This is a genomic window from Agrobacterium sp. 10MFCol1.1 (assembly GCF_000381165.1).
Lineage (GTDB): Bacteria > Pseudomonadota > Alphaproteobacteria > Rhizobiales > Rhizobiaceae > Agrobacterium > Agrobacterium tumefaciens.
Window position 1 is genome coordinate 663,473 of record NZ_KB906072.1, and the last position, 56,066, is coordinate 719,538.

57 protein-coding genes and 1 pseudogene (2 of these 58 running past the window's edge) are annotated in these 56,066 nt (G+C 58.8%); 35 read left to right on the forward strand and 23 right to left on the reverse strand.

The features are described 5' to 3' along the window. Both grpE and hrcA read right to left on the reverse strand, forming a co-directional pair. Positions 1-347, reverse strand: the 5' portion of a protein-coding gene (gene grpE / locus F617_RS0103450) for a nucleotide exchange factor GrpE (protein ID WP_019564434.1). 289 nt of this gene lie to the left of the window's left edge; 347 of the gene's 636 nt are visible here — the first part of the coding sequence; its start codon is at positions 345-347; its stop codon lies beyond the left edge, outside the window. A 113-nt stretch (positions 348-460) separates the two neighbouring features. Beyond that, a complete protein-coding gene (gene hrcA, locus F617_RS0103455; RefSeq protein WP_003514754.1) occupies positions 461-1,552 on the reverse strand; it encodes a heat-inducible transcriptional repressor HrcA in 1,092 nt (363 codons plus the stop codon). 136 nt (positions 1,553-1,688) lie between these two features. Between hrcA and rph the strand changes: the two genes are divergently transcribed. The 3 genes from rph to hemW are packed head-to-tail and all read left to right on the forward strand — an operon-like array spanning position 1,689 to position 4,272. Next, complete coding sequence (rph, locus tag F617_RS0103460; RefSeq protein ID WP_003514752.1) at positions 1,689-2,405, forward strand: ribonuclease PH; 717 nt, start codon at positions 1,689-1,691, stop codon at positions 2,403-2,405. A 17-nt stretch (positions 2,406-2,422) separates the two neighbouring features. Beyond that, positions 2,423-3,067 (forward strand): RdgB/HAM1 family non-canonical purine NTP pyrophosphatase, encoded by a 645-nt coding sequence (rdgB, locus tag F617_RS0103465; protein ID WP_003514751.1) that lies wholly within the window; start codon positions 2,423-2,425, stop codon positions 3,065-3,067. Between the two features lie 5 nt (positions 3,068-3,072). Next, positions 3,073-4,272, forward strand: coding sequence for a radical SAM family heme chaperone HemW (gene hemW, locus F617_RS0103470; RefSeq protein WP_026330654.1), 1,200 nt, complete (start codon positions 3,073-3,075; stop codon positions 4,270-4,272). A 74-nt stretch (positions 4,273-4,346) separates the two neighbouring features. Here the strand turns inward: hemW and dnaA are convergent, their stop codons facing one another. From dnaA to mutM, 4 genes are all read right to left on the reverse strand, one after another. After that, positions 4,347-5,810: a chromosomal replication initiator protein DnaA gene (gene dnaA / locus F617_RS0103475; RefSeq protein WP_003514748.1), complete on the reverse strand. Its 1,464-nt coding sequence runs from the start codon at positions 5,808-5,810 to the stop codon at positions 4,347-4,349. 871 nt (positions 5,811-6,681) lie between these two features. Continuing rightward, on the reverse strand, positions 6,682-6,948 hold the full coding sequence (gene rpsT / locus F617_RS0103485) for a 30S ribosomal protein S20 (RefSeq protein ID WP_003493474.1): 267 nt from the start codon (positions 6,946-6,948) through the stop codon (positions 6,682-6,684). A 194-nt stretch (positions 6,949-7,142) separates the two neighbouring features. After that, on the reverse strand, positions 7,143-7,916 hold the full coding sequence (locus F617_RS0103490; protein ID WP_003514743.1) for an enoyl-CoA hydratase: 774 nt from the start codon (positions 7,914-7,916) through the stop codon (positions 7,143-7,145). Between the two features lie 31 nt (positions 7,917-7,947). Then, the gene (gene mutM / locus F617_RS0103495; RefSeq protein WP_019564438.1) at positions 7,948-8,850 is read right to left on the reverse strand and encodes a bifunctional DNA-formamidopyrimidine glycosylase/DNA-(apurinic or apyrimidinic site) lyase; all 903 of its coding nucleotides are present in this window, start codon (positions 8,848-8,850) and stop codon (positions 7,948-7,950) included. A gap of 143 nt (positions 8,851-8,993) precedes the next feature. On the opposite strand from mutM, the gene ubiE reads away from it, so the two are divergent. From ubiE to F617_RS0103510, 3 genes are all read left to right on the forward strand, one after another. After that, positions 8,994-9,770 (forward strand): bifunctional demethylmenaquinone methyltransferase/2-methoxy-6-polyprenyl-1,4-benzoquinol methylase UbiE, encoded by a 777-nt coding sequence (gene ubiE, locus F617_RS0103500; protein ID WP_003514739.1) that lies wholly within the window; start codon positions 8,994-8,996, stop codon positions 9,768-9,770. A 36-nt stretch (positions 9,771-9,806) separates the two neighbouring features. Continuing rightward, positions 9,807-11,381, forward strand: a complete 1,575-nt coding sequence (gene ubiB / locus F617_RS0103505; protein ID WP_019564439.1) for a 2-polyprenylphenol 6-hydroxylase — start codon at positions 9,807-9,809, stop codon at positions 11,379-11,381. 163 nt (positions 11,382-11,544) lie between these two features. After that, positions 11,545-12,459, forward strand: a complete 915-nt coding sequence (locus F617_RS0103510; RefSeq protein WP_013635359.1) for a sterol desaturase family protein — start codon at positions 11,545-11,547, stop codon at positions 12,457-12,459. A 23-nt stretch (positions 12,460-12,482) separates the two neighbouring features. On the opposite strand, the gene F617_RS0103515 is transcribed toward F617_RS0103510, so the two are convergent. The 3 genes from F617_RS0103515 to F617_RS0103525 all read right to left on the reverse strand — a co-directional run bounded on the left by F617_RS0103515 (position 12,483) and on the right by F617_RS0103525 (position 15,698). Continuing rightward, entirely contained in the window at positions 12,483-12,842 is a 360-nt protein-coding gene (locus F617_RS0103515; protein WP_019564441.1) for an MmcQ/YjbR family DNA-binding protein, read from the reverse strand. After that, entirely contained in the window at positions 12,839-14,044 is a 1,206-nt protein-coding gene (coaBC, locus tag F617_RS0103520) for a bifunctional phosphopantothenoylcysteine decarboxylase/phosphopantothenate--cysteine ligase CoaBC (protein WP_019564442.1), read from the reverse strand. The genes F617_RS0103515 and coaBC overlap by 4 nt, the downstream gene beginning before the upstream one ends. A gap of 70 nt (positions 14,045-14,114) precedes the next feature. Beyond that, a complete protein-coding gene (locus F617_RS0103525; RefSeq protein WP_003514729.1) occupies positions 14,115-15,698 on the reverse strand; it encodes a peptide chain release factor 3 in 1,584 nt (527 codons plus the stop codon). 90 nt (positions 15,699-15,788) lie between these two features. Here F617_RS0103525 and dut point away from each other — a divergent pair, with 90 nt between their 5' ends. From dut to cysK, 3 genes are all read left to right on the forward strand, one after another. Continuing rightward, on the forward strand, positions 15,789-16,259 hold the full coding sequence (gene dut / locus F617_RS0103530; protein ID WP_019564443.1) for a dUTP diphosphatase: 471 nt from the start codon (positions 15,789-15,791) through the stop codon (positions 16,257-16,259). A gap of 76 nt (positions 16,260-16,335) precedes the next feature. Next, positions 16,336-16,953: a LysE family translocator gene (locus tag F617_RS0103535; protein WP_019564444.1), complete on the forward strand. Its 618-nt coding sequence runs from the start codon at positions 16,336-16,338 to the stop codon at positions 16,951-16,953. A 156-nt stretch (positions 16,954-17,109) separates the two neighbouring features. Next, positions 17,110-18,078, forward strand: coding sequence for a cysteine synthase A (cysK, locus tag F617_RS0103540; RefSeq protein ID WP_003514725.1), 969 nt, complete (start codon positions 17,110-17,112; stop codon positions 18,076-18,078). 115 nt (positions 18,079-18,193) lie between these two features. On the opposite strand, the pseudogene F617_RS26875 reads toward cysK, so the two are convergent. The 10 genes and pseudogenes from F617_RS26875 to rsmI form a co-directional block, all read right to left on the reverse strand. Continuing rightward, positions 18,194-19,727: pseudogene (locus F617_RS26875) on the reverse strand (YifB family Mg chelatase-like AAA ATPase). 185 nt (positions 19,728-19,912) lie between these two features. Continuing rightward, a complete protein-coding gene (gshB, locus tag F617_RS0103550; RefSeq protein WP_019564445.1) occupies positions 19,913-20,872 on the reverse strand; it encodes a glutathione synthase in 960 nt (319 codons plus the stop codon). Between the two features lie 244 nt (positions 20,873-21,116). Beyond that, a complete protein-coding gene (locus F617_RS0103555; RefSeq protein WP_013635353.1) occupies positions 21,117-21,629 on the reverse strand; it encodes a cupin domain-containing protein in 513 nt (170 codons plus the stop codon). 110 nt (positions 21,630-21,739) lie between these two features. Beyond that, positions 21,740-22,840 (reverse strand): sn-glycerol-3-phosphate import ATP-binding protein UgpC, encoded by a 1,101-nt coding sequence (locus F617_RS0103560; protein WP_019564447.1) that lies wholly within the window; start codon positions 22,838-22,840, stop codon positions 21,740-21,742. An 11-nt stretch (positions 22,841-22,851) separates the two neighbouring features. Beyond that, positions 22,852-23,694, reverse strand: a complete 843-nt coding sequence (ugpE, locus tag F617_RS0103565; RefSeq protein ID WP_003514715.1) for a sn-glycerol-3-phosphate ABC transporter permease UgpE — start codon at positions 23,692-23,694, stop codon at positions 22,852-22,854. Positions 23,695-23,705: 11 nt separating this feature from the next. Further along, complete coding sequence (locus tag F617_RS0103570; protein WP_013635351.1) at positions 23,706-24,680, reverse strand: ABC transporter permease subunit; 975 nt, start codon at positions 24,678-24,680, stop codon at positions 23,706-23,708. A gap of 84 nt (positions 24,681-24,764) precedes the next feature. After that, on the reverse strand, positions 24,765-26,063 hold the full coding sequence (locus F617_RS0103575; protein WP_003514712.1) for an extracellular solute-binding protein: 1,299 nt from the start codon (positions 26,061-26,063) through the stop codon (positions 24,765-24,767). A 133-nt stretch (positions 26,064-26,196) separates the two neighbouring features. Further along, a complete protein-coding gene (locus F617_RS0103580; RefSeq protein ID WP_026330655.1) occupies positions 26,197-26,757 on the reverse strand; it encodes a sugar O-acetyltransferase in 561 nt (186 codons plus the stop codon). Between the two features lie 11 nt (positions 26,758-26,768). Beyond that, positions 26,769-27,137 (reverse strand): YraN family protein, encoded by a 369-nt coding sequence (locus tag F617_RS0103585; RefSeq protein ID WP_019564450.1) that lies wholly within the window; start codon positions 27,135-27,137, stop codon positions 26,769-26,771. Then, a complete protein-coding gene (rsmI, locus tag F617_RS0103590; RefSeq protein WP_003514706.1) occupies positions 27,127-28,068 on the reverse strand; it encodes a 16S rRNA (cytidine(1402)-2'-O)-methyltransferase in 942 nt (313 codons plus the stop codon). The genes F617_RS0103585 and rsmI overlap by 11 nt, the downstream gene beginning before the upstream one ends. Positions 28,069-28,334: 266 nt before the next feature. On the opposite strand from rsmI, the gene dnaN reads away from it, so the two are divergent. The 6 genes from dnaN to F617_RS0103620 all read left to right on the forward strand — a co-directional run bounded on the left by dnaN (position 28,335) and on the right by F617_RS0103620 (position 33,058). Beyond that, the gene (gene dnaN, locus F617_RS0103595) at positions 28,335-29,453 is read left to right on the forward strand and encodes a DNA polymerase III subunit beta (protein ID WP_003514704.1); all 1,119 of its coding nucleotides are present in this window, start codon (positions 28,335-28,337) and stop codon (positions 29,451-29,453) included. 197 nt (positions 29,454-29,650) lie between these two features. Continuing rightward, on the forward strand, positions 29,651-30,244 hold the full coding sequence (pmtA, locus tag F617_RS0103600) for a phospholipid N-methyltransferase PmtA (RefSeq protein WP_003514702.1): 594 nt from the start codon (positions 29,651-29,653) through the stop codon (positions 30,242-30,244). 95 nt (positions 30,245-30,339) lie between these two features. Continuing rightward, positions 30,340-30,936 carry a histidine phosphatase family protein gene (locus F617_RS0103605; protein ID WP_019564451.1) on the forward strand — a complete coding sequence of 199 codons (597 nt, stop codon included), beginning with the start codon at positions 30,340-30,342 and terminating at the stop codon, positions 30,934-30,936. A gap of 4 nt (positions 30,937-30,940) precedes the next feature. Next, positions 30,941-31,648 (forward strand): orotidine-5'-phosphate decarboxylase, encoded by a 708-nt coding sequence (gene pyrF, locus F617_RS0103610; protein ID WP_019564452.1) that lies wholly within the window; start codon positions 30,941-30,943, stop codon positions 31,646-31,648. A 20-nt stretch (positions 31,649-31,668) separates the two neighbouring features. Beyond that, complete coding sequence (locus F617_RS0103615; protein ID WP_003514697.1) at positions 31,669-31,956, forward strand: DUF1330 domain-containing protein; 288 nt, start codon at positions 31,669-31,671, stop codon at positions 31,954-31,956. A gap of 121 nt (positions 31,957-32,077) precedes the next feature. Beyond that, positions 32,078-33,058, forward strand: a complete 981-nt coding sequence (locus F617_RS0103620) for a complex I NDUFA9 subunit family protein (RefSeq protein WP_019564453.1) — start codon at positions 32,078-32,080, stop codon at positions 33,056-33,058. Between the two features lie 605 nt (positions 33,059-33,663). Here the strand turns inward: F617_RS0103620 and F617_RS0103625 are convergent. After that, positions 33,664-34,470, reverse strand: a complete 807-nt coding sequence (locus tag F617_RS0103625; RefSeq protein WP_019564454.1) for an undecaprenyl-diphosphate phosphatase — start codon at positions 34,468-34,470, stop codon at positions 33,664-33,666. Positions 34,471-34,627: 157 nt separating this feature from the next. Between F617_RS0103625 and F617_RS0103630 the strand changes: the two genes are divergently transcribed. The 14 genes from F617_RS0103630 (at position 34,628) to F617_RS0103695 (ending at position 48,950) form a co-directional block, all read left to right on the forward strand. Continuing rightward, entirely contained in the window at positions 34,628-35,320 is a 693-nt protein-coding gene (locus tag F617_RS0103630; RefSeq protein ID WP_003514689.1) for a glutathione S-transferase family protein, read from the forward strand. A gap of 79 nt (positions 35,321-35,399) precedes the next feature. After that, positions 35,400-36,551: a tRNA epoxyqueuosine(34) reductase QueG gene (gene queG, locus F617_RS0103635; RefSeq protein WP_026330656.1), complete on the forward strand. Its 1,152-nt coding sequence runs from the start codon at positions 35,400-35,402 to the stop codon at positions 36,549-36,551. 3 nt (positions 36,552-36,554) lie between these two features. Next, complete coding sequence (locus F617_RS0103640; RefSeq protein ID WP_019564457.1) at positions 36,555-37,427, forward strand: SDR family oxidoreductase; 873 nt, start codon at positions 36,555-36,557, stop codon at positions 37,425-37,427. A 427-nt stretch (positions 37,428-37,854) separates the two neighbouring features. Next, positions 37,855-38,223: a septal ring lytic transglycosylase RlpA family protein gene (locus F617_RS0103645; RefSeq protein WP_013635343.1), complete on the forward strand. Its 369-nt coding sequence runs from the start codon at positions 37,855-37,857 to the stop codon at positions 38,221-38,223. Between the two features lie 61 nt (positions 38,224-38,284). Then, the gene (locus F617_RS0103650; protein WP_013635342.1) at positions 38,285-39,574 is read left to right on the forward strand and encodes an RsmB/NOP family class I SAM-dependent RNA methyltransferase; all 1,290 of its coding nucleotides are present in this window, start codon (positions 38,285-38,287) and stop codon (positions 39,572-39,574) included. Positions 39,575-39,729: 155 nt separating this feature from the next. Continuing rightward, positions 39,730-41,007 carry an imelysin family protein gene (locus F617_RS0103655; protein WP_003514680.1) on the forward strand — a complete coding sequence of 426 codons (1,278 nt, stop codon included), beginning with the start codon at positions 39,730-39,732 and terminating at the stop codon, positions 41,005-41,007. Between the two features lie 41 nt (positions 41,008-41,048). Next, positions 41,049-42,581, forward strand: coding sequence for a di-heme oxidoredictase family protein (locus F617_RS0103660; protein ID WP_019564459.1), 1,533 nt, complete (start codon positions 41,049-41,051; stop codon positions 42,579-42,581). Continuing rightward, positions 42,581-43,702, forward strand: coding sequence for an imelysin family protein (locus F617_RS0103665; RefSeq protein WP_026330657.1), 1,122 nt, complete (start codon positions 42,581-42,583; stop codon positions 43,700-43,702). Before F617_RS0103660 ends, F617_RS0103665 begins: the two co-directional genes overlap by 1 nt. 4 nt (positions 43,703-43,706) lie before the next feature. Then, a complete protein-coding gene (locus tag F617_RS0103670; RefSeq protein ID WP_026330658.1) occupies positions 43,707-44,801 on the forward strand; it encodes a DUF1513 domain-containing protein in 1,095 nt (364 codons plus the stop codon). Positions 44,802-44,852: 51 nt separating this feature from the next. Beyond that, positions 44,853-45,305, forward strand: coding sequence for a TspO/MBR family protein (locus F617_RS0103675; RefSeq protein ID WP_013635337.1), 453 nt, complete (start codon positions 44,853-44,855; stop codon positions 45,303-45,305). 80 nt (positions 45,306-45,385) lie between these two features. Continuing rightward, positions 45,386-45,835: a PaaI family thioesterase gene (locus F617_RS0103680; protein WP_003514669.1), complete on the forward strand. Its 450-nt coding sequence runs from the start codon at positions 45,386-45,388 to the stop codon at positions 45,833-45,835. Next, a complete protein-coding gene (locus F617_RS0103685) occupies positions 45,832-46,470 on the forward strand; it encodes a 5'-methylthioadenosine/S-adenosylhomocysteine nucleosidase (RefSeq protein WP_019564462.1) in 639 nt (212 codons plus the stop codon). The genes F617_RS0103680 and F617_RS0103685 overlap by 4 nt, the downstream gene beginning before the upstream one ends. Before the next feature lie 82 nt (positions 46,471-46,552). Beyond that, positions 46,553-48,130, forward strand: coding sequence for a glutamine-hydrolyzing GMP synthase (gene guaA, locus F617_RS0103690; RefSeq protein ID WP_003514664.1), 1,578 nt, complete (start codon positions 46,553-46,555; stop codon positions 48,128-48,130). 103 nt (positions 48,131-48,233) lie between these two features. After that, the gene (locus tag F617_RS0103695) at positions 48,234-48,950 is read left to right on the forward strand and encodes a 2'-5' RNA ligase family protein (protein ID WP_019564463.1); all 717 of its coding nucleotides are present in this window, start codon (positions 48,234-48,236) and stop codon (positions 48,948-48,950) included. Positions 48,951-49,010: 60 nt separating this feature from the next. On the opposite strand, the gene F617_RS28625 is transcribed toward F617_RS0103695, so the two are convergent. After that, complete coding sequence (locus F617_RS28625) at positions 49,011-49,178, reverse strand: hypothetical protein (protein WP_003503889.1); 168 nt, start codon at positions 49,176-49,178, stop codon at positions 49,011-49,013. Between the two features lie 211 nt (positions 49,179-49,389). Between F617_RS28625 and F617_RS0103705 the strand changes: the two genes are divergently transcribed. The 3 genes from F617_RS0103705 (at position 49,390) to F617_RS0103715 (ending at position 51,552) form a co-directional block, all read left to right on the forward strand. Then, positions 49,390-49,737 (forward strand): ArsC family reductase, encoded by a 348-nt coding sequence (locus tag F617_RS0103705; RefSeq protein WP_026330659.1) that lies wholly within the window; start codon positions 49,390-49,392, stop codon positions 49,735-49,737. 12 nt (positions 49,738-49,749) lie between these two features. Further along, positions 49,750-50,226: a Cys-tRNA(Pro) deacylase gene (ybaK, locus tag F617_RS0103710; RefSeq protein WP_019564465.1), complete on the forward strand. Its 477-nt coding sequence runs from the start codon at positions 49,750-49,752 to the stop codon at positions 50,224-50,226. Positions 50,227-50,313: 87 nt separating this feature from the next. Then, positions 50,314-51,552 (forward strand): aminopeptidase, encoded by a 1,239-nt coding sequence (locus F617_RS0103715; RefSeq protein WP_019564466.1) that lies wholly within the window; start codon positions 50,314-50,316, stop codon positions 51,550-51,552. Position 51,553: 1 nt separating this feature from the next. On the opposite strand, the gene F617_RS0103720 is transcribed toward F617_RS0103715, so the two are convergent. Continuing rightward, complete coding sequence (locus tag F617_RS0103720) at positions 51,554-52,420, reverse strand: EamA family transporter (protein ID WP_019564467.1); 867 nt, start codon at positions 52,418-52,420, stop codon at positions 51,554-51,556. 81 nt (positions 52,421-52,501) lie between these two features. Between F617_RS0103720 and F617_RS0103725 the strand changes: the two genes are divergently transcribed. The 3 genes from F617_RS0103725 to F617_RS0103735 all read left to right on the forward strand — a co-directional run bounded on the left by F617_RS0103725 (position 52,502) and on the right by F617_RS0103735 (position 55,080). Continuing rightward, positions 52,502-53,002, forward strand: a complete 501-nt coding sequence (locus F617_RS0103725) for a MarR family winged helix-turn-helix transcriptional regulator (protein ID WP_019564468.1) — start codon at positions 52,502-52,504, stop codon at positions 53,000-53,002. Positions 53,003-53,115: 113 nt separating this feature from the next. Beyond that, positions 53,116-53,823, forward strand: coding sequence for a FadR/GntR family transcriptional regulator (locus F617_RS0103730; protein WP_019564469.1), 708 nt, complete (start codon positions 53,116-53,118; stop codon positions 53,821-53,823). Positions 53,824-53,877: 54 nt separating this feature from the next. Continuing rightward, positions 53,878-55,080 (forward strand): mandelate racemase/muconate lactonizing enzyme family protein, encoded by a 1,203-nt coding sequence (locus F617_RS0103735; protein ID WP_003514648.1) that lies wholly within the window; start codon positions 53,878-53,880, stop codon positions 55,078-55,080. Here the strand turns inward: F617_RS0103735 and xseA are convergent, their stop codons facing one another. Further along, positions 55,081-56,066: the 3' portion of an exodeoxyribonuclease VII large subunit gene (gene xseA, locus F617_RS0103740; protein ID WP_019564470.1), read on the reverse strand. The gene runs 619 nt beyond the window's last position; only the last 986 of its 1,605 coding nucleotides appear in the window; the start codon falls outside the window, past its right edge; its stop codon occupies positions 55,081-55,083. It abuts the gene before it with no gap.

The window sequence follows — 56,066 nt, forward strand, 5'->3', positions numbered from 1 at the left end:
CCTTCGATCAGGCCGTTGAGACCGGCTTCGCCATTGGTCTTGAGTTCGTCCGGAATGGCTTCAAGAGCGCGGCGAAGATTGTCGGAAACGGCAAGCATGTCGCGCGCGAAAGCGGCGAGAGAATAGGCCTTCGCATCCTTGACTTCGCGTTCGGTGCGGCGACGAAGATTGTCCATTTCTGCTGCAAGACGCAGGAACTTGTCGCGCAGATCGGCATTTTCGGCCCTGAGCAGTTCGATCGGATCGGGCTCGGCAGCTTCCGCCGTCTCTTCCCCTGTAAATGCGGGTTCGACAAACTCTTCGGCGACGTCCGCGTCAGGTCCGGGCTTTTTCGTATCGTCGGTCATGACGTTCTCCAGATTTGAATATTGTTGGTTGCGCCCGATATCGAGGTTTGAAGGGCAAAAATCAAGGCTTGCGGCGAAAAGCTTGCCGCATTCTCTAACCTTGCGGGCTTGTCCTATCTCTGCTTTCGGGAAAGGCGGGCCATAATTTGTGCTGTGTAGTCCACCATAGGCACGATACGGGCGTAATTGAGCCTCGTGGGACCGATGACGCCGACGGCGCCCACAACGCGATTTTCCTCATCCCGATAAGGTGCCACGATCAGTGACGAGCCTGACAGCGAGAAGAGCTTGTTTTCCGAGCCGATGAAAATCCTGACGCCTGAGCCACTTTCCGCAAGGTTGAGTATCTCGATGAGATTTTCCTTACGTTCCAGATCGTCGAACAGCAGGCGCACACGATCGATATCTTCCTCACCGGCCAGACCTTCCAGCAGGTTGGAGCGTCCGCGGACGATGAGGCGGCCGAGCTTGCCCTCTTCATTGTCGCCCGCCCATATGGCGAGACCCCGTTCGATGAGGTCCTGCGCGAGCGTGCCAAGTTCCGACTGCAATTCGGCACGCTGCGTCTGAAACTGGCCCCGCAGTTCCTGCAGCGTCTGCCCGGAAAGATGGGCATTGATGAAATTTGCCGCCTCTGTCAATTGCGATGACGAAATGCCGACCGGCAATTCGATGATACGGTTTTCGACCTGATTGTGGTCCCCTACCAGCACGGCAAGCGCCTTGGTGGGCTCCAGCCGGATGAATTCAACGTGCTTGAGAATGACGTCGCTCTTGGCCGTCAGCACCAGGCCCGCACCGCGCGACATGCCTGAAAGCATGCGGCTTGCCTCCGTCAGCAACCCTTCCAGCGATTGCTCGTGGCCGGCGACCGGACCGATCTGGCGGTCGATACTGGCTCTCTCATCGGCGGGCAGATCGCCCACCTGCATGAATGCGTCCACGAAGAAGCGCAGCCCCGTCTGGGTGGGCAGGCGACCGGCGCTGATATGCGGCGAATAGATGAGACCCAGTTCCTCGAGATCGCTCATGACGTTGCGAACGGAGGCCGGTGAAAGCGACATCGGCAACAGCCGCGACAGGCTGCGCGACCCCAAGGGTTCGCCGGTGTCGAGATAGCCTTCGACGATGCGCCGGAAAATCTCCCGCGACCGTTCATCCAGCAACGATGCCTGATCTTTTGAAAGCGGTGCGGAAAAGCCCATATCATCCGTTCTTTATCGTCAAAACTCTGTCCGTACCAATATAATGCGTTGCACCGCTGCGGCAAAATGGAAATTGGCTTTGCAAAACCCCGGGGCGCGCCTTAGAAGGCAGGAACCAACATGGAGAGTGGATCATATGCGGCCTTCAGGCAGAAAAACCGATCAGATGCGCAAGGTTTCCTTCGAGCGCAATTTCTCGAAACATGCCGAAGGTTCCTGTCTGGTCAAATTTGGTGATACGCATGTGCTCGTCACCGCAAGCCTTGAGGAAAAGACGCCACCGTGGCTGCGCAACAGCGGCAAGGGCTGGGTCACCGCCGAATACGGCATGCTGCCGCGTTCCACCCATGAGCGGATGAAACGCGAGGCCTCGGCCGGCAAGCAGGGCGGACGCACGCAGGAAATCCAGCGCCTCATCGGCCGCTCGCTGCGCGCAGTGGTCGACCTGCAGGCGCTTGGCGAGCGCCAGATCAGCATCGACTGCGACGTCATTCAGGCCGATGGCGGCACGCGCACGGCTTCCATCACCGGCGCATGGATCGCCCTGCATGATTGCCTGAAGTGGATGGAAACCCGCAACATGATCAAGGTCGAGAAAGTCCTGAAAGACCATATCGCCGCGATCTCCTGCGGCATCTTTGCAAAACAGCCGGTCATCGATCTCGATTATCTCGAGGATTCCTCCGCCGAGACCGATGCGAATTTCGTCATCACCGGCTCCGGCGGCATCGTCGAAGTGCAGGGAACCGCGGAAGGTGCCCCCTTCTCCGAAGAGGAATTCCTGACACTGCTCGGTCTTGCAAAGGCCGGATGCAGCGAACTGGTCGCCCTTCAGAAGCAGGCAATCGCCTGAGCCGACAGGAAAACGTCATGCGCAAGCTCGATACCAGAACGATCGTCGTCGCCAGCCACAACAAGGGCAAGATCGCCGAAATCGCCGACCTGATCGGGCCTTTCGGCTTTTCAGCCAAATCGGCTGCGGAGCTGAACTTCGTGGAGCCGGACGAGACAGGCACCACCTTTGAGGAAAATGCTGCCATCAAGGCGCTTGCGTCTGCGAAGGCATCCGGCCTGCCGGCTCTGTCTGACGATTCCGGTCTGGTCATCGATGCGCTGGATGGCGCGCCGGGCGTTTACACCGCCAATTGGGCGGAAACGGCTGACGGTACGCGCGACTTCGCCATGGCCATGCAGAAGGTCGAGGATGCGCTTGCCGAACGCGGTGCAACGAAGCCGGAAGACCGCACGGGCCGCTTCGTCAGCGTGCTGTGCCTTGCCTGGCCGGACGGGCATGTCGAATATTTTCGCGGCGAGGTGGAAGGCACGGTGGCGTGGCCACCGCGCGGAACAAGCGGTTTCGGCTATGACCCCATCTTCAAACCGGAAGGTTACGACACCACATTCGGTGAAATGACCGCAGACGAAAAACACGGCTGGAAGCACGGCGATGCGTTTGCGCTCTCCCACCGTGCCCGCGCGTTCAAAAAATTCGTCGAAACCTGTCTGGAGGCATGAACCCGATGACCGGGGAGCACCAACTTTCTGCCCCCGGCGCGTCGCTTCTGCCGGATACGGGCGATCCCGGGTTCGGGATCTATCTGCACTGGCCCTTCTGTGCGGCCAAATGCCCCTATTGCGATTTCAACAGCCATGTCCGCCACCGCCCGGTGGATCAGGAACGGTTCACTGCGGCGTTCCTCAGCGAAATGGCAAAGATGCGGGCGCTCAGCGGTCCGCGTGTCGTTACCAGCGTTTTCATGGGCGGCGGCACACCTTCGCTGATGGACCCGCAGACCGTAGGCGCGCTTCTTGATGGCGTTTCGCGCTTCTGGCATGTGCCTGATGGTATCGAGATCACCATGGAGGCCAATCCTTCAAGCGTTGAGGCGGAGCGGTTTCGCGGTTACCGGGCAGCCGGCGTCAATCGCGTCTCGCTCGGCGTCCAGGCGCTGAACGACCGGGACCTGAAGTTCCTTGGCCGTCTGCATGATGTTGCCGATGCGCTTAAAGCCATCCGTCTGGCGCGGGAAATTTTTCCGCGCATGTCCTTCGATCTGATTTACGCCCGCCCGAACCAGACGGTGGCCGAATGGGACGCTGAGCTGAAGGAAGCCGTCTCTTACGCCGTCGACCATCTGTCGCTCTATCAGCTCACTATCGAGGAAGGCACGCCGTTTTACGGGCTGCACAAGGCTGGCAAGCTGATCGTACCGGATGGCGAGCATTCGGCGGTGCTTTATGAAGCGACGCAGGAAATCACCGAGCGTTACGGCATGCCGGCGTACGAGGTTTCCAATCACGCCCGCCCCGGTGCGGAAAGCCGCCATAACCTGACCTATTGGCGTTATGGCGATTATGCCGGTATTGGACCCGGTGCGCATGGACGCCTGACCAATGGCGCCTCCAAGCTCGCCACCGTCACCGAGCGCCATCCCGAAACCTGGCTCGAGACCGTCGAGCGTGAAGGCCACGGCATGGTCGATCAGGAGCTTCTCGGCGTCGACGAACAGGCAGACGAATTGCTGCTGATGGGCCTTCGCCTGCGCGAAGGCATTGATCTTGCTCGCTGGAGCGATCTCTCCGGCCGCGAGCTCGACCCGGAGAAAGAGGAATTCCTGCTGCAACACGGCTTCGTGGAACGGATCGGCAATTCCCGCCTGCGCTGCACTCCTTCCGGCATGCTTATTCTGGATGCCGTGGTCGCCGATCTCGCCTGCTGACCGGCAGCCTGCCTGGTCCTGAGCCAATCAACAACCGAGAAACCAATAAAAAAGCGGCCCGAAGGCCGCTTTTTTCATGCGTTGTTTTCGTTGATAAGGCGCTTCAGCAGCTCAACCTCGTGGCCGAGCTTGGTGTCGCCGGAAATCAGATCCTCGATCTTGCGCACCGCGTGAAGAACCGTGGTGTGGTCGCGACCGCCGAAACGGCGACCGATCTCGGGAAATGAGCGCGGTGTCAGCATCTTGGCCAGATACATGGCGATCTGGCGCGGCTTGACGATGACGCGGGTGCGACGGTTGGAAACCAGCTCCTGCCGCGACACATTATAATGCCTGGCGACGATGCGCTGAATATCCTCGATACGGACGCGCTTGGCCTCCCCACTGCCGACGAGGTGCGACAGCAGCTCATCGACACGGTCAACCGAGAGGTTCGGCTCGAAAGAGCGCCGGAACATCAGCTGGTTGAAGGCGCCTTCAAGCTCGCGTCCGCTCGCTGTCACGCTTTTGGCCACATGGGTCAGTATTTCGTCCGAAATCTCGAAAGACGGATCGTCCTGACGCGCAGAACCCATGCGACGGTTGAGCATTTCGTAGCGCATGTCGTAATCGGGACCTTCGATCTCGATGGCCATGCCACCCTGAAGGCGCGAACGGACACGCGGATCAAGCGATTCCAGCTCCCACGGCGCGCGGTCAGCGGCCACGACAACCTGCTTGGCGCTGTCGAGCAGCATGTTCAACAGGTGGCAGAATTCGTGCTGGATCATCTTGCCCTGCAGGAACTGCATGTCGTCGATGACAAGAAGGTCGATATTGCGCAGGGTGTCCTTCAGCGTCAGCGCATCATTGTCGCGGATCGCGGTCGCAAAACGCCACATGAAATATTCGGCCGTCAGATAGACCACACGCGGGTTGCGCGGGCTGTCGATGGCGGCATTGGCAATCGCCTGCAGAAGGTGTGTCTTGCCAAGTCCGACACCCGCATGAATGAACAGCGGATTGAAGCGCACAGCACCGGCACCCGCTTCAGCGATCGTCTTTGCCGCCGCAAGCGCGACGCGGTTGGACGAGCCCTCGACAAAAGTGTCAAAGGTGAAACGTGTATCGAGCGGCGAACCGAACAGCGGCCCGGAGCTACCCTGCCGCAGCGTCGCCTGCGCCGCCGCAGGCTGTGCAGAAGGTGCTGTCGCCGGCTGCGACGGAATGAAGGACTTGTTGCGCGCAACCGCGCCCATGTCCTGAACGGGCTGCACCCGTTCCTCGACCTGCGCGGGGCGGGCCGGGCGGCTGGCGGAGCGGACAAGAATTTCCACCTTCAGCACGTCCGGATCCTCGCTTTGGACGAGACTGGTGATCAGATCCATATAACGGTTGTTGATCCAGGACTTCAGAAAGGTCGTCGGAACGGTAAAACGGACGACGCTTTTCGAAACGGTGTGGAGTTTGAGCCGTGCAAACCAGCTTGCATAGACCTCGGGACCAACCTGTGCCTTCAGCCGCGCGCTAAAACGTTCAAACAGCGCATCGTGCTTCATTGCCGATTTATCCCCTGCCGCTTCTGAGCAAGCTGCATCACGAGCCTGTGGTGCGCGGTCCCCATCGGCCACCGCACCCATCGCCAAATTCAATTGCATATTGCCGCCTTTCAAATTGCCAATCATAGCCTGACGATCAAAAAACGATCGCCAGAGATCCCCCTCGTATTATTTCCCGCCTCCAGCACTCCCCTCGAAAGAGCGTCAAAGACTACTACTTGTTTGCGAGCCGGTTATCCCATTTCCCTCCCCTTCATGGAGAGGCCTGCGACACGCTAAAAACGCTCCTTTCGCTACAACTGTAAGGCGCATTCTTAAGGACAAAAAGCTCCAGCCCGTTCCGAGACCGAAACGGCACAAAAAGCTCAATGACCTGAGAAAACGGACCTCGAAAGGCCCGCCAGCAAGAAGGTGAATATCGTCGATACGATCATCGAGATAATCTGTGGACTGAGATCCGCACCCCTTGTTGAAATGCATTTAGGCAGGATCGTGGGGAGAGATCAATGGCGTTTTTTCTGCAAAAACTCAGATCGACCATTGACTCGCAATGGTCGTTTTGCATCACCGGCAAGGTCCGAAGCAGAATCGCTTATGAATCAATGAGATTCAATTTTGGCATTTTTCGATAGCCCGTTTTGGCAAAAAAATAAAAATCTTCTTGACTCAAAACTGGCTGCGACTTCCGTAGAGAAAGCTTCCCATTTTTCGGGAGACCTCCGGCAATCCATTGTTTTTATTCAGTTTTTCTTGTCGCCCATCTGACACGCGTTTGTCACGTTACGGCAGGAATGATTAACGTAGGGTTAGAATCACAAAAAGCCCGGTCAAAAGACCAGGCTTTTTGAATAGTTAATTGTGATTAGCCGGATTAGGCGGAAAGAGCCTTAACGCGCTGGGCAAGACGCGACACCTTACGGGATGCCGTGTTGCCATGCAGAACGCCACGCGTCGCTGCGCGCTGGATCTCAGGCTGAGCTGCCTTCAGAGCTTCGGTGGCTACTGCCAGATCGCCCGAAGCGATAGCTTCCTCGACCTTGCGGATGAAGCCGCGAACGCGCGAACGGCGAGCCTTGTTGACTGCGGTACGGCGAGCGATCTTGCGGGTCGCCTTTTTCGCCGAAGTTGTATTGGCCATGTATGCCTCTCTTCGAATTCAAACCAAATTCCGCAACCAGAGGATCGGGTCGTTCGAAGACCTCACTTAACCCAAGAATGCGGGAGTAATTTCGGACAAGCCGGATGGCTTTCCTTAACCGTGGGCGGGCATATACCGCTAAAGCGTACGCCCGTCAACGCGCAAATGGCGGAAAACGCCGATATTCCGAATCCTTAGCGATTCCGGAAAGCGGGTTTGCGCTTTTCAACGAAGGCCGCCATGCCCTCCTTCTGATCCGCTGTTGCAAAGAGCGACTGAAAGGATCGCCTTTCATATCTCAGCCCTTCCGAAAGAGGAACCTCGAAGGAGCGATTGACGCTTTCCTTGGCCATGAGAACGGAAGCGCGCGACAGCGAGGCGATGCGCGTGGCGGCATCCACCGCCTCATCCATGAGATTTGCCGCGGGGACGATCCGCGAAACGAGGCCGGCGCGCTCTGCCTCGGCTGCATCCATCATGCGGCCGGTCAGAACCAGATCCATCGCCTTCGCCTTGCCCACCGCCCGCGTCAGCCGCTGCGAGCCGCCCATGCCGGGAATGACGCCAAGCGTGATTTCCGGCTGACCGAATTTCGCCGTGTCCGAAGCGATGATGAAATCGCACATCATTGCCAGTTCACACCCGCCGCCCAGCGCAAAGCCGGAGACTGCGGCAATGACCGGCTTGCGGGTCGATGCGACCTCGTCCCAGCCGCCGAGAAAGTCGCCGACATAGGCATCGACAAAATCCAGCCCCTGCATTTCTTTGATGTCCGCGCCAGCGGCAAACGCCTTTTCCGAACCCGTTATAATGATCGCGCCGATGGAATCGTCAGCAGAGAACGAGGAGAGAATGTGCCGCAGCTCCTTCAGAAGCACCGAATTGAGGGCGTTGAGCGCCTTGGGCCGGTTGAGCGTGATGACGCCCACCTCGTCGCGTTTCTCGACCAGTATCGTTTCATAATCCACGGCAGTCTCCCTCGCCATTATTCCGCCTCAGCTACTTCTGGCAGGCCGCGCAATAAAAGGTCGAACGACCGGCCTGCACTATCCTTTCAACCGTACCCCCGCAGCCGGGTGTACGGCAAGGCTGGCCTTCCTGATCGTAGACTGAAAAGGAATGCTGGAAATAACCGAGCGTTCCGTCCGTCTGTATATGGTCGCGCAGGGAAGAGCCGCCAGCGGCGATTGCGTCCGCGATCACGTCCCGGATCTTCTCCGCGAGATTGATGAGCTGCGGCTTCGGCTCTCCGGTTTTGGTCACCAGCGTTCCCGCCGCCCGCAAAGGCGAGAGATGGGCACGCCAAAGCGCCTCACAGACATAGATATTGCCAAGGCCCGCAATAACCTTCTGGTCCAGCAGCGTGCTTTTTAACGGCTGGCTTTTACCCTGGAACCGGCTCGCGAGATAATCCGCGCTTAGCGCGTTGCCGGTCGGTTCCGGTCCCAGCCCCGCAAAAGCGGGGTAGAGGTCGAGCTTGTTGCGCTCCACCAGATGCATGAAGCCAAAGCGGCGCGGGTCATTATAGATGACGCAGATGCGCTCTTCGCCCTTATCCAGATGAAAGACGACATGATCGTGCTTGCCGTCCTTCGAGCGGGCATAATGAAACGCGCCGGGCGCGTTCCTATTCCCTGCCTCATCTGCCGCCGCCTCGATACGGAACGAGCCGGACATTCCAAGATGGGCAACGATCGTCAGCCCGTCTTCCAGCTCTATCAAGAGATACTTCGCCCTGCGCCCGAGCGATATGATCGTCCTGCCCTCGATCAGGCCCGCGAAGTCCTCCGGGAACGGAAAGCGCAGATCGGGACGGCCAAGATGGAGCTTGCGGATTCTTGCCCCTTCCATGGTGGGCGCGAGGCCGCGTCTAACGGTTTCGACTTCTGGCAATTCTGGCATCTGGCTTATCCGGCAGTTTATCGTTAGGACCATGTGGTCTATACAATGCACGCGAAATGTCGCGCCCAGGCGATGCGGCAACAGATAGCGTCGCCATGGCGTTTCCGCTATGGTCCGCCACGCAATTAATATGGAGACAGACGATGACCGACGCCCGTACCACTGCCCAAGGCGGCATGGAAACGTCCTATGGCTTCCACAAAGTGGACGAAGGCAAAAAGCAGGGGCTGGTCAACGATGTCTTCCACAAGGTGGCCAAGCGCTACGACATTATGAACGACGTGATGTCGGCCGGCCTGCACCGGCTGTGGAAGGACGCCATGGTGTCCTCGCTTTCACCACGCAAGGATGCCTCTTACAAGGTGCTTGACGTAGCTGGAGGCACCGGCGATATCGCTTTCCGCATCGTGGAAGCCTCCAACCGTCTGGCGCATGCCACCGTTCTCGATATCAACGGCTCGATGCTTGCCGTTGGCGAGGAGCGCGCGGCAAAACGAAAGCTCTCCGACAATCTGACCTTCGTTGAAGCCAATGCCGAGGAGCTGCCCTTCGAGGCGAATACCTTCGACGCCTATACGGTCGCCTTCGGCATTCGCAACGTACCGCGCATCGACGTTGCGCTGAAAGAAGCCTACCGCGTGCTGAAACGTGGCGGGCGACTGCTGGTGCTGGAATTTTCCGAGGTGGAAATGCCGCTACTCGACCGCGTCTATGATGCATGGTCGTTCAACGCCATTCCGCAATTCGGCAAGATGATCACCGGGGATGCCGAGCCCTATCAATATCTGGTCGAGTCTATCCGCAAATTCCCCAATCAGGAGGATTTCGCGACGATGATCCGCTCCGCCGGCTTTTCGCGCGTGACCTATACAAATTACACCGGCGGTATCGCCGCCCTGCATTCCGGCTGGAAGCTTTAAGACCATGCCCGGCAAAAGCAGGAGACAAGCATAAGCATGAGCACTTTGGGCGCATATTTCCGCCTCGCAAGGGTTGGCTGGGTTCTCGTGCGCGAAGGCGTCGTGCTGGCCTTGCCATCCGATGACCTTCCTGCCTCCGCGCAAGTGATGAAGGCATTGCTGAAGCCATTCGCCCGCAGCAAGGCCAAGCGGGCGCAGCGTAGCGACCGGCTGGCGGTAGCTGTCGAGCGGCTTGGCCCGTCCTATGTGAAGATGGGACAGTTTCTGGCCACAAGGCCGGATGTCGTCGGCGCCGACTTCGCCGACGATCTTGCGAGCCTGCAGGACCGCATGGCATTTTTCCCCGCAGCCGCGGCCAAGGCTAATATTGAAGGTTCGCTCGGGCGTTCTGTTTCGGAACTCTACAGGGAATTTGGCGATCCGATCGCCGCCGCTTCCATCGCCCAGGTTCACCCGGCGATAGTGGATACGCCGAAAGGGCCGCGCAAGGTCGCCGTCAAGGTCATTCGCCCCGGCGTTCGCCAGCGCTTCCAGAACGATCTGGAGGCGATGTATCTGATCGCCGACCTGCAACAGCGTTTCGTCCGCTCTGCCCGCCGCCTGCGGCCGGTGGAAGTCACTCGCACGCTGGAACAGACAACCAAGATCGAGATGGATCTGCGGCTTGAGGCCGCCGCCCTTTCCGAACTTGCCGAAAATACCAAAGAAGACCCCGGATTCCGCGTTCCGGAGGTAGATTGGGAACGCACCGGCCGCGATGTCGTCACCATGGAATGGATCGACGGCGTCAAGATGTCGGATATTGAGGGACTGAAGGCTGCCGGCCACGATCTGAACAAGCTGGCTGATACCCTCATCCAGTCCTTCCTGCGGCACACGTTGCGCGACGGCTTTTTCCATGCCGACATGCACCCCGGCAATCTCTTTGTCGATCCGCAGGGCATGATCGTGGCCGTGGATATGGGCATTGCCGGGCGGCTGGGCAAAAAAGAACGCAGGTTCCTTGCCGAAATCCTCTACGGCTTCATCACCCGCGATTACATGCGCGTCGCGGAGGTGCATTTCGAGGCCGGTTATGTGCCGGGCCATCACGATAAAGCCAGCTTTGCGCAGGCGATCCGCGCCATCGGCGAACCGATCCACGGCCAGCCGGCCGAGACGATCTCCATGGGCAAGTTGCTGACGCTGCTGTTCGAAGTTACCGAGCTCTTCGACATGGAAACGCGCCCGGAACTGGTGATGCTGCAAAAGACCATGGTGGTGGTGGAAGGCGTATCCCGCATGCTCAATCCGCGTTTCAACATGTGGAAAGCGGCCGATCCGGTCGTCAGCGGCTGGATAAGAGACAATCTTGGCCCGAAACGTATTGTCACCGATCTGAAGGACGGCGTGAAGGCGGCTCTCAAGCTTGCGGAAGCGGCCCCCGAGATCGCTGCCAAGACGGAGAAGCTGCATTCCGACCTGGTGTATATGAGCGAGAACGGCCTGCGTTTCGACGCCCAGACCGCGGAAGCGATCGGCAAGGCGGAAGCGCGCCACACCAAATGGGGCCGGGCGGCGCTCTGGGTGATTGCGCTCACGCTTCTCTATATCGCGATCAGGATCAGCTAAACGATATTCAAACTCGGCGCTCACGCCGGTGCGGCACACTTTCGAACCGAAAATCGCCGGTCTTCCAGTTTGATAGATGCGTACCATGCTGCTGCAACATATCGAGGATAATGACCTGATCTTGGTTGAAAGTTAAATGATTGCCGGACGGGAATTGAGATTGATGGCAAAAAATGAAGCCGTAAAACGGGTCCTTACCTATTGCTCGTGGCCCATGGTGTTTTTTCTCGGTCTTACCGGGGCTTATTTCGCTTTTTCGAGTGAGCATCCGATCACCACATTCCTCGCCGTCTACGCGGGCGCGGTGGCCAGCCTGTTTCTTCTTGAGCGTTACATTCCCTATGAGACGGAATGGCTTCAGTCTGATGGTGAAACCGTCAACAATATCGCCCACACGCTCTTGACCAAGGGGCTTGTTCAGCTTGCTGCCACGGCAGCGGTGCTCTTTCCAATGCTAACCGCCATTTTTCTGCAACCTTTGGCGGCCATGAAATTCGACCTGTGGCCTTCTCAGTTGCCGATGGTTGTTCAGGTCACGCTTGCCCTGATGATCGCTGAATTCGGTCTCTACTGGGCGCACCGTATCGCCCATGAAACGGTGTTCTTCTGGCGTTTCCACGCGCTTCATCACAGCGTTGTCCGCCTTTGGGTCGTCAATACGGGCCGTTTTCATGTGGCCGACTCGCTGTTCAAGATCGCGCTCAGCCAGATTCCGCTTTATCTCATGGGCGCGCCGTTGCAGGTGTTTTGGTGGCTCGCGGCTGTGACCGCCTTCATCGGCATTCTGACCCATTGCAATGTGGATATGAAAACCGGGCCGCTGGACTACGTGTTCAGCACGCCCCGGCTGCACCGATGGCACCACTCCAAAGAGCTGCCTGAGGGAAATACCAATTATGGTGAGAACCTTGTCATTTTCGACCAGTTGTTCGGCAGCTATTTCAATCCCGATCGCCCTTCCTCGACCAACATCGGCATCAAGGGAGAAATTGCAAAGGGCTTTCTGCCACAGCTTTTTCAGCCTTTTACAAAAGAAGGGGTTCGCCAGATCATCGGGCGAAACACGAAAGAAAATTGAAGGGATTGGCGGTAATGCCGCCTTCAGGCCCGGAGAATTCCCAGTTCGACCCGCAGCTTCTTCGTCAGCCCTGCGGCAACGAGTTCATAGGAGCGGCGGACATAGTGTTCCAGCTCCTCTTGCTCCAGCGGTGAATGATCGGAGATCGATATCCATTTGCGCTTGGCGAAATAAGGTGCCTGATGGATGCCTTCCAGCGAGGTAAGGATTTCGAAGCTTTCCTCCGAACATTTCACCACAAGCCGCCAGTCGTCACGTTCACCCAAAACGGAAAAGACCTTGTCTCCGACCTTGGCAACGTGGGAATCCCACTGATCGACGAAACGGACGCCCGGCCATTCCCCGAGCACCCTGTCGAATGTCTTGCGATCGAAAAGGCTCATGCGAGTTTCTCCGCAATAAGGGCCGCCAGACGTTTGGCGACTTCGGCCTTGTCCATATCAGGCCAGGCCTCGATACCCTCATTCGAAATGATCTTCACGCTGTTGCGGTCTCCGCCCATGATGCCGGTTTCCGTCGAAACATCATTGGCAACGATATAATCCGCGCCCTTGCGCTCCAGTTTGGCTCGGCCGTTTTTCTCCACATCCTGCGTCTCGGCGGCGAAACCCATCACCAGCTTCGGGCGCTTTTCGTGGTGGCCGACGGTTTTGAGAATATCGGGGTTTTCCATAAGTTGCAGCGCAGGCGGGGCATCGCCCGGCTGCTTTTTGATCTTCTGCTCCGAAGAACCCGCCACCCGCCAGTCGGCGACAGCGGCGACCATGACGGCGATATCCACCGGCAGCCTTGAAATCACCGCATCGCGCATCTCCTCGGCACGCTCGACATGGACCGTTGCAACGCCCGCCGGATCGGCAATCGTGACGGGACCCGAGACCAGCGTTACCTCCGCACCCAATTCCGCAAGCGCAGCTGCGATGGCATGGCCCTGCTTGCCAGAGGAGCGGTTGGCGATGTAACGCACCGGATCGATCGGCTCATGGGTTGGGCCGGAGGTAACGATCGCCGTTCTGCCTTTTAAAGGCTTCGGACCGCCATCCAGCAAAGCCTCGACGCCTTGGACGATCTGCAAAGGCTCCGCCATACGACCAAGACCAGCCTCGCCCTTTTCCGCCATTTCGCCTGCCATAGGGCCGATGAAAAACACGCCGTCTTTTTTCAGCGTTTCGACATTGCGCATCGTTGGCTTTGCCGACCACATTTTTGGGTTCATGGCAGGTGCGACCAGCACCTTCCGATCGGTCGCCAGAAGGATCGTGGAGGCAAGATCATCAGCCAAACCATTCGCCATCTTCGCCATCAGATCAGCGGTGGCGGGCGCGACCAGCACGAGGTCGCATTCGCGCGCGAGCCGGATATGCCCGACATCCTGCTCGTCCTGCCTCGAAAAAAGCTCGGTGAAGACGTGGGTTGCGGACAGTGCGCCAACAGCAAGCGGAGTGACGAATTCCTGTGCGCCCTTCGTCATGACTGGCGTCACCTTGGCGCCGCGCTCTTTCAGACGGCGGATGAGGTCGAGGCTCTTATAGGCCGCGATGCCGCCGGAGATGATGAGGAGAATATGTTTGCCTGAAAGCGTCATGATGCCGGACCAGTTTCCCGTTTAACCGGGAAACTAAGCCCTTGGCATTCAAAGTGCAATCCGGCTGATATCACGCCGCCTTGGCGACGTGATATTCCTTGATCGCGACCATCTTGATCGCCGGAAACCGCTCGGATTCATACCGCAGCGAGAAGGCATCCTGCGCCAGAAACACCGGATCGCCATCCAGATCGCGAGCGATATCGCCGCGCTTGACGTTGAGGAACTTGTCCATTTCCGCCGGCTGATCGGACGAGATCCAGCGGCAGACGGAAAAGCGAGACATTTCAAACGAGACCGGCAGGCCATATTCGCCCATCAGCCGTTCCTTCAACACATCGAGCTGCAGCGCGCCGACAACGCCGACGATGGCGGGCGAGCCGTCTTCTGGCGAAAAGAGCTGCACGACACCTTCTTCCGCCATCTGCTGCAAAGCTTCCTTCAGCTTCTTCGCCTTCATCGCGTCTTCCAAGCGCACGCGGCGCAGGATTTCCGGCGAGAAGTTCGGCACGCCCTGGAATACGAGGTTTTCACCTTCGGTCAGCGTATCACCGATGCGCAGTGTGCCGTGGTTGGGGATGCCGACCACATCGCCCGCAAAGGCGGTATCGGCCAGCTGGCGCTGTGACGCGAAGAAGAATTGCGGTGCGGTCAGCCCCATGAGCTTGCCGGTGCGTGAAAGCCGCGCCTTCATGCCGCGCTCCAGCTTGCCGGAGCAGATGCGGGCAAAGGCGATGCGGTCGCGATGGTTGGGATCCATATTGGCCTGAATCTTGAACACGAAGGCCGTCATCTTGTCTTCCGCCGCATGCACGGTGCGGGTATCCGCCACCTGATCGCGCGGCGGCGGGGCGAAATCACCCAGCGCATTGATGAGGTCGCGCACACCGAAATTGCGCAGCGCCGAACCGAAGAATACCGGCGTCATGTGACCTTCCAGGAACGCCTGACGGTCAAAGGGGCGGCAGGCTTCCAGAGCCAGTTCCGTTTCCTCGATAAAGACCTTGCGCTCATTTTCCGGCAGACGATCGGCCACAGCCTGAGGGCCGTTGACCGAAAGGCCATCCACCTGCGTGTCGTTGCCACGAAAGGTGTTTTCAGCAAGATTGTAAGCGCCACAGAAGCTCTTCGCCCGGCCGACCGGCCAGGTGATCGGCGCGGTATCGAGCGCCAGCTTTTCCTCGACCTCATCCAGAATCTCGAAGGGATCGCGGCTTTCGCGGTCCATCTTGTTGATGAAGGTGATGATCGGAATATCGCGCATGCGGCAAACTTCGAAAAGCTTCAGCGTGCGCGGCTCGATACCCTTGGCGGCATCGATGACCATGATCGCCGCATCCACCGCCGTCAGCGTGCGGTAGGTGTCATCGGCAAAGTCTTCGTGGCCGGGCGTATCGAGGATGTTGAAGACGCGGTCGTTATATTCGAAGGTCATGACCGAAGTGACGACCGAAATGCCGCGCTCGCGCTCGATCTTCATCCAGTCCGAACGGGTCTGGATGCGATCCTTCTTCGCCTTCACCTCGCCGGCAAGCTGGATCGCTCCGCCGAACAGCAGCAGTTTTTCCGTAAGCGTGGTCTTACCCGCGTCCGGGTGCGCAATAATAGCAAAGGTGCGGCGGCGGGAGACCGCCTCGGCAAGTGTTTCGGCCATCTGACAAATCCTGTGGAATTGCGGGGTATCTAGCGTTTCAGGCCCGCATTTGCAATTGACCTTGCCGCGATCTCGGCAAACTAATGCCGCATGACCGTTCAAAATGATAATCGACCCCTCCTCCGGCTTGTGCGTCTTGCCAATGGCGCAGACCTCGAATTGCCTTCCTATGAAACCCCTGGCGCCGCCGGAATGGACCTGCGCGCCGCAGTGCCGGCCGATGAACCGCTGACTTTGCAGCCGGGCGAACGGGCGCTGGTGCCGACCGGTTTCGTCTTCGAGGTTCCGCAAGGCTATGAGGCGCAAATCCGTCCGCGCTCCGGCCTCGCCATCAAGAACGGCATCACCTGCCTCAATTCCCCCGGCACGGTGGACAGCGACTATCGCGGCGAAGTGAAGGTCATTCTCGCCAATCTGGGGCAGGCCGATTTTGTAATCGAGCGCGGCATGCGCATCGCACAGATGGTGATTGCACCAGTTACGCAGGTGGCAGTCAGCGAAGTGACCGAAACATCCGAGACGGCACGCGGTGCCGGTGGTTTCGGCTCCACGGGGCTTTGACCAACCCCCTTTGTGGGCGATTGTTTTCACCCCTGATTTTCGCTATTGATCTGGCGGATTTTCGGGGAAAATGACCATGACGCTGACGACCCTTCTTGCCTATGCCACCGCACTCTTCATCGCCGCTGCCATTCCCGGCCCCGGCATGACGGCGATCGTGGCGCGGGCGCTTGGATCGGGGTTTCGGGAAACCTTCTTCATGGGCCTCGGGCTGGTGCTAGGCGACATGATCTACCTGACCGGCGTGATCCTCGGCCTCGCCTTCGTGGCGCAGACTTTTCAGGAGGCCTTCATGGTCCTGAAGTTTGCCGGCGCAGCCTATCTTCTCTATATCGCATGGAAGCTCTGGACCGCCGGCCTCTTGCCGCAGGACCTGAAGGCGAAAAAAAGCACCAGCATTCCCATGTCGTTTCTGTCCGGCCTGCTGATCACGCTGGGTAATCCAAAAACCATGCTGTTTTATGTGGCGCTAGTGCCGACGCTGATCGACATCCGCATGATCGGCCCATCGGAATATGCGACACTTCTGGCGCTGACCTTCGTCGTATTGATGGCGGTTCTCCTGCCTTACATCCTGCTTGCTGCCAAGGCGCGCAACCTCCTGAAACGGCCAAGTGCGTTGACGATCCTCAACCGCACCGCGGCGGGAATTCTGGCGGGAACGGCGACCATGATCGCGATCCGCAGCACCTGAAACGATTTCGTGCATTTGCCTGATTTATCGTGAATTTTTTCCGGTAATCAGACGATATTAGGACGAACGTTCGCTGGCCTGACAAGACTATTGCTCCTATTCTGCCGCTGAAATCTTGCGGCCACACATCGTGTGGCCTTCATACAGGAGAGCATCATGCCCGAAGCCAGAAAGCCCGGACGCGGACGCGTCTATTCCTCCATCACCGAAACAATCGGCGATACGCCGATCGTGCGGCTGGACAAGCTGGCGAGGGAAAAGGGCGTGAAGGCCAATCTTCTCGCCAAGCTGGAGTTCTTCAACCCCATCGCCTCCGTGAAAGACCGCATTGGCGTTGCCATGATCGAAGCGCTGGAAGCCCAGGGCAAGATCACCCCCGGCAAAACGACGCTGGTTGAGCCGACCTCCGGCAACACGGGCATTGCGCTAGCCTTTGCCGCCGCCGCCAAGGGTTACAAGCTGATCTTGACCATGCCGGAAACGATGTCGGTCGAACGCCGGAAAATGCTCGCCTTGCTGGGCGCGGAACTGGTGTTGACCGAAGGCCCGAAGGGCATGAAGGGCGCCATCGCCAAGGCACAGGAACTGGCCGAAACCCTGCCAGACGCGATTATTCCGCAGCAGTTCGAAAACCCGGCAAACCCGGACATTCATCGCAAGACGACGGCGGAAGAAATCTGGAACGACACCGAGGGTGCTGTCGATATTTTTGTTTCGGGCATCGGCACTGGTGGCACAATCACCGGTACGGGCCAGGTGCTGAAATCCCGCAAGCCGGAGGTGAAGGTCATTGCCGTCGAGCCAGCCGACAGCCCGGTTCTTTCCGGTGGCAACCCCGGTCCGCACAAGATCCAGGGCATCGGCGCCGGTTTTGCACCCGCGATCCTCGACACTGGAATCTATGACGAAATCGTCACCGTGACCAATGACGACGCTTTTGAAATCGCCCGTCTGGTGGCGAAGCTGGAAGGCGTACCCGTCGGCATCTCCTCGGGCGCGGCACTCGCAGCGGCGATCAAGGTCGGCGCACGTGAGGAAAATGCCGGCAAGAATATCGTCGTCATCATTCCCTCCTTCGCGGAACGTTACCTTTCGACCGCCCTTTTCGAAGGGCTTGGGCTTTAAGCCGTTCCTCTTCGGTCAGGCCGCAAACGCGCGCCTGACCGCAATGACCATTGTGCCGCCGGCCATCCGCCAGCGGCACTATTGTTTTAGCCGCTAAAGGGCGAAGGAACGCCTCTTATGCCGCCGCCGTCAGTCTTTCACCGGCAATGCGGTATGAAATGGCTTCCGCCACATGGATACGTCCGACAGTTTGTTTGCCGTCCAAATCAGCCAATGTGCGGGCGACCTTGAGAATGCGATGATAACCGCGTGCGGAGAACTTCAACCGTTCGGCAGCATCGCGCAGCAATTGCAGCCCGGAAGCATCGGGCTCCGCATATTTTTCGATCAGCGTTGTCGTGCAGCGAGCGTTGGTGCGAATGCCTGAAGAGCCCGCCGCCGCATAACGCTCCTGCTGCGCAAGGCGGGCGCGAGCGACACGGGCGGCCACCACCGTACTCGGTTCGGCAGTCATGGGACGGATGAGGTCAGTGGCGGAGACGGCAGGAACGTCGATGCGGATATCGATGCGATTCCATCAGCGGGCCGGAAATGCGGGCCTGATAATCTGTCATGCAACGTGGCCCTCTGGCGCAAGTGAAACCCGGCTCCCCCGCTCTGCCGCACCGGCAGGGGTTCATCGCAGCGACAAGCTGGATGTCCGCCGGATAGGTGACGCGGTGATTGGCACGGGCAACGATGCATTCGCCCGTTTCCAGCGGCTGGCGCAGCGCATCCAGCACCTGAGGCGCAAATTCCGGGAACTCATCGAGGAAAAGAACGCCGTGGTGGGCAAGTGAAGCCTCACCCGGCTTGGCACGCAGCCCTCCGCCGATAAGCGCGGCCATGGTGGCGGAATGGTGTGGCGTGCGAAACGGTCTGCGGTCCGACAGCTTGCCGCCGGACAATTGGCCGGCGATGGAATGGACCATGGACACTTCCAGCAATTCCGCAGCCTCGAGCGGTGGCAGAATTGAGGGCAAGCGCGTGGCGAGCATGGATTTACCGGAGCCGGGCGGACCAACCATCAGCAGATTATGGCCACCCGCAGCTGCCACCTCCAACGCGCGCCGGGCCGTCTCCTGCCCCTTGATATCGGCCAGATCCGGCAAATTGACCGGATTGGCGCGGATGGCGGGCATCGGGCGGGAGAGAAGCTGGGTGCCGCGAAAATGGTTGGCAAGCGCAATAAGGCTGCGTGGGGCGAGAATATCGATGCCAGCCCCGGCCCAGGCTGCTTCGGGCCCGCTATCAGCCGGGCAAATCAAACCCTTCCCGAGCGCATTGGCACCGATGGCCGCGGGCAGAGCGCCCGAAACCGTGCCGATGGTGCCATCGAGATTGAGTTCGCCGAGAACCACATATTGCCCGAGCGCTTCCGCCGGGATCGCTCCCAACGCGGCCATGAGACCCAAAGCGATCGGAAGATCGAAATGCGATCCTTCCTTGGGCAAATCCGCAGGCGCAAGATTGACCGTGACTTTTTTTGCCGGCAGCGCCAGACCGGAGGCATGGAGCGCGGCCTGCACCCGCTCCCGGCTTTCCGCCACCGCCTTGTCCGGCAGGCCGACGATCTGGATGCCGACTTTTCCGGGTGCGACCATCACCTGCACCTCGACCGGCACACCCTCTATTCCCTGAAATGCAACCGTATTGACCCGCGCCACCATGGCCTGCCCCCGCAAACCGGCCACAACATCAAAGCATTATGCCCCGATGGCGGCCACTCTCAAGTAACCTGCCACAGAGCAAAGAATAAAACAAGAACATTAAGCGAACAATTTCGCGCGAACGGTGTATTTCAGTTGTATAGAGTTGTGCACGCGGAACAAACGCAGGTGGCGAGGAAATTGCCTCAGAAATCCTGTGCTTCGCGCTTTTTCTCGATCGCATCCCACAACAGGCTTGCCACATCGGCACCGCCGAATTTCTGCACTTCACGAATGCCTGTCGGTGAGGTGACGTTGATTTCCGTGAGGTAATCGCCGATCACATCGATGCCAACGAACAGGAAACCGCGCTCGCGCAGGGCGGGGCCGATACGGCGGCAGATTTCCTTCTCACGCGCGGTGAGTTCCGTTGGCTCCGGGCGGCCGCCGGCATGCATGTTGGAGCGGGCATCATTTTCCGCCGGCACGCGGTTGATCGCGCCCACGGGCTCGCCATCCACCAGAAGGATACGCTTGTCGCCCTTGCGAACATCCGGCAAGTATTCCTGGGCGATATAGGGTTCGCGGAACATCTGGCCGAACATTTCCAGCAGCGATGAGAAATTGCGGTCGTCCCGCGCGGAATGGAAGACGCCTGCACCACCATTGCCATAAAGCGGCTTGAGGATGATATCGCCCATTTCATTGCGGAAGCGGGCGATTTCAGAGACATCCTTGGTGATCAGCGTCTTCGGCATCAGATCGGCGAATTCGGTGACGAAAATCTTTTCCGGCGAGTTGCGGACCCAGGCTGGATCGTTGACAACAAGCGTTTTGGGATGAATGCGCTCGAGCAAATGGGTCGAGGTGATGTAGGCCATGTCGAATGGCGGATCCTGGCGCAGATGAATGACATCCATGGTCGAGAGATCGACCCGCTCCGGCTCCGAGAGCGAAAAGTGGTCGCCCTTGATATCGCGCAGTTCCATCTGTTCGACGGTCGCGTAGATATTGCCATCGCGCATGGAGAGGCGTTCGGGGGTATAGTGAAACAGCCGGTATCCACGTGCCTGCGCCTCAAGGCTCATGGCGAAGGTGGAGTCGCCGGCGATATTGATGCCGGAGACATGATCCATCTGGATCGCGACGTTCTTGATCTTCGCCATGCGCATCTTCCTCTTGCAGCATGCGGACGCTTCGCGGTTCCGCCGTGCCCATTGCCTCGTCTGTTCGCGATTCCCCGCAGGACCGGAAGAGACCCGGAAATGCTTCAGAAAACCCTGAAGATGTAGGGCAGCGACCATTCAAACGCAACTGCTGCGAGGGGTGCTTTTTGTGAGTTTTATTGAACCTTCACAATTCCGCAGGTGGCGCTGCGCAGAGCCCCACCTGCCGGAGTGTTTTACCAGTTCAGGCCGCCAGCTTGTAGGAACGACCGGCAAACAGCTTGTTCTTGACCCGGTAGGCCAGAGCCAGCGCCGTGGGGAAAGGACGGCGCATGAAGGCAACCTTGCGGACATACTCATCCACCCGCCAGGTAGCCCATGTTCCCGCGCGGAAATAAGCGACGTCACCCACCCGCAGGATACTGACTGTGCCGTCTTCCGCCGTCACATGCACCTCACCCTCGAGGATATAGACCGTCTCGTCCCAACCGAAGAACCAGCGGAACTCGCCCGCCGTACAATCCCACATGGCTGTGCTGGAGGCGCGGTCTCCGCTTCTGGAATGATCCGCCGCACGCGCCTGAGGATCACCGGAAATGATCCAGTCGGGGTTGATGGGGGCCGGCTGCAGCCGCAAATCGGTGCAGGACGCGCTAACCACGCTCTCGTCTTTTGCCCGGCGCAAAGAGGCGGGCAATATCGGCACCGTGCGGATGGCCATGGTCGCAGCCGCCGCGAACATCATCTTTAAAGGCATATTAGAAAACCCCCGTGAAATATTGGAGATCTTCTATCATCGGGATCGTAACGAAGCGGTTTTGACAATCGGCGCAATTTTAGTCATCGCGCCGATTTCTTATCGTCCACTCAGGCCGTTGCCAGCTGCACGGGCTGCGCCACAGCCTGTTCCGCCTTGCCGGCTATGCGCTTGCCGGTCTCGCTGGAGAAGAAGTGCAGCTTGTCCGGAGATATGGCGACCGACAAGGTAGCCGGAATCTCGACCTCCGGCGAAAACGCCACAGTCAGGTTCTGGTCGCCGATCATGCCGTGGATAAGACGCTGCGAGCCGAGTTCCTCGATATACTCGACGTGTAGCGAAAAACCGGGCTCACCTGCCGCCGCCAGGCGGAAATCTTCCGCCCGCATGCCCACAGTAACCGGGCCGGAGGTGGGGGCGAAACCGTTGAGCGCGATCAGCGACGGCCCGACCGCAAGGCTATCCCCATGCAACTCGCCGTTCAGCAGGTTCATGGCGGGAGAACCGATGAAGCTTGCGACAAAGGTGGAAGCGGGGGTGTGATAGACCTCAAGCGGTGCGCCGATCTGTTCGATGCGGCCGCCGTTCAGCACCACCAGACGATCTGCCAGCGTCATGGCTTCCAGCTGATCGTGCGTGACGTAGATCGAAGTGGTGCCGAGGCGCTTTTGCAGGCGCTTGATCTCGCCGCGCATGGAAACGCGCAGTTTGGCATCAAGGTTGGACAGGGGCTCATCAAACAGGAAGGCCGCCGGTTTGCGCACGATGGCGCGGCCCATGGCGACTCGCTGACGCTGGCCGCCGGAAAGGGCGCGCGGCTTGCGCTCCAGATAGGGTTCGAGCTGGAGCATGCGGGCGGCCTCGGCCACGCGCGCATCGATCTCCGCCTTCGGCGTCTTGCGGTTCTTCAACCCGTATTCCAGGTTCTGGCGCACCGACATATGCGGATAGAGCGCATAGTTCTGGAACACCATGGCGATATCCCGGTCAGCCGGATCTACCTGGTTGACCACCCGGTCACCGATCTTCACCGTGCCTTCGGAAATATCCTCAAGTCCGGCCACCATACGCAGGAGCGTGGACTTGCCGCAGCCGGAGGGACCGACGAGAACAATGAACTCGCCGTCCCTGATGTCGATATCGACGTGATGCACGGCACGCACGCCGCCGTGATAATCCTTGCAGACCTGACTGATTTCTATCGCGGCCATTTTCGGTTTCCTTATTTGTCGCTTTCCGTCAGGCCCTTGATGAACCAGCGCTGGAAGATCACGACGATCATCACAGGCGGCAGCATGGCCAGAACGGCAAGCGCGAAAGCTTCGTTGTAATCGGGGATTTGCGAACCGACCCAGACTTGCAGGATCGACTTGATGCCGCGCATCAGGGTGAAGAAACTCTCGTCCGTGGTCATCAGCATGGGCCAGAGGTACTGGTTCCAGCCGTAAACGAACATGATGATGAAGATCGCCGCCATCATGGTACGGGAAAGCGGGATGATCACATCAATGAAGAACTTGACCGGGCCCGCACCGTCGATGCGAGCAGCTTCCAGCAATTCTTCAGGAATGGATTTGAAGAACTGCCGAAAATAGAAGGTGCCCGTCGCGGACGCCAGAAGCGGCACGATCAGACCGGTATAGGAGTTCAAGAGGCCGAGTTTGCTCATCACCTCATAGGACGGCATGATGCGTACTTCGAGCGGCAGCAGCAGCGTGGTGAAGATGATCCAGAAGGCAAGCGTTGCAAACCGGAACCGGAAATAGACGATCGCATAGGCTGCCATCATCGACAGGACGATCTTGCCGACGGCAAAACCGATGCCGAGGATCAGCGAGTTGAGCACCATGTTGAGACCGGTGATCTGCCCGGTGAAGCCGCCCTTCTGCGTCAGGACCTTTTCATAGGTCCCGACGAAATTGTCGCCCGGAACGAGTGTCAGGCCGCTGCGGTGGATTTCCGCCGCCGTATGAGTGGACGTCATGAATGCCACGACGACAGGCAATATCAGGAACAGTGCGCCAATGATCAGCACCAGATGGTCGAGGGGTTTTGTCTTGTACATTGTCTTTTCCCTCAATTGTAATGGATGCGTTTTTCGATGAAGCGGAACTGGATGATGGTCAGAACGAAGACGACCAGCATCAGGATGACGGACTGGGCAGAGGAACCGCCGATGTCATTGCCGCGGAAACCGTCGAGAAAGACCTTGTAGACCAGCGTAATCGGATTGTTGGCGGCCTTGTCCTTCACCATCACGTCGATAATGCCGAACGTATCGAACAGCGAATAGGTGATGTTGATGATCAGCAGGAAGAAGGCAGTCGGTGCCAGAAGCGGCATGATGACCGTCCAGAACCGGCGCACGCTCGATCGGCAATCGATGGCGGCAGCCTCGCGCACGGCGACGGATACGCCCTGCAATCCGGACAGGAAGAAGATGAAATTATAAGGGATCTGCTTCCAGACCGCGACGGCAATCATGGCGAAGGCTGTATCGAAGTAGTTGAGGCCAACCTTCATATCCCAGCCCAAAAACGCGGCCATCTTGACGAAAGGCCCGATATGCTGGTCGAAAAACATCATGCCGATGAGACCCGCAACCGGCGGCGCGATGGCGTAAACGGAGATCAGCAACGTCTTGTAGGCGGAACTGCCGCGAATGACCGCATCGGCCTTGACCGCAAGCAAAAGACCGAGCGCCAGCGAAAAGAAAGTGACCAGCACGGTGAAGACAACCGTGAATTTGGCGATGTTTAGATATTCCGGATTGAAGATGGCATCGGAATAATTGGCGAAGCCCACGAACGTTGCACCGAACCCGAAAGGGTCTTCGATAAAGAACGACGATTGCACGGCCTGGACGGAGGGCCAGTAGAAGAAGATGAAAATCACCGCCAGTTGCGGCGCCAGAAACAGATAGGGCACGTAGGACGAGGAGAACTGCACGCGCTTCATGCTGGCTTCTGCGGCCTTCGCCGTTTTTCCGGTTTTTGCAGACCGGCCGGATAGAAACCGGGCCAGACGCGGTTGAGACGATGTATAGGCCACGCTTGCGCCTCCTTAATCCAAGAGCGAGCCTCCTTTCCGACGGAAAGGAGGCTCGACAACTATCGTTGGTTTCAAAAAGGGAGATCAGCCAGCCGTTTTAGCGAAACGGGCGAGAAGATCGTTGCCTTCCTTTTCGATGATGTCGAAGGCGTCCTTCGGCGTTACTTCGCCGGAGAAGATGCGGTTGTATTCGCGTTCCATGATGGAGCGGATCTGCGGGTAGAAACCGAGGCGGTAGCCCTTGGACCATTCGCCTGAAGGCAGCGACAGCTGCTGGATACCGACTTCGGCGGCAGGCTTTTCCTTGTAGAAGCCTTCAGCCTTGGCCTTTTCGTAAGCAGCCGTGGTGATAGCGACGTAACCGGTTGCCTTGTGGTAGAAGACCTGGATTTCCGGCGAAGTCAGGAACTGGAAGAAGTCAGCGACGCACTTGTTTTCGGCTTCAGACTTGCCCGACATTGCAAAGAGGGCAGCGCCGCCGATGAAGGAGTTGGTGCCAGCGCCCTTGATGGAGCCCCAGTAGGGAAGGAAGGTTGCCGAGAACGGCATGGACGCCGTCTTCTGCAGGCCACCGAACGAACCCGAGGAACCGATCCAGAGGGCAACCTTGCCTTCTTCGAAGGGCTTCTGGTTGTCGTTCCAGCCGGCGCCGTAGTAGGCGAACAGACCCTTGTCTTTCCAGTCCTTCAGCTTGTCGAACATCATGACGAGGTTCGGATCGGTGACCTTGAGCTTGGTGTCAGTGACGCTGTCGTAACCATTGTTGTTGGTTGCGAACTGGATGTTGTTGCGGGAGAAGAAGTTCTCCGTGAACTGCCAGGTGAGCTGCGACTGGACGAGCGGGATGTAACCGGCTTCCTTCAGCTTCGGTGCGACCTTTTCAAAATCTTCCCAGGTCTTCGGAGCTTCGACGCCGGCCTTCTTCAGGGCTTCGTCGTTGACATACATGATCGGCGCGGAAGTGTTGAAAGGCATGCCGACGAACTTGCCGTCAGCGGCAGCGTAGAAATAGCGGACGCCGTTGATGAAGGCTTCGCGGTCGAACTTGTAACCGGCCTTGTTGATGAGGTCTTCCGCAGGAATGACAGCGCCCTTGGCGTTGATGATGGTGGCAGCGCCAGCATCGAAAACCTGAAGAATGTTCGGCTGTTCGCCCGAACGGAAAGCAGCGATGCCGCTTGCAAGCGCTTCTTCGTATGAGCCCTTGGAAACTGGCGTCAGAGCGCATTCTTTCTGGGCTTCGTTGAACTTCTGCGAAACTTCGTTGATGACTTCGCCGTTACGGCCGCCCATGCCGTGCCACCAGGTGATGTTGGTCGCAGCCATGGAAGACGTTGCCGAAATGCTGACCGCCACTGCGGCCATGGAAATCTTCTTCAACATTACTAAATCCTCTCCACCATTTATTGGGATGAGGATGCGAATAGAGACGTTCCGTGACGCCTCTTTAACGGTTTTATGTCAGATTTATTACAGTCCCTGCGATAGGAACTCCATTCTTCCAGAAACGGATGTCTCAAGCGTCCTTGCGCTTTATCGGGCGAGCCGGATTTCCGACCACCGTCGTCCCGGCAAAGACATCCCGCGTCACCACCGAACCGGCCCCGACGATCGCGCCATCGCCAATGGTGATGCCGGCCAGAAGGATCGCGCCGCCGCCGATCCAGACATCGCGACCGATCGTGACCGGCTTTGCGATTTCAATGCCTTGCGAACGCGGAGCCGGGTCCAGGTGATGTTCGGCGCAATAGATCTGCACGGCCGGCCCCAACATCGCGCCATCGCCAATCCGCACGGGCGCAGAATCTAGAATGACGCAGCCGGTATTGAGATAGACGTTCGCACCCAACGTAATGTTGAAGCCGTAAGCGCAATGAAACGGTGCTTCGATAAAGGCTCCTTCCGCAACGGAGGCAAAGAGCGCCCGCAGCAAAGGCGACATGGCCCCGCGCTCATCCGGCGGCGCGGTGTTGTGCTGGTGAACGGCACGGCGGGCGCGGGCGCGCAGCACGTCCAGTTCGGCATCCATGCAACAGTACCATTCGCCCGCAGCCATTTTTTCCCGCTCAGTGGACATTGCCTCCCCCCTCAAAAAGCGTCGATGAAATGCTGCGGCAGGCGTCGTGGCAGGACTGCGACGATATCGAAACGCAACGAAAACCGCTCGGCATCCTTCCGGCGGGAGAGCCAAATATCGGCAGCCGCCCGAATGCGCTGTTGCGAACGGAAGCCGACCGCATCGACAGCCCCTGCACCGGAAGGCCGCGCCTTGACCTCGACGATGGCGACGACATCCTTTTTGCGGGCAATGAGATCGATTTCCCCCAGCCGGGTTCGATAACGAATGGCGAGAATGCGGTATCCCCGAAACAGCAGATAGAGTGCTGCCCAGTATTCCGCAGCGTGGCCGCGTCGCTCGGCCTTTCGTCTCTTGTTCGTTTGCCCGTCAGCGGCCATCCGCATCCTTCATATCCAGCAGCCGTTGATAAAGCTCCTTGCGCGGCAGGCCCGTCAGCTTTGCCGCCTCGGCTGCGGCCCTTGCGGCAGGCATGGTTGTGACAAGATCCTTCAGAAGTCTCTCGACATCCTCGATGTCGGGAATTTCGTCATAAGAGGGCGGCTCTATCAGGAGCACGATCTCGCCCTTCACCACACGGTCCTCGTCGTAATATTCCGCAAGCTCGCCCAGCGTGCCACGCCGGAACTCCTCGAAAGTCTTGGTCAGCTCACGGCACACCACAGCACGGCGATCGCGGCCAAGGACTTCCGATGCCACCTTTACGGAAGTTCCAATGCGGCGTGGCGATTCAAAAAACATGAGGGTGGCCGGAATTTTCGCAAGTTCGGCAAAACGGTCGCGCTTGCCGCGATCCTTTACCGGCAGAAAGCCCGCGAACAGAAAGGCGTCACTCGGCATGCCAGAACCGACAAGGGCAGCAAGCGGCGCAGATGCTCCCGGCACCGGCACGACGCGATGACCGGCCTCCAGCGCGAGCTGACCAAGGCGATAACCGGGATCGGAGACGAGTGGCGTTCCGGCATCCGACACAAGCGCCACGGATTTTCCGGCCTCCAAAGCGGCGATGAGTTTTGGTCCCGCTTCCTGCGCATTATGCTCGTGATAGGAGAGCGGACGTGTGCGGATACCGTAACGCTCAAGCAAAATGCGGGTGACGCGGGTATCCTCGCAGGCAAGGACGTCGGCCGAAGCCAGCGTTTCCAGCGCCCGGATGGTGATGTCTCCGAGATTGCCGATGGGGGTGGCCACGAGATAGAGCGCCGGCTCCAACGGCCGCGCCGGAATAGTGGCCGTGCCGATCCTGAAGCTCTTGGTCGCCTGTCCGGCGTCGCTGTTCGATATTTCTTCCGTCACACGGCTTCCAATCATTCTGGCCGATCATTCCCGGCCGTCGCTCCAGTTTTACCCCTTTATGGGCAATAGAAAACCGGCGAACAAGGTCCACGGGCGGTCACAGGCTGTGGATCATGCTGTATAGCAGCAAAATGACCGGCGGCAGATGCACTCGGCTCTTGCATTTTCTGCAATAACTCTGCCATTTTGCCCGTCCACATTATCCGGCGTTCCGGCCGGTCAAGACTCTTCTTACCGATCCGGCGGTGGCCGGGTCGCAACGGTTGAAAGCGGTAGCGTCCATGCGTATTACTCTTGAGCGGTCGAACCTTCTTAAATCGCTGAACCACGTCCACAGGGTCGTCGAGCGTCGTAACACGATCCCGATCCTGTCCAACGTTCTGCTGCGCGCATCCGGCGCCAATCTGGATATGAAGGCGACCGACCTCGACCTCGAAATCACCGAAGCGACGCCGGCCATGGTGGAGCAGGCGGGCGCGACCACCGTGCCGGCGCATCTGCTTTATGAAATCGTGCGCAAGCTGCCGGATGGTTCCGAAGTGCTTCTGGCCACCAATCCGGATGGCTCCACAATGACGGTTGCTTCCGGCCGTTCGAAGTTCTCGCTGCAATGCCTTCCAGAAACCGATTTCCCGGATCTGACCGCCGGTACCTTCAGCCACACCTTCAAACTGAAGGCGACCGACCTGAAGATGCTGATCGACCGGACGCAATTTGCGATTTCGACCGAAGAGACACGCTATTATCTGAACGGCATCTTCTTCCACACCATCGAAAGCAACGGCGACCTCAAGCTGCGCGCAGTCGCGACGGACGGTCACCGCCTTGCGCGCGCCGATGTGGATGCGCCTTCCGGCTCCGAAGGCATGCCGGGCATCATCATTCCGCGCAAGACCGTCGGCGAATTGCAGAAGCTGATGGACAATCCCGAACTTGATGTCACTGTTGAGGTATCGGACGCGAAAATCCGCCTGACAATCGGCTCGGTCGTTTTGACCTCGAAGCTGATCGACGGCACCTTCCCGGATTACCAGCGCGTCATCCCCACCGGCAACGACAAGGAAATGCGCGTCGATTGCCAGACCTTCGCCCGTGCGGTCGATCGCGTGTCGACCATCTCTTCCGAGCGTGGCCGCGCCGTGAAGCTGGCGTTGACCAACGGCCAGCTGACGCTGACCGTCAACAATCCGGATTCCGGCAGTGCGACGGAAGAAGTGGCTGTCGGTTACGACAATGATTCGATGGAAATCGGCTTCAATGCCAAATATCTCCTCGACATCACCTCGCAGCTTTCCGGTGAAGACGCGATTTTCCTTCTGGCGGATGCGGGCTCGCCAACGCTCGTTCGCGACACCGCCGGCGACGATGCGCTTTATGTTCTGATGCCGATGCGCGTTTAAAGTGGACTTTTTGTCTTCAAATCAATCAAAAAACGCCGGTGGATCGCTCCACCGGCGTTTTTTGATTCGGCGCAGACAGATTTCTAACGCTAAACGAATTTTTCCAATTACGACATTTTGCCTTGTTTTAGCGCCAAATGAGATCAACAGTGCGTAACATTTTTTTGACAATGACCAAAATACATCCGAGGGGAATTATGGCACTCAACCTGAAGCAACGCTTTGAAAGAAAATTTGAGGAAGAAATCCGCTTTTTCAAAGGCATGGTCAGCCAGCCGAAAAAGGTCGGAGCCATCGTCCCGACATCCTCCATCACGGCAAGAAAAATGGCGAGTGTCATCGACCCGCATTCCGACCTGCCAGTTCTCGAACTCGGCCCCGGTACCGGTGTCATCACCAAGGCCATTCTGGCACGCGGCATCAAGCCGGAGCGCCTGACGGCCATCGAATATTCGACCGATTTCTACAATCAGCTTCTCAGAAGCTATCCGGGCGTCAACTTCATCAATGGCGATGCCTTCGATCTGAATGCGACACTTGGCGAGCACCAGGGCCAGATGTTCGACAGCGTCATTTCCGCCGTACCGATGCTGAATTTTCCGATGGCCGCCCGCATCAAGCTTCTCGACGAATTGCTGAAACGCGTGCCGCACGGCCGCCCCGTCATTCAGATATCCTACGGTCCGATTTCCCCGATCGTTGCGCAGCCGCATCTCTACCACATCCGCCATTTCGATTTCATCGTGCGCAACATTCCTCCGGCGCAATTGTGGACCTATACCCGGGCCTGATCACACGGCAGAGTGGGCAAAGGCCGTCATTTCCCGGTCGTGACAGATGGTTAGGGTACTGATTTGCCCTTCCATCGCCATTGAGGACCGTTCCCATGCACGCCCTTTACATTACCCATCCCCAGGTCCGGATCGATCCGGCGGTTCCGGTTCCGGAATGGGGACTTTCGGACTTGGGTGCACGGCGGGCGTGTGAGGCAAGCCGCCTGCCATGGGCACGCGCATTGCGCCGGATCGTGTCGAGCGCGGAAACCAAAGCCATCGAAACCGCCCGAATCCTTGCTGAAACATCCGGCGCGGATATTGAGATCATCGAGGCGATGCATGAGAACGACCGGTCGGCCACAGGCTTCCTGACGCCGCCGGAATTCGAAAAGGCCGCCGACTGGTTTTTTGCCCATCCGCGAGAAAGCTTCCACGGCTGGGAACGGGCAATCGATGCGCAGGCGCGAATTGTTAACGCCGTCACGGCCGTTCTAGGCCGGCACGACCCGCAACAGCCGATTGCCTTTGTCGGCCATGGCGGCGTCGGCACGCTTTTGAAATGCCATATCGAAGGCGTCGGCATCAGTCGCAGCAAGGACCAGCCACCCGGCGGCGGCAATCTTTTCCGGTTCCCAATCGCCGAATTTTCACTTGCAGCTCAGCGCCCCACATGCGACTGGACGGCAATGGAAACATGGCAGGGATAAGACAATGACCGCGCGCGAAAAACTGATCGTCGGGCTCGATGTTCCGACTGTGCAACAAGCTGAAGACATCGTGTCGAAGATTGGCGATGAGGTTCTGTTCTACAAGATCGGCTATCAGCTGGTATTTGCCGGTGGTCTCGAATTCGCCCGCGACCTTGCCCAGAGCGGCAAGAAAGTCTTTCTCGACATGAAACTGCTCGACATCGACAACACCGTCGCCTCCGGCGTCGAAAACATCGCCCGCATGGGCATGTCGATGCTGACCCTGCATGCCTACCCGAAAGCCATGCGCGCCGCAGTCAAGGCAGCCGAAGGCTCTGGCCTCTGCCTGCTTGGTGTCACCGTGCTAACCTCGATGGATGATGCCGATCTTGCGGAAGCCGGCTATGCATCGGATGCCCGTTCGCTGGTGCTGCGCCGTGCGGAACAGGCGCGCGAGGCGGGCATGGGCGGCATCGTCTGTTCGGCAGAGGAATCGACGGCGGTGCGTGAAATCTTGGGCCCCGACCTTGCCGTCGTCACCCCAGGTATTCGCCCGGCCGGTGCCGAGGCGGGAGACCAGAAGCGCGTGATGACGCCTTTTGACGCCATCAAGGCCGGTTCGAGCCATCTGGTTGTCGGCCGCCCCATCGTCAGAGCAGAAGATCCGAAAGCAGCAGCCTGCGCCATTCTTGACGACATGCTGCGCGCCAGCTTTCCGGCAAATCAATAAGGACCATGGGAGGAGACGAAATGGCAAAGGGTTACTGGATAGCGCGCGTGGATGTACGCGACAACGAACGCTACAAGGACTACGTGTCGACTGCGAAGCCCGCTTTCGAGAGGTTCGGCGCCAACTTTCTCGCCCGCGGCGGTGCGTTGACCGAACTTGAAGGCAAGGCACGCGCACGCAACGTCATCATCGAATTCCCCTCTGTGCAGCACGCGATCGATTGCTACAACTCGCCCGAATACCAGGCGGCGGCCAAAATCCGTCAGGAAGTCGCCGACGCGGAGATGATGATCGTCGAAGGAATTTGACGGTCGTCAACCGCATTTCCAAAACTAGTCCCGTGCCTGGTGACAACGTCTCTTCACGCGCGCACGGCTTTGGGCTAATAGACTGAAAAACGCTTTATCGACAGCTTCTGAGGAGCCTCCCATGACCTTGGCCAACCTTCCACCCCTCGTCACCGTTTTCGGCGGTTCGGGTTTCGTCGGGCGGCATGTCGTGCGGATGCTCGCCAAGCGCGGTTATCGCATCCGCGTTGCCGTGCGCCGTCCCGATCTTGCTGGTTTCCTGCAGCCGCTCGGCAATGTCGGCCAGATCTCGTTTGCCCAGGCGAACCTGCGGTATCGCGACTCCATCGTCAAAGCCATCGAAGACGCCGACCACGTGGTCAATTGCGTTGGCATTCTGGCCGAAAGCGGCCGCAACACCTTTGACGCCGTGCAGGAATTCGGCGCGAAAGCCATTGCCGAGGCAGCCCGCAACGCCGGTGCAGCGCTGACGCACATCTCCGCCATCGGTGCCGATGCCAATTCGTCGACCGGCTACGGCCGCACAAAGGGCCGCGCCGAGGCAGCAATCCATTCCGTTCTGCCCGGCGCCGTAATCCTGCGTCCTTCGATCATCTTTGGACCGGAAGACGACTTCTTCAATAAATTCGCCAAGATGGCCCGCAGCCTGCCGTTCCTGCCGCTGATCGGCGGCGGAAAAACCAAGTTTCAGCCGGTCTATGTCGAAGATGTAGCAGAAGCCGTTGCCCGCAACGTGGATGGCAAGCTGAAGCCCGGCGCCATCTATGAACTTGGTGGCCAGGACGTCATGACGTTCCGCGACTGTCTTGAGGCGGTTCTTGCCGCAACCTACCGTCAGCGTCCTTTCGTCAACCTGCCTTTCGGCGTCGCCTCAATGATCGGAAAAATCGCTTCGCTGGTGCCGCTGATTACGCCGCCGCTGACTGTCGATCAGGTGACCATGCTGAAAAAGGATAATGTCGTTTCCGCTGACGCGGAAAAGAACGGCCTGACCCTGGAAGGCATCGGCATTACGCCCGTTCGCGTCGCTTCCGTCCTGCCGTCCTACATGGTGCACTATCGCCCGCACGGACAGTTCTCGAACGCCGGAAAAGCAGCATAAGCCTACCGTCGCGCATTAACGATCTGAACGAAAGCGGGAACCATTCCCGCTTTTTGTTTTTGCGCAATTCAATCGCAACCAAACCGCTATTGGCGCATTTCCCCCTCAACTGCAGGGGAGGTGCACCATCGACTGAAGCTGTTTTGAACAGTCGGGTAAAAGTTAACGGCAAAGTGGCCTCCACAGCCAAGCGTGGCACAAGCGCAACTGTGGAAAAGACTTCGCATTAACCCGGTATTCAGCAAGCCGCTTTATTGATAATGGCCACATTCCTAACATATCCAGAACCCTCACTTCACACACGGCGGCGTAATCCGCGCGAACGAACGTCTGAAAGGCAATAATAAAATGGGCAGATCTATCGCACTCTTTTTTGCGTGTGCGGCTTTGGTGGTTCTGGCGGGTTCTTTCATGGCGCCGGGCACGGTTGCAGCGGGTAAGAGCGGTTGCGCTCCCGCCTACGGTGTCGACCCTTGCGCAACGGCTTCGATCAGCACGAACTGATCAGCTTTCACAAGTCTCAAATAAAAAGCGCCTCCGGATTCTCCGGGGCGCTTTTTATTTTGTCCGTGCATTGGAAACGAACGGCTACTTTAAAGCTCGGCTCAACGGTAGAGCAGAAGTGCCGCCAGACCCAGCGAGCCGATGACGATGCGCCACCAGGCAAAGGGTGCAAAACCGCGTCGCGAGACGAAGTCCAGCAGCGAGCGCACGACGAACAGGCCGGAGACGAAAGCGGCGATGAAGCCTACGGCAATCAGTGCACTGTCATCGAAGCTCAGCGCATCGCGGTTCTTGTAGAGATCGAGCACAAACGCGCCGAGCATGGTCGGCATCGCCAGGAAAAACGAGAATTCGGCGGCGGAGCGCTTGTCCGTGCCCATCAACAGCGCGCCGACAATGGTGGCGCCGGACCGGGAGGTGCCCGGAACCATCGCAAGGCACTGGAACAGACCGATCTTGAAGGCAAGCGACGGCGGATAATCCATGATGTCGGTATATCTGGGCTTCAGCGGCATCCGGTCGACGGCCAGCAATATTACGCCGCCGATAACCAGTACGATACAGATGAGGATCGGTGTTTCGAACAGCACCGTCTTGATGAAGTCATGCGCCAGAGCGCCGATCACCGCCGCCGGCAGGAAGGCGACAGCGACAGCCAGCACGAAGCGGCGCGCCTTGGCACTTGTTGGCATCGCCATGGCGATCGACACAAGCTTCTGAAAATAAACAAGAAGTATAGCAATGATCGCGCCGAGCTGGATGAGAACGGCAAAGGTGTTGCCCGGCGATTTGAAGCCGAGAAAATGCCCGGCCAGCAGCACATGCGCCGTTGAGGAAACGGGAATGAACTCCGTAAGACCCTCGATAATGCCCAGCAAAAGCGCGCTGATGATCGATTGGTCACCCATGAGGTATCCTTTTTTAAGGGGGAAGCGGGAATGGAAAGCAATTGCGTTAAACTTGTTTTAAAGTAGCCAAGCTCTTATAGCTTCTTGATGAAGCGAAACTGAAAAAGTTTTCCGGCAATTGTCGATCATGACAACCAATCGTAAAAATTGAGTACCGATGCCAACTCTCTATCACTCTCCCATGTCGACCGCATCCCGGTTCGTTCGTCTGATCCTTTCGGAATACGGGTTCCAGACCGATCTCGTGGAGGAGCAGCCGTGGGAAAGAAGGCGGGAGTTTCTGGCGCTGAATCCGGCGGGCACCCTGCCGGTCTATCTCGATGATAATATGCGCTCTCTCAGCGGTCCCTACGTGCTCGCCGAGTTTCTCGACGAAACGCACGGGGTTTTGAAGCGTGACCGGCGATTGCTGGCGGAAGACCCGTTTCAGCGGGCGGAAATCCGCCGCTTGACCGAGTGGTTCCTGCAGAAGATGGAAAACGATGTGACCCGACCGCTGGTGCGGGAGCGGGTTTATAAATTGCAGATGACGGCGGCGCAGGGTGGTGGCCCCCCGGATTCCAAGCTTCTGCGCACCGCGCGTAACAATGTTCGTCAGCACATCAAATATCTGGAATGGCTGGCGGGTTCGCGCACTTGGCTCGCCGGCGACCGATTGAGTTATGCCGATCTGGCCGCGGCTGCTTCTGTTTCGGTGCTGGATTATCTCGGCGAAATCAACTGGCTTGAAGCGCCCATTGCCAAGGAGTGGTATCAGCGGCTGAAATCGCGCCCGTCCTTCCGGCCGTTCCTCAGCGAGCGCATTCCGCGCCTTGCCCCCTCCTCCCACTACGCCGATCTGGATTTCTAAGTTTCGGCCTCCCGGTTATTTGCTGCGGCGTGTAGCTACGCATATATATGTCGCAGAGTAACCCGCAGGAGAAACGACCATCGACGTTGCCAGCGACAAGCAGCGGATACGCGCTCGCAAACTGACGGACTTCGTTCGTCAGGAGGCGCTTTCGCTCGGCTTCGATCTCTGTCGTATCACCGCGCCGGACAGCATTCCGCTGGCACCGGGACGGTTGAGGCAGTTTCTGGATAAGGGCTATCATGGCACCATGGCGTGGATGGAGGAGACCGAGGCCCGTCGCGCTGAGCCGAAAACGCTGTGGGGCGACGTGCGCTCCATTGTCATGTTCGGGCTGAATTACGGGCCTGAGGAAGATCCTCGCGGCGTTCTTTCCAAAGCCGACAAGGCAGCCATTTCGGTCTATGCCCGCAACCGCGACTATCACGACGTCATAAAAGGGCGACTGAAAGAAATCGCCACCCGTTTTGCCGCGCGCGCCGGCGAGGACGTGAAGGTCTTCGTTGACACTGCGCCGGTGATGGAAAAACCGCTTGCCGCAGCAGCGGGTCTCGGCTGGCAGGGCAAACACACCAATCTGGTCAGCCGCACCCATGGTTCCTGGCTGTTTCTCGGCAGCATGTTCACCACCGCCGAGCTTTGTCTTGATGAGGCAGAGAAGGACCATTGCGGCTCCTGTCGCGCCTGTCTCGATGCCTGTCCGACGGCCGCCTTCCCCGCCCCCTACCAGCTGGACGCCCGCCGCTGCATCTCCTACCTCACCATTGAGCACAGAGGCGTCATCCCGCACGAGTTCCGGCCGATGATAGGCAACCGCATCTATGGCTGCGACGATTGCCTTGCCGCCTGTCCCTGGAACAAATTCGCGGCCAGCGCCTCCGAGATGAAGCTGCAGGCGCGCGAGGATTTGAAGGAACCTTCCATCGCCTTCCTGCTGACGCTGGACGACGCTGCCTTCCGCAGCTTCTTCAGCGGCTCACCGGTCAAGCGCATCGGGCGTAACCGCTTCATCCGCAACGTGCTGATAGCTGCTGGAAACTCGCGCGACCGGCAATTCGTGCAGCAATGCAAGTCTCTCGCCGGAAAAGACCCGGCACCGGAGGTGCGCGGCATGGCCGCATGGGCTTTGTCGCAGCTAATGGACAGCGAGGAATTCCGTGCATACTCTGCCGGCCGCGCCCCGGAGCCTGATCCAGAGGCGGAAATGGAATGGCAACTGGCAGAGGCGTGACCCATGCATGTGATGATTTTCGGCGCAGGATATTCGGGCAAGGCCATCGCAAACGCGCTGAAAACCGAAGCTGCAACGATATCGGGCACCACGCGCAGCACGGACAAGTTCGCAAGCCTTGCTGCAACTGGCATGACACCCTTCCTGTTCGACGGTGCCCATCTTAATGACGATCTCATCGCCACAATGGCCAATGTCACGCATCTCGTGCAGTCCATCGCGCCGGGCAAGGATGGAGATCCACTGCTTGCGCTTTTGGGCGACGACCTGAAACGGCTTCTGCCCAAGCTTGAATGGATCGCTTATCTTTCCACCGTTGGCGTCTATGGCGACCATGACGGCGCATGGGTGGATGAGGAAACCCCGTGCCGCCCGGTTTCCGCCCGGTCAGTGGAACGCGTTGCTGCCGAAACCGCCTGGGCTGCGGCTGCTGAAAAAGCGGGGGTGCCGCTTGCGATCTTGCGCCTTTCGGGGATTTACGGCCCCGGACGCAATAGTTTCATGAATTTCGAAAAGGGAACGGCGCGCAGGCTGGTAAAGAAAGACCAGGTGTTCAACCGCATCCGGGTTGAGGATATTGGTGCGGCCCACGCCTTTCTGGCGCGGAGAAATGAACGCGGCGTCTTCAATGTGACGGATGATGAACCCGCCCCGCCGCAGGATGTGGTGAGCTTCGCCGCCACGTTGATGGGCGTCGAGCCGCCTCCCGAACAGGCATTCGAGACCGCCGATCTGACGCCGATGGCACGCTCCTTCTACGGCGAGAACAAGCGCGTTTCCAACGCCAGGATACGTGGCCTCGGTTTCGATTTCAGCTTCCCGGAGTACAAAATCTCCCTGACACAATTGTGGGAAAGCGGCCTCTGGCGGGGCTAAAAATCCCCCATTTAAAAGCGATGAAAAATCCTTCCAAACCCGTTTTTGAGGATGGTTTTGGTGGTTTTTCAGTCAATTAGGCTTTTATTAACCATGCAAAAATCGCTAAAATCATAGCCATTAGAAAAATATTTCACTCACATTTCGTGAACTGGATTCACGAAGGCGTGACTTGTAACAGCATTTCCATTGAGCATTGATTCTGCGTCATTTTTTCCACTTTTCAACAATAAGGCACCGACGACACCTTTCCGGCTAATGATCACGAATGTTACGGTCTGTAACACTTCGTGATTTGAGATCAGCTTTTTTTCGCCATTTTTCCCTCGCCCTACAATCTCGCATTCAAACGCGTTCAGGCCAGACAATGGCCGTTTAGCAAGGGCACAATCAATCGGCGCGGGGCCGATTTTCAGGGAAGCACAGTTTGTTGAATATCCGTCGTATAACTTTCACCGTCGCAACTATAGCCGCCTGTTCCATCATTGCGCCTCTTCAGGCGAATGCGGCAAATGGTTGTGGAGGGGCATCGTGGTATGCGTTGAGCTCCAAGACTGCTTCGGGCGAGCGTATGAACGCCGCCAACATGACCGCCGCTCACCGCTCGCTGCGGTTCGGCACCAAGGTCAAGGTTACCAATGCCCGTAACGGCAAGGCCGTTGTGGTACGCATCAATGACCGCGGTCCGTTCATCAAGGGTCGCGTTCTCGATCTTTCCAAGGCCGCTGCCAAAAACATCGGCATGATCAGTTCCGGCACCGCCAAGGTCTGCTACGAGGTCGTCAGCGCCGATTGAGCCTTGCCCTTGCCGCCATTCGCGCCTACCAACCGGGCTAATCAGCAAAATGAGGTAGACAATGCGTTTGGGCGGGCGTTTGGCCGGAGCAATCGAAGTATTGGCGGATATTGAGGGACGCAGGCGTCCCGTTGCCGATGCTCTGAAGGACTGGGGACTTGCCCATCGTTTCGCAGGTTCGGGTGACAGGGCCGCGATCGGCAACATCGTCTATGACGCGCTGCGCATGAAACTGTCACACGCCTGGCTGATGGATGACGACAGCGCCGCCTCGCTTGGTTATGCAGTTCTGCTGCGCCAATGGGGCAAGAGCTTTTCGGAACTTGCGGCGGAATTCGACGGCGACAAATTTGCCCCTGCCGCGCCTGATGAAGAAAAGCAGAAAGCCTTTCTCTCCCGTTCTCTCGCCGATGCACCAGCCCATATTCAGGGCGACATTCCCGAATGGGTTCAAGCATCCTTCGAGACGGCGTTCGGAGAGGGCTGGCTTGCCGAGGCGCAGGCGCTGAACCAGCGCCCGACACTTGATCTGCGGGCCAACACGCTGAAGGCCACTCGCGACAAGGTGCTGAAGGCGCTGGAAGAGAGCGGTGCGGAAGCCACGCATATCGCCCGTCAGGGTGTCCGCATCCCCGCCGGCGAAGGCCCTTCCCGCCTGCCGAATGTGACCGCAGAACTGTCCTTCCAGAAAGGCTGGTTCGAAGTTCAGGACGAGGGATCGCAGATCGTTGCCGATCTTGCCGGCGCGCATGAAGGCGAACAGATCCTCGATTATTGCGCCGGTGGCGGCGGCAAGACGCTGGCCATGGCCGCCAGCATGAACAACAAGGGTCAGGTTCACGCCTTCGACGCCGATCGCAAGCGCCTCGCGCCGATTATCGAGCGGCTGAAACGAGCCGGCACGCGCAATGTACAGGTTCATGACCGCGCAGCCGGACTTGTCCCGTTTCATGAAAAATTCGATCGCGTTCTGGTGGACGCCCCCTGCACTGGCACCGGAACATGGCGCCGGCGGCCCGACACCAAATGGCGGCTGACGACACGCAATCTGGAAGAACGGGTACAGCAGCAGGGCGAGGCCCTTTCGCAGGCCAAGGGTTTTGTACGCCCCGGCGGCGAGCTGCTTTATGTCACCTGCTCGGTTCTGCCCGAGGAAAACGAGCAGCAGGTCACGCGCTTCTGCGAAGAAAATCCGCAATTCTATATCGGTTCGGCACTGGATCGCTGGCAGACGACTTTTGGCGGCAATGCGAACAAACCGCATTCCTCTGACGGCAAGACAGTGACGCTGACGCCTGCAACTACAGATACGGATGGTTTCTTCTTCTGCGTAATGAAACGCAAAGCGTGAAACAGGTTTTGCACGCGCTGATTTTACTTCGAAAAATACCGAGTAGCTTGTTTCAAAGCATTCTAAACTAGAATATTTGACACAAGTTTGCGATTGGGTCAGAACTCGCTTGCCGCAGCGTGAAGTTATTTCACGCCTGCCCAAGGAGAGGGATCATGATCCGCAAAACCATTCTCAGCGCGTCTTTCGCGCTTCTGGCCGCATCCGCGACCTTCACCGCGCTTCCCGCCCGCGCTGCGACCGACGCCGCCGCTGTCGTCAAGCATTACGCCGACGTCGCGCATGCGAAATACGAGGATTCGCTGACCACGGCGAAGGCGCTGGACAAGGCAATCGACGCGCTGATCGCAACACCGAGCGAAGGAACGCTGAAAGCTGCACGTGAAGCGTGGATCAAGGCGCGCGTTCCATACCAGCAATCGGAAGTCTATCGTTTCGGCAACCCTGTGGTCGACGCCTGGGAAGGCAAGGTAAACGCCTGGCCGCTGGATGAAGGCCTGATCGACTATGTCGACGGTTCCTACGGCACCGAGAGCGACGAGAACGAGCTTTACGTCGCAAACATCATCGCCAATCCGAAGATCAAGATCAGTGGCGAAGATGTCGATACCTCGAAGATCACCCCCGAACTGATCGAAAGCCTGCACGAGGCGGGCGATGTCGAAGCCAATGTGACGACCGGTTACCACGCCATCGAATTCCTGCTCTGGGGCCAGGACCTGAACGGCACCGGACCTGGTGCGGGCAACCGCCCCTATACCGACTACGACAAGAAGAATTGCACGAACGGCAATTGCGACCGCCGCGCCGATTACCTGAAGTCCGCCTCCACCCTGCTGATCAAGGATCTTCAGGAAATGGTGGACGCCTGGGCGCCGGAAGGCGAAGCCACCAAGACAGTGGAAGCCGACCCGAAAGCCGGCCTGACCGCCATTCTCACCGGCATGGGCTCTCTTTCCTATGGCGAGCTGGCAGGGGAGCGCATGAAGCTCGGCCTTCTGCTGCACGATCCGGAAGAGGAGCATGATTGCTTCTCCGACAATACCTATAATTCGCATCTTAACGACGCCATCGGCATCGCATCTGCCTATACCGGCGAATATACCCGTGTGGATGGAACGAAGATGACCGGCGCCTCGCTGTCGGAGCTGGTCGGCGCCAAGGACAAGGCGCTGAACGACGAGATGACGGCGAAGCTGAACAAGACGCTCGACGCCATGCATGCCATGGAAAAGCGTGCCCAGACGGTCGAGGCCTACGACCAGATGATCGGCGAAGGCAACAAGGAAGGCAACGCCGTGGTTCAGGCGGCCATCGACGGCCTTCTCGACCAGACGAAAACCGTCGAACGCGTGATTGCGGCACTCGATCTCGGCAAGATCGAACTTGAGGGTTCCGCCAGCCTCGATAATCCGAACGCCGTCTTCAAATAAGAGCCAATGCGGGCCGCAGATCGCTGCGGCCCGCCATTCCCATGCTTTCCATGAACTCATCGCTGCCGCGGATCCGCAAGCCGTTCTTCTTCGCCGGGGCAGCCTGCCTTGTGGCATCGATGGTGCTTGCCGCGCCGCTTCGTGACGATCTGACGGAAAAAGACCAAAGCCGGGTGCAGGCTGTCACCGCGCCGACGATGGATTTTACCATGCCGGAGCCCTTCGAGGCCATGTCCGGCGGGGCAACGACCAGCACCCATAAAGCCGATAGCGGCGCGTTTTCGCATCCATCCGCAACAATGCCGTTTGAGAGAAAACAGGATTTCAAGCTCGGCAATGCGCTGTTCCAGAAGCTCTGGGTGTCTTCCCCCTCCTCCACGCAAGCCTCGGACGGGTTGGGGCCGCTCTATAACGCCCGATCCTGCCAGGCCTGCCATGTGAAGGACGGCAGAGGCCGACCGCCACTTGCCGGCGAAGATGCCGTCTCCCTGTTTCTGCGGCTGGCCCGGCCTGCCCGCAACGAGGCGGAACGGGCAGCGATTGCGCGCCACGAGGTGTTGAATTTTCCCGACGAGACCTATGGCAGGCAGCTTCAGAACCTTGCCATTCCCGGCCTCGCTGCAGAGGGCAAACCTGTCGTCACCTATATCCAAAAACCCGTGCGGCTGGCCGACGGCGAGGTGGTGATGCTGCGCAAGCCAGACTATGCCGTGGCAGGCCTGCACTATGGCCCCCTGGGCGTCGATACGACTTTGTCGGCGCGGATTGCAATGCCAACCCTTGGGCTTGGGCTGATCGAGGCTATTGCCGATGCCGATATTCTGGCCGGCGCCGATCCGGATGACAAAAATGGTGACGGCATTTCCGGGCGCCCTGCTTTTGTACGGGATCACCGGACCGGCGAAGTGAAGCTCGGCCGATTTGGCTGGAAAGCCCAGAACGCCAGCGTCCGCGACCAGAGCGCCAGCGCCTTCTCCCACGATATCGGCATTTCCACGCCGGATGCACAAAACGCCTATGGTGATTGCACCGACGTTCAGAAAGACTGTCTTGCCATGCCGACCGGCGTGCAGCCACGGCTTGGGCCAGTGGAGGCGCCGGACCCCATTCTCGATCTCGTGACCTTTTACACCGAAAACCTTGCAGTGCCGCAGCGCCGCGATGTGGGTGATCCCACCGTGTTGCGGGGAAAGCAGCTTTTTTACGCATCCGGCTGCACATCCTGCCATACACCGAAATTCGTCACCCGCCGTGACGCTGCCGACCCCATGCAGTCTTTCCAGCTGATCTGGCCCTATTCGGATTTTCTGCTGCACGACATGGGAGAGGAGCTTGCCGACGGCCAGCAGGTGGGCGAAGCAAGCGGGCAGGAATGGCGAACCCAGCCGCTCTGGGGTATCGGTCTGACGCAAAGCGTGAATGGCAACGGTTTTTACCTGCATGACGGGCGGGCGCGCAGCCTGACAGAAGCGATATTATGGCACGGCGGCGAAGCGCAAAAAGCGCGCGATGCCTTTGCCGCCTTGCAAAAATCCGACCGGCAGGCTTTGCTGGCTTTTCTGGAGTCCCTTTGATGAAAAATGCCATGCGAAAAATACCCGGTCTCATCTCCGTGCTGCTGCTTTTGGGTATGCGGCCCGCAATGGCGCAGGATGTGGAGCTGATGCCGCCGCCACCGCTCGACCCCGTACAGGTGCGGGGCGTGGTGGAAAAAGCGGTGAACGGTTTCATCCGTCCCGGCTATGACCACTTCCGGCAATCGGCAGAGAAGCTGGAAGGCAGCATGAAGGCTTTCTGCGCCGCCCCTTCCAAAACGACGGATGAGGCGGCCAAAGCGGCCTTTGCCGATACGGTCTCCAGCTGGTCAACCATCGAGATCGTTCGGGTCGGTCCGGTGATCGAGCACAACCGCTTCGAACGTGTGCTCTATTACCCAGACAAGAAGGGTCTTGGCCTGAAACAGGTACAGCGTTACCTTGCGGAAAAGGATGAAAGCGTCACCAGCGCCGAGAGCCTGAAGGGCAAGAGTGTCGCAGCGCAGGGCCTCGGCGCGCTGGAATTCGTGCTCTATGGCACCGACGCGGGTGACCTGTTCGACAAGAAGGGCAATTTCCGTTGCCGCTATGGCGCGGCGATTGCCGGCAACGTTGCCAATGTGGCGGAAGAGCTTTCTGACAGCTGGAACGCACCTGATGGAGCGCAGAAAAACTGGACGCAGCCCGGCGCGGATAATCCCGTCTTTCGCGATGAGCGTGAGGCGCTGGTTGCGCTGCTTGGCATTCTCGTACACGGCGCCGAAGCAATCCGCGACCAGCGCATAGAGACGTTCTACAAGGGGCCGGACAAGGCGAAGTTTCCCCGCACGGCGATCTACTGGCGGTCCGGCCTGACGTGGAAAAGCATTGCCGCAAACATCAAGGCCGTTCAAACCCTCCTGCAAACGGCCGATATGGTCGAACTCGTGCCATCCGACCAGCGCTCCATCGTAAACTCCATCGATTTCATCGCCAAATCGATGATTCGCATTGCCGGAACGATTGATACCAACGTGGAACAGGCGCTTGATGACGACCAGCAACGCGCCAAGGTGGATTACCTGCTGCTGAACGGCAAAGACCTGATCTACCGCCTCAACGACCAGTATGGCGGCGCAATCGGTCTCAGCTCCGGCTTTTCCTTCGCCGACGGAGACTGAGGCGGTGATATCAGGCAAAAAGCCGACGCTGATAGACAGGCGCAGCTTTATCAAGGCAGCGGGCATTCCGTTCCTTGCGACGCTCGCTACCGGCTCGCTGCATGCGCTTGAACGCGCCGACGCTGTCTTCGCTTCCGCTTTTCGCGCCCATGACGGTTCCTACGGCATTGCGACTGTGAGCGAACGCGGCGAGATCATCGACCGTGTTGCGCTCCCAGCCCGCGCCCATGGAATGGCAACGAGCCATGCGACCGGCATGACAGTGGCCTTTGCGCGCCGGCCCGGCACCTTCTTCATGGCCTTTGACCCCGCGCGACGCCGCGAACCTGTCGTGATGCACACGCCGGAAAACCGCCACTTCTACGGCCACGGACAATTTTCTCCCAACGGTGCGATCCTCTACGCCAGCGAAAACGACTTCGATGGCAATCGCGGTGTTATCGGGCTTTACGATGCCCGCAACGGATTTGCTCGCATCGGTGAATACGACGGCCACGGCATTGGCACCCATGACATGACCGTGAGCGACGATGGCAGGCTGATCGTGATCGCCAATGGCGGCATCGAGACCCACCCGGATTTCGGCCGAACCAAACTCAATGTCGACAGCATGCAGCCGTCGCTCGTGCTTCTGGACGCCGCCAGCGGCCAATTGATCCAGAAACATACGATGCCAGACCAGTTGCGACAGCTTTCCACCCGCCATGTCGATCTCGGCGATGACGGGCGTGTCTGGTTCGCCTGCCAATATGAGGGACCGCGCAACGATCTTCCGCCGCTTGTTGGCCATTTCTCGAAGGGCGAGGACCTTGCCTTCGTCGATCTACCAGAGCAAACGACGGTGCGCCTTGCCAATTATGTCGGTGCCATCGCCGTCAACCGGCGCGATGGCCTGGTGGGCCTGACCTCACCCAATGGCAACGCGGCCGTGACGCTGGATGCGAAAACCGGGCGTGTTGTATCCGAGACGACCGTGCGGGAGGCTGCGGGCGTTGCCCCCGCCATAAAGGGCATTGCGGTTTCTTCCTATGACGGATTTTTCGAGGCTATTCGCAGCGACGTGGCGTGGGACCAGCATATCGTGCGTATTTCAGGCTAAAATACTGAAAATGCATCGGAACAAAAAAGACCAAAAAGCATTTGAGGCGTCATGAAAAACCTGTCCGTGTATATCATTTTCGTGGTTGTGGTTGTTGCGCTGGGTGCGCTCATCGGCATCAACAACGTGCCGGGCGAATGGTACCAGTCGCTTCAGAAGCCGCCCTTCAACCCGCCCAACTGGATATTCGGCCCCGTTTGGACAACGCTCTACGTGATGATCGGCATTACAGGCGCGCGAACATGGATCGTGAGACCGGCGGGCACGCGCATGCGTCTGTGGTTCACGCAGCTGGTGCTGAATTTCCTGTGGTCGCCCATCTTTTTCGGCATGCAAAGCCCGACAGGCGCGCTCGTTATCATCGTGCCTATGCTGATCTGCATTCTGGCTTTCATTGCGCTCACCTATAGTCGCGACCGCATCTCCATGTGGCTTTTCGTGCCCTACGCCCTTTGGGTCGCCTTTGCCACGCTGCTGAATGCCAGCATCGCCGTGCTGAACTAATTGCTCCTGCGGCACTTGCCTTGCCCGCCGCCACACGCCATGTCAGTTTGCGGTGAGGACAAAAGCAGGCAGGTAAGCCAATGGAGATCACGGATCCCGGCGATTTTCGTCAGCGGATAGAAAGAAGCTTCGCGCGGCAGGGTGTGGTGCAGGCAATCGGTGCGCAGATAAGCCGCATCGAACACCGTCTGGTGGAAATCGAGCTGCCGTTTCATGAAAAGCTGACACAGCAGCACGGCATATTGCATGCCGGTGTCATTGCCGCCGGCCTGGATACCGCCTGCACCTATGCCGCCTATACGATCATAGAGCCGGAAGCCTCGCTGCTGACAATCGAGTTCAAGGTCAACCTCATGTCGCCCGGGCGCGGCGAGCGGTTTCTGTTTCGTGGCGAAATCATCAAGCCGGGCAACAACCTGATCGTTGCCGATGGCCGCGCTTACGCCCTTTCCGACGGGCCGGCGAAGCTCATCGCCTCCATGACAGGCACGATGATGGTGGTGAAGGGCCGCGAGGATATTACCGGATGAGCTACCGGCTTTTGCATGTTGCAGACAAATCCATACTTTTCGTCATGGCGGCTTCCGCCGAATACGGCCCCCACCTGCAGGCGCGCATCGCGCCCTTGATGACCGGCGTCGGCCCGGTCGAGGCAGCGATTTCGGTCACGGCAATTCTTGCCGGTCTCGATGCGGCGGACCATCTGCCTGACCTTGTCGTTTCGCTCGGCTCCGCCGGCTCGCGGACGCTCGACCAGACTGGCATCTATCAGGCGATTTCTGTTGCCTATCGCGACATGGATGCCTCAGCCTTCGGTTTTGAAAAGGGTCGCACGCCGTTTCTCGATCTGCCGGCCGAGGTGGCCTTGCCCCTGCGCATACCCGATATTGCCGAGGCGCGACTTTCCACGGGCGCCAACGTCGTCTCTGGTGCCACCTATGGGTCGATCGATGCCGATATGGTGGAAATGGAAACCTATGCCGTGCTCCGGGCCTGCCAGCGCTTCGGCGTGCCGCTCATCGGCCTGCGCGGTATTTCCGATGGCAGGGAAGATGTGAACCATGTGGACGACTGGACGGAATACTTGCATATCATCGATGAAAAGCTCGCAGACGCCGTCGACAGGCTTTGCCGCGCTATCGAAGATGGTGCGATCACCCTTTGAACCTCGCGATTTTAGTAAATTTCCGCTGTTAGATGCCCGCTTCCGGGTTGCCTAAAGCCGCCATTTTCTTTAAAGGCTCGCCATGACCCAGATAGCCCATCCCGACAGCATTCTCATCATCGATTTCGGCAGCCAAGTGACGCAGCTGATTGCGCGCCGCATCCGCGAAGCCGGGGTCTATTGCGAAATCCACCCGTTTCAGAATGCCGCAGAGGCGTTTGAGAAGCTCCAGCCCAAGGGCGTGATCTTCTCCGGCGGCCCCGCATCTGTAACGGCGGAAGGCAGCCCGCGTGCGCCGCAGGCGGTGTTCGACAGCAAGGTTCCGATCCTCGGCATCTGCTACGGCCAGCAGACGCTCTGCACCCAGCTTGGCGGCGTTGTCGAGGGCGGTCACGCGGCGGAATTCGGGCGCGCCGATATCGACATCAAAAAGGCAAGCCCTCTGTTCGACGGTTTCTGGGAACAGGGCAAGAGCTATCCCGTCTGGATGAGCCACGGCGACCGCGTGACGAAACTGCCGGAAGGTTTCGAGGTTATCGCAACCTCCGAGAACGCACCCTTCGCCATAGCTGCCGACGAGACACGCCACTATTACACCACCATGTTCCACCCGGAAGTGGTGCATACGCCTGATGGCGGCAAGCTGCTCTCCAACTTCGTGCACAAGATCGTCGGTCTCAAATCCGATTGGACGATGGCAGCCTATCGCGCCGAGATGATCCGCAAGATCCGCGATCAGGTCGGCACCGGGCGCGTGCTCTGCGCACTCTCCGGCGGCGTCGATTCCTCGGTTGCGGCGATCCTCATCCATGAGGCGATCGGTGACCAGCTGACCTGCGTTTACGTCGACCATGGTCTGATGCGGCTTGGCGAAAGCGAGCAGGTCGTCGGCATGTTCCGCGACCATTACAATATTCCGCTGGTACATGTGGATGCCGCAGACATGTTCCTGGGCCAGCTTTCTGGCGTCTCCGACCCGGAAGTGAAGCGCAAGACTATCGGCCGTTTGTTCATCGAGGTCTTCGAGGCGGAAGCTGCCAAGATCGCAGCAGACGGCAAGGGTGCTCCGAATTTCCTCGCGCAGGGCACGCTTTACCCTGACGTCATCGAGAGCGTTTCCTTCTCCGGCGGTCCTTCCGTCACCATCAAGAGCCACCACAATGTCGGTGGCCTTCCCGAGCGCATGAACATGCAGCTGGTGGAGCCGCTGCGCGAGCTCTTCAAGGACGAGGTGCGTGCGCTTGGCCGTGAACTCGGCCTGCCGGAAAGCTTCATCGGCCGCCATCCCTTCCCCGGCCCGGGTCTGGCGATCCGTTGCCCCGGTGCGGTCACCCGCGAGAAGCTCGATATTCTGCGCAAGGCAGATGCAATCTATCTCGACGAAATCCGCAAGGCGGGTCTTTACGACACCATATGGCAGGCCTTCGCAGTGCTGCTGCCGGTGCAGACCGTGGGCGTCATGGGTGACTACCGCACCTATGACTTCGTCTGTGCGCTCCGCGCTGTGACGTCCGTGGATGGCATGACGGCGGATTTCTACCCCTACGACATGAATTTCCTCGGCCGCGCCGCGACCCGCATCATCAACGAAGTCCGCGGCATCAACCGTGTCGTCTATGACGTGACGAGCAAGCCGCCCGGCACGATCGAGTGGGAATAAAACGAAGGCGGAGCAATTCCGCCTTTGTTCCTATTTTGTTCTTTATTTTATCACCGCGCAATGATAGGTTTCCGGCCTTGGTATAAGGCTGTGGAGCATCGTCATGGAGTGCGAGTTGGCGGACGAAAGAGCCTTAAGGCAGCTTTGTTTTGATGGGCTGGAGCCGCAGAAAATACGGCGCATCAATCCGCGCTTTCGAAACAAGCTCCTGCTACTGCTGAAGCCACCACGGCAATTGGCGGAAAGAATTTTTGTCGATGCGTCGCATCATGCCAAGGGTCGGACAACCCGCGAGGCATATCCCGCCGAGCTTCTGCACATAACCCTGCTGTGTTTGGGATGTTTCGAGACAATCCCTCACGGACTGACAAGCAGGCTGAAGGCGGCAATGGGTGCGGTAAACGCGCGACCTGTTCCGGTCACCCTGGACGGAAGCGCGCTTTTCGGCAATCGCAATAGTCTGGTGCTGCGAAACGGTGGTGATCTGCCGGAGATCAACGCTCTGGTGAAGCTGCTGCAACGCGCGCTCCGACAGGCAAACCTTCCCTATATCGCGGCACCATCTTACACGCCGCATATCACGATGATTTATGGCTGCGGGAAGATAGAGCCGATGCCGGCCGGAAAACCCTATAGCTGGCTTGCGGGTAATTTCGAGCTTGTTTTCAGCCATAATGGCGAAACGCGACATGAGTCCCTTGGACGCTTCGCACTCTCCGCAAAAGCAGATCGTTATGAGCCGCTCGAAAGCCAGCTGCATTTACCGGATAAACTGATCGGTCCGAGAAAACGGCCGAACCGAAAGCAGGCGGAACGCTAAGGCCCGCCAACATATACGCACGAGCGAGGCGATGTCGCCTCGCTGCAAACGATAATCACCTTAGAGCTGAACCTTGTCGAAAGCCTTGCCGTCGATGCCAAGCGCTTCGAGGTCGGCGCGGGCCGGCTTGCGATGCGCGCGGACAGCGGCCGAAACCGAAAGTGCGGCACCAAGAACGGCGAAAGTTTCGCCAAAGAAGTTACGCGATGTCTTTGCAACCTGACGCATTTTTCTCTCCATCTTTGATGCCCAGATAATGGGCATTTTTGGCCCCTGCTACAACTCATGATGTAGCAGGGAAGCCATGCAGCTTTGCTCGCGCTCGTTTGGATGTCAGACACTGCATTTTTGCATGGCTAGAATTCCGTGCTTCAGGCTGCGGGTTGAATACGGCGCATTATTTGTTATGCCGGAAGTTCAAGACAAAGAGGCAGGCAACATGACGGTCACCATTTACGGCATCAAGAACTGCGACACGATGAAAAAGGCCAGAAGCTGGCTGGAAGCCAACGGTGTCGACTATTCTTTCCATGACTACAAGACGGCCGGCATCGACCAGGCCCATCTCGAAACATGGTGCGATGCCGCGGGCTGGGAAACGGTTCTGAACCGGGCCGGCACCACCTTCAAAAAACTGGACGATAGCCAGAAAGCCGATCTTACCCGCGAGAAGGCCATTGGCCTGATGCTGGAGCAGCCCTCCATGATCAAGCGACCGGTGCTGGAGGTAAAGGAGGCGATAACCGTCGGTTTCAAGCCGGAAACCTATCAGTCCCTCTTTGCGTGAGCGCAGGCCACCATGTCCAAGACAACCCGCGCTACGCAGATGCTGACCAAGGCCGGTGTGAACTTCACCACAGTTACCTATGACTATGACCCGAATGCCGACCGGATCGGCCTGCAGGCGGCCGAAGCTATCGGCGAACCGCCACATCTGGTTCTGAAAACACTGATGGCCGAGCTGGATGGCAAGCCGGTCTGCGTCGTCGTCCCGTCCGACCGGGAAGTGAGTATGAAGAAGCTCGCCGCTGCCTTCGGGGGGAAATCTGCCAGCATGATGAAGCCCGCCGATGCGGAGCGGGCAACCGGTTATCATGTGGGCGGCATCAGCCCTTTTGGACAGAAGAAACAGGTTCCGACCGCCATAGAGGCTGGGGCCATGACCCATTCCCATGTCTACATGAATGGTGGCCAGCGCGGTTTGCAGGTAAGGCTTTCCCCCGGCGACGCGCAGGCGGCGCTGAAAGCCGTTGTCGCACCTTTGGTGGCCGATTGACGGCTGGACACAGCTTTGAAAGCATTTGGCTTTCGAAGCGAATGGGCTATGGTCGGCGCCTCCGATTGAAATATACGAAGGCAGATCATGACTGTTTCCCCCATCGATCCCGTCAAACTCGAGAAACTGGCTGAAGTCGCCGTCAAGGTCGGCCTGCAATTGCAGAAGGATCAGGATCTGGTGATCACCGCTCCGCTGGCGGCATTACCGCTGGTGCGGTTTTTGACCAAACACGCCTATCTTGCCGGCGGCGGGCTGGTCACCACCTTCTATTCCGACGAAGAAACCACGCTTTCCCGCTACCGCCACGCCAGTGACGCCAATTTCGACCGGGCTTCCGGCTGGCTCTATGACGGCATGGCCAAGGCCTATGCCAATGGCGCGGCGCGGCTTGCAATTGCCGGCGACAACCCCATGCTGCTGGCCGAACAGGATCCCGCCAAGGTGGCGCGCGCCAACAAGGCCAATTCCACGGCCTATAAGCCGGCGCTTGAGAAGATTTCCAACTTCGATATCAACTGGAACATCATCTCCTATCCAAACCCGTCCTGGGCAAAACAGGTCTTTCCCGGTGTGACGGAAGACGAAGCGGTTCGCAAGCTCGCGGACGCCATCTTCGCCGCTTCGCGGGTAGATCTCGCCGATCCGGTCGCGGCATGGGCGGAGCATAACGCCAATCTCGCCAAGCGTTCGGCATGGCTGAACGGTGAACGTTTCTCGTCGCTGCATTTCACCGGTCCCGGCACGGACGTGAAAATCGGCTTGGCGGACGGCCACGAATGGCATGGGGGCGCCTCCACCGCCAAGAACGGCGTCACCTGCAACCCGAACATTCCGACGGAAGAAGTGTTCACCACGCCGCATGCGCTGCGCGTGGATGGTTACGTGTCCAGCACCAAGCCGCTTTCACATCAGGGAACGCTGATCGACGATATCCAGGTGAAGTTCGAAGACGGCCGCATCGTGGAAGCCAAGGCTTCGAAGGGCGAAGCCGTGCTGAACAAGGTGCTCGATACCGACGAGGGTGCGCGGCGTCTGGGTGAAGTGGCGCTGGTGCCGCATTCCTCGCCGATTTCGGCAAGTGGCATCCTGTTCTACAACACGCTGTTCGACGAAAACGCCTCCTGCCACATTGCGCTCGGCCAATGCTATTCGAAATGCTTCGTTGATGGTGCTTCGTTGTCGCAGGATCAGATCAAGGCGCAAGGCGGCAATTCCAGCCTGATCCACATCGACTGGATGATCGGTTCCGATAAGGTGGATATCGATGGCGTGAAGCCGGATGGCTCCACAGTTCCGGTGATGCGCAAGGGCGAATGGGCCTGAGCTATTTCGGCAGCTGGCTCCGCTGACTGAGCCAGATGCTGAAAAGCACTGCAACGAAGCCGACGATTTGCGCTGGCGTGAGGCTTTGGCCGAGCGCCAGCCAGCCGAGCAGGGTCGCAACGACGGGGCTTAGGAAACCGAGCGAGGCTGCAGCCGAGGGCTCGATGCGGGCGAGACCCCGGAACCACAGAAAATAGGTCAAGGCGGCACCAATAATGCCGAGATAGGCCATGCCGAGAATATTGGCCGCGGTAGGTGCAGGCAGGGCCGGTTCCAGGAAATATGCGACCGGCAGAAGCAGAATGCCTCCAGCCGTCAATTGCCAGGCCGTAAAGGTGAGGTTCGACACCGGCGGTCGCCATTTGCGGGTGAGCACGGTTCCAAAGGCCATGGATACGGCGCCTGCAAGACCCGCAGCCACGCCGACGGCATCCAGCGCGGCAGCACCCGGCGCCAAAACCAGAAGTGCGACGCCGACAATCCCCAGAAGACCAGCGACAATGGCCAGCGGCCGGACCGGCGCGGCGAGAAACAGCCGCGAAAGGCCGATAACGATCAGGGGTTGGATCGCACCCACAGTCGCAGCCACTCCACCCGGCAGCCGGTAAGCCGAAACGAAAAGCATCGCCCAGAAAAACGAGAAATTCAGCGCACCTAGAATGAGGCTGCGTGGCCACCAGATGCCCTCCGGTAGTTTTCTGACGAGAAGCAACAACAATACTCCGGCCGGCAAGGCGCGCAGCATCGCAACATGGAATGGATATCCATGCGGCAGGAATTCGGTGGTGACGAAGTAGGTCGTCCCCCAGATGGCGGGGGCAAGTGCCGTCACCAGCACATCGGCGGCATAGGTGGTGTTTTTCTTCATTTCAAGAATCTCTACATCAAGATAAATACAACTTAGCCAATTTTATCTTGACGTCAAGATATCAGTTGTTATGCCTTGGTAATGAACAAAGAACCGAATGATCACGTCGATCACATTCTGGCGCAATGGCGCAAGGAGAGGCCCGATCTCGATGTCGAGCCCATGGGGCTGCTTGGGCGCTTGAAACGGCTAACCACGCATCTCGGTCGCGAGGTGGAGGCGGTGCTGCTGAAACACGGCCTCTCCTCTTCCGCTTTTGATGTGCTGGCGACATTACGGCGCGCGGGCGCGCCCTACCGGCTTTCGCCCGGTGATCTGCTGGCCATGACAATGGTAAGCTCCGGCACGATGACCAACCGGATCGACCAGCTGGAAAAAGCGGGTCTGGTGGAGCGCATCCACAACCCGCAGGATCGTCGCAGCGTGTTGATATCATTGACGGAGCGGGGATTTGCCATTGTCGAGGACGCGGTCAGCGCCCATGTCGAGAACCAGCAACGGCTGGTCGCACAGCTCAGCGAAGAAGAGCGCACGGCGTTGAACAAGCTTGTGAAGCGGTTTCTACAGGGGTTTGAAGCTTAGTTCCCTAAAAAGCGGACAGGAACCAGCAATCGCGCAGGTGATGGCGCTTGTTTTGGCGCCAAGAATCCTATAAGCAATTTTCCGTTAACCTGTCCTACAGGTTGGAGGAACGATTGTATAAGCCCATTTCGCAGGAAACCGATCTCGTCAGCAGCGCGATTGGCGCAATCACGCGCCACATTCGCGAAAACGAACTTGCCCCCGGAGCGAAGCTGCCCAGCGAGCTTTCGCTTTCGCAGCAGCTCGGTGTCTCGCGCACCGTGGTTCGCGAGGCTTTCCGGTCCTTGTCGGCCATGCGGCTGATCGATGTCAGCGTCGGCAAGCGCGCCACGGTGGCGACGCTGGATCATGGCGCGATGTCGCTGATGTTCGAACATGGCATTCACACCGAGCAGATCAACATCCAGCAGATTTACGACGTGCGCCGCACCATCGAAGTCAGAACCGTGACATTGGCGGCGCTGCGGCGAACGGATGCGGAGGCGCTCACCATTCTCGACCACGCCAACAATATGGAGCGGGACTTTGGTAATAGTGACAGGGTCATGGAACACGACCTTGCCTTTCACCTTGCCGTTGCCAGAGCCTCCAAGAACCCGGTTTTCGAACTCATTCTCGGCGCCTTTCAGAATGTGACGCGCCAGACATGGCCGATCGGCTGGAAGAGCCGCAAATCCGACGCGCAGCGTCATGCCGCGACTGAACTTCATATCGCCATCGGACAGGCCATTGCCGCGGGCGACCCGCAAACGGCCTCGACACTTATGGCGCGGCATTTCGATGAAAGCGTGCATGCGCTTCTGGCCGCCGGCATCGCCTGATTTTTCAAACGCAGTTCCAGACCGAAAACTGCCTGCCTCTGGAGGAGACACTTCATGAAAATTACGAAACTCGAAACCGTCCGCGTGGCGGAACGGGCAAACCTGCTCTGGGTTCTGGTCCACACGGATGAGGGCATTACCGGACTTGGTGAAACCTTCTACGGCGCCGAGACGGTTGAAACCTATGTGCACGAATATATCGCACCCCGCGTGATCGGCCGCGATCCGCTGCAGATCGACCTTCTGGCACAGGACCTCGTCGGTTATCTCGGCTTCCGTTCATCGGGGGCGGAAGTACGCGGCAATTCGGCCTTCGATATCGCGCTTTGGGATATTTTTGGCAAGGCCACCAACCAGCCTATTGCGCAATTGCTTGGCGGCTTCAGCCGCAGGGAAATCCGCACCTACAATACCTGCGCGGGCACGGAATATATCAAGAAGGCGACCGGCCAGCAGACGGCAAATTACGGCCTGTCCGGCGGCAAGGATTATGACGACCTCAACGGCTTCCTGCACCGGGCGGACGAGCTTGCCCATTCGCTGCTGGAAGACGGCATCACGGCCATGAAGATCTGGCCTTTCGATGCGGCGGCGGAAAAGACGCGCGGCCAATATATCTCGATGCCTGATCTGAAAAGCGCGCTCGAGCCGTTCGAGAAAATTCGCAAGGCAGTCGGCGACAAGATGGATATCATGGTGGAGTTTCACTCCATGTGGCAGCTTCTGCCCGCCATGCAGATCGCCAAGGCGCTCACCCCTTACCAGACCTTCTGGCACGAAGATCCGATCAAGATGGACAGCCTTTCCAGCCTGACGCGTTATGCCGCCGTTTCACCCGCGCCGATTTCCGCATCGGAGACGCTCGGCTCACGCTGGGCTTTCCGAGATCTTCTGGAAACTGGCGCTGCCGGCGTGGTGATGCTTGACATCAGCTGGTGTGGTGGACTTTCCGAAGCGCGCAAGATCGCTTCCATGGCCGAAGCCTGGCATCTGCCCGTTGCGCCGCATGATTGCACCGGCCCGGTGGTACTCTGCGCCTCCACGCATCTGTCGCTCAACGCACCGAATGCGCTGGTTCAGGAAAGCGTGCGCGCCTTCTACAAGACCTGGTACCGCGATCTCGTCACCGCATTGCCGGAAGTTAAAAACGGCATGATCACCGTGCCGCCGGGTGCCGGCCTTGGCATGGAGCTGCATCCCGATATTGAAAAAACCTTCACCGTCAGCCGTCGTTTTTCAGATGCGGCGTCGATCTGATCAGAACAGACTGCCCTGATTTCCCGGGTCGGAAGAGGCCGGTTTCACCGGCTTCTTTTTGGGAGCGGCAGGCGTGGGAACGTCAGATGATGGAGTAGCCTCGCCTGTCGTCAGGGCGGCGACGCGACCGTCGGCGAACTCCATGGACACCACAGCGCCGGCCGCGATGGCAGCAGCCCGGGTCAGGGGCCGGTTCTCCTCGTCGCGGATGACAGCATAACCGCGGTTCAGCACATTCTTGTAGGACAGCGACTGCAGGATGCGGTCATGGGCAGCAAGGCCCGAGCGGTTCTGCGCCATGCGGTGAAGCACGGCGGTATCGGCTCGTCGCGTTGCGGTGACGACCCGTTCCTTCTGCCGCTCCAACTGGCCGAGCAAGCGGGCGGGCAGCGAACGCAGCGCGGAATCGGTCGAGGAAATTCTCGACTGCGCCTGCAACAGGCGGCGCTCCACAAGCGCCTCGGCCCTCTGCATGCGTTCCGTAACACGCTGGCGATGCTGCCGCAGGCCATTCAGCAGGATTTCCGGCCTCAGACCCGAAGCAGAGCGTTCGAACGCGCGGCGCTTGTTCAGCGTCGTCATTTCAAGCCCGCGACCCAAACCGCTTGCGGCCTCGTCGAAACGACGGCGCGGCAGAGCCAGAAGCTGGTCAAGCGATGGCAGCGCGCGCACCAGCGCCCGAACGCCCTGTCGGCGATTGTCCATTTGGCGTGATACCGAGCCGGAAAGGCGCGCTGCAAGGCCGGAGAGCTGCGCCTCCAGTTCCGCACGCACCGGCACGGCCATTTCGGCGGCACCCGTCGGTGTCGGTGCGCGCACGTCGGCGGCGTAATCGATCAGGGTCGTATCCGTCTCATGCCCCACAGCGGAAATCAGCGGGATTTCGCTCTCTGCAGCGGCGCGCACGACGATTTCGTCGTTGAAGCTCCAGAGATCTTCCAGACTGCCGCCACCACGGGCGACGATCAGCACGTCGGGGCGTGCAA

Excerpts from the sequence above, each read along its gene's own strand:
- F617_RS0103515 (WP_019564441.1), bottom strand. The coding sequence starts at position 12,842 with ATGAGCCTTTTCGATCGCAAGACATTCGACAGGGTGCTCGGGGAATGG.
- F617_RS0103620 (WP_019564453.1), top strand. The coding sequence starts at position 32,078 with ATGACCTTGGCCAACCTTCCACCCCTCGTCACCGTTTTCGGCGGTTCG.
- pyrF (WP_019564452.1), top strand. The coding sequence starts at position 30,941 with ATGACCGCGCGCGAAAAACTGATCGTCGGGCTCGATGTTCCGACTGTG.
- coaBC (WP_019564442.1), bottom strand. The coding sequence starts at position 14,044 with ATGACGCTTTCAGGCAAACATATTCTCCTCATCATCTCCGGCGGCATC.
- F617_RS0103655 (WP_003514680.1), top strand. The coding sequence starts at position 39,730 with ATGATCCGCAAAACCATTCTCAGCGCGTCTTTCGCGCTTCTGGCCGCA.
- F617_RS0103640 (WP_019564457.1), top strand. The coding sequence starts at position 36,555 with ATGCATGTGATGATTTTCGGCGCAGGATATTCGGGCAAGGCCATCGCA.
- F617_RS0103675 (WP_013635337.1), top strand. The coding sequence starts at position 44,853 with ATGAAAAACCTGTCCGTGTATATCATTTTCGTGGTTGTGGTTGTTGCG.
- rph (WP_003514752.1), top strand. The coding sequence starts at position 1,689 with ATGCGGCCTTCAGGCAGAAAAACCGATCAGATGCGCAAGGTTTCCTTC.
- dut (WP_019564443.1), top strand. The coding sequence starts at position 15,789 with ATGACCGTTCAAAATGATAATCGACCCCTCCTCCGGCTTGTGCGTCTT.
- ugpE (WP_003514715.1), bottom strand. The coding sequence starts at position 23,694 with ATGTACAAGACAAAACCCCTCGACCATCTGGTGCTGATCATTGGCGCA.
- F617_RS0103705 (WP_026330659.1), top strand. The coding sequence starts at position 49,390 with ATGACGGTCACCATTTACGGCATCAAGAACTGCGACACGATGAAAAAG.
- rsmI (WP_003514706.1), bottom strand. The coding sequence starts at position 28,068 with ATGATTGGAAGCCGTGTGACGGAAGAAATATCGAACAGCGACGCCGGA.
- F617_RS0103625 (WP_019564454.1), bottom strand. The coding sequence starts at position 34,470 with ATGGGTGACCAATCGATCATCAGCGCGCTTTTGCTGGGCATTATCGAG.
- hemW (WP_026330654.1), top strand. The coding sequence starts at position 3,073 with ATGACCGGGGAGCACCAACTTTCTGCCCCCGGCGCGTCGCTTCTGCCG.
- F617_RS0103585 (WP_019564450.1), bottom strand. The coding sequence starts at position 27,137 with ATGGCCGCTGACGGGCAAACGAACAAGAGACGAAAGGCCGAGCGACGC.
- F617_RS0103715 (WP_019564466.1), top strand. The coding sequence starts at position 50,314 with ATGACTGTTTCCCCCATCGATCCCGTCAAACTCGAGAAACTGGCTGAA.
- gshB (WP_019564445.1), bottom strand. The coding sequence starts at position 20,872 with ATGGCGAAGATCAAGAACGTCGCGATCCAGATGGATCATGTCTCCGGC.
- F617_RS0103580 (WP_026330655.1), bottom strand. The coding sequence starts at position 26,757 with ATGTCCACTGAGCGGGAAAAAATGGCTGCGGGCGAATGGTACTGTTGC.
- F617_RS0103535 (WP_019564444.1), top strand. The coding sequence starts at position 16,336 with ATGACGCTGACGACCCTTCTTGCCTATGCCACCGCACTCTTCATCGCC.
- F617_RS0103510 (WP_013635359.1), top strand. The coding sequence starts at position 11,545 with ATGGCAAAAAATGAAGCCGTAAAACGGGTCCTTACCTATTGCTCGTGG.
- F617_RS28625 (WP_003503889.1), bottom strand. The coding sequence starts at position 49,178 with ATGCGTCAGGTTGCAAAGACATCGCGTAACTTCTTTGGCGAAACTTTC.
- F617_RS0103695 (WP_019564463.1), top strand. The coding sequence starts at position 48,234 with ATGGAGTGCGAGTTGGCGGACGAAAGAGCCTTAAGGCAGCTTTGTTTT.
- rpsT (WP_003493474.1), bottom strand. The coding sequence starts at position 6,948 with ATGGCCAATACAACTTCGGCGAAAAAGGCGACCCGCAAGATCGCTCGC.
- pmtA (WP_003514702.1), top strand. The coding sequence starts at position 29,651 with ATGGCACTCAACCTGAAGCAACGCTTTGAAAGAAAATTTGAGGAAGAA.
- ybaK (WP_019564465.1), top strand. The coding sequence starts at position 49,750 with ATGTCCAAGACAACCCGCGCTACGCAGATGCTGACCAAGGCCGGTGTG.
- F617_RS0103615 (WP_003514697.1), top strand. The coding sequence starts at position 31,669 with ATGGCAAAGGGTTACTGGATAGCGCGCGTGGATGTACGCGACAACGAA.
- dnaA (WP_003514748.1), bottom strand. The coding sequence starts at position 5,810 with ATGAAGCACGATGCGCTGTTTGAACGTTTTAGCGCGCGGCTGAAGGCA.
- F617_RS0103605 (WP_019564451.1), top strand. The coding sequence starts at position 30,340 with ATGCACGCCCTTTACATTACCCATCCCCAGGTCCGGATCGATCCGGCG.
- dnaN (WP_003514704.1), top strand. The coding sequence starts at position 28,335 with ATGCGTATTACTCTTGAGCGGTCGAACCTTCTTAAATCGCTGAACCAC.
- rdgB (WP_003514751.1), top strand. The coding sequence starts at position 2,423 with ATGCGCAAGCTCGATACCAGAACGATCGTCGTCGCCAGCCACAACAAG.
- F617_RS0103650 (WP_013635342.1), top strand. The coding sequence starts at position 38,285 with ATGCGTTTGGGCGGGCGTTTGGCCGGAGCAATCGAAGTATTGGCGGAT.
- mutM (WP_019564438.1), bottom strand. The coding sequence starts at position 8,850 with ATGCCAGAATTGCCAGAAGTCGAAACCGTTAGACGCGGCCTCGCGCCC.
- F617_RS0103525 (WP_003514729.1), bottom strand. The coding sequence starts at position 15,698 with ATGGCCGAAACACTTGCCGAGGCGGTCTCCCGCCGCCGCACCTTTGCT.
- cysK (WP_003514725.1), top strand. The coding sequence starts at position 17,110 with ATGCCCGAAGCCAGAAAGCCCGGACGCGGACGCGTCTATTCCTCCATC.
- F617_RS0103575 (WP_003514712.1), bottom strand. The coding sequence starts at position 26,063 with ATGTTGAAGAAGATTTCCATGGCCGCAGTGGCGGTCAGCATTTCGGCA.
- F617_RS0103685 (WP_019564462.1), top strand. The coding sequence starts at position 45,832 with ATGAGCTACCGGCTTTTGCATGTTGCAGACAAATCCATACTTTTCGTC.
- F617_RS0103720 (WP_019564467.1), bottom strand. The coding sequence starts at position 52,420 with ATGAAGAAAAACACCACCTATGCCGCCGATGTGCTGGTGACGGCACTT.
- ubiB (WP_019564439.1), top strand. The coding sequence starts at position 9,807 with ATGAGCACTTTGGGCGCATATTTCCGCCTCGCAAGGGTTGGCTGGGTT.
- F617_RS0103560 (WP_019564447.1), bottom strand. The coding sequence starts at position 22,840 with ATGGCCGCGATAGAAATCAGTCAGGTCTGCAAGGATTATCACGGCGGC.
- F617_RS0103660 (WP_019564459.1), top strand. The coding sequence starts at position 41,049 with ATGCTTTCCATGAACTCATCGCTGCCGCGGATCCGCAAGCCGTTCTTC.
- guaA (WP_003514664.1), top strand. The coding sequence starts at position 46,553 with ATGACCCAGATAGCCCATCCCGACAGCATTCTCATCATCGATTTCGGC.
- F617_RS0103630 (WP_003514689.1), top strand. The coding sequence starts at position 34,628 with ATGCCAACTCTCTATCACTCTCCCATGTCGACCGCATCCCGGTTCGTT.
- ubiE (WP_003514739.1), top strand. The coding sequence starts at position 8,994 with ATGACCGACGCCCGTACCACTGCCCAAGGCGGCATGGAAACGTCCTAT.
- F617_RS0103555 (WP_013635353.1), bottom strand. The coding sequence starts at position 21,629 with ATGCCTTTAAAGATGATGTTCGCGGCGGCTGCGACCATGGCCATCCGC.
- F617_RS0103725 (WP_019564468.1), top strand. The coding sequence starts at position 52,502 with ATGAACAAAGAACCGAATGATCACGTCGATCACATTCTGGCGCAATGG.
- F617_RS0103665 (WP_026330657.1), top strand. The coding sequence starts at position 42,581 with ATGAAAAATGCCATGCGAAAAATACCCGGTCTCATCTCCGTGCTGCTG.
- hrcA (WP_003514754.1), bottom strand. The coding sequence starts at position 1,552 with ATGGGCTTTTCCGCACCGCTTTCAAAAGATCAGGCATCGTTGCTGGAT.
- F617_RS0103735 (WP_003514648.1), top strand. The coding sequence starts at position 53,878 with ATGAAAATTACGAAACTCGAAACCGTCCGCGTGGCGGAACGGGCAAAC.
- F617_RS0103680 (WP_003514669.1), top strand. The coding sequence starts at position 45,386 with ATGGAGATCACGGATCCCGGCGATTTTCGTCAGCGGATAGAAAGAAGC.